Annotated in this window: 55 protein-coding genes and 1 tRNA gene (2 of these 56 cut by a window edge); 30 read left to right on the forward strand and 26 right to left on the reverse strand. The window is 68.0% G+C overall.

Annotated elements, in window-relative coordinates:
• The 3 genes from PotMrB4_RS24890 to PotMrB4_RS24900 form a co-directional block, all read left to right on the forward strand.
• Positions 1–1,721, forward strand: partial view of an efflux RND transporter permease subunit gene (locus tag PotMrB4_RS24890; RefSeq protein ID WP_074973982.1) — the 3' portion only. 1,414 nt of this gene lie to the left of the window's left edge; only the last 1,721 of its 3,135 coding nucleotides appear in the window; its start codon lies off the left edge, out of view; its stop codon occupies positions 1,719–1,721.
• A complete protein-coding gene (locus PotMrB4_RS24895; protein ID WP_172434744.1) occupies positions 1,718–3,169 on the forward strand; it encodes an AdeC/AdeK/OprM family multidrug efflux complex outer membrane factor in 1,452 nt (483 codons plus the stop codon). The genes PotMrB4_RS24890 and PotMrB4_RS24895 overlap by 4 nt, the downstream gene beginning before the upstream one ends.
• 974 nt (positions 3,170–4,143) lie before the next feature.
• Complete coding sequence (locus tag PotMrB4_RS24900; protein WP_044412929.1) at positions 4,144–4,959, forward strand: outer membrane protein OmpK; 816 nt, start codon at positions 4,144–4,146, stop codon at positions 4,957–4,959.
• Positions 4,960–5,207: 248 nt separating this feature from the next.
• On the opposite strand, the gene PotMrB4_RS24905 is transcribed toward PotMrB4_RS24900, so the two are convergent.
• On the reverse strand, positions 5,208–6,665 hold the full coding sequence (locus PotMrB4_RS24905; RefSeq protein ID WP_044412932.1) for a sodium:solute symporter family protein: 1,458 nt from the start codon (positions 6,663–6,665) through the stop codon (positions 5,208–5,210).
• A gap of 391 nt (positions 6,666–7,056) precedes the next feature.
• On the opposite strand from PotMrB4_RS24905, the gene PotMrB4_RS24910 reads away from it, so the two are divergent.
• Positions 7,057–7,902, forward strand: coding sequence for an arylamine N-acetyltransferase family protein (locus tag PotMrB4_RS24910; RefSeq protein WP_172434745.1), 846 nt, complete (start codon positions 7,057–7,059; stop codon positions 7,900–7,902).
• Here PotMrB4_RS24910 and PotMrB4_RS24915 read toward each other — a convergent pair.
• Positions 7,889–8,188, reverse strand: coding sequence for an antibiotic biosynthesis monooxygenase family protein (locus PotMrB4_RS24915; protein ID WP_044412937.1), 300 nt, complete (start codon positions 8,186–8,188; stop codon positions 7,889–7,891). The two genes, PotMrB4_RS24910 and PotMrB4_RS24915, sit on opposite strands and share 14 nt — an antisense overlap.
• A gap of 34 nt (positions 8,189–8,222) precedes the next feature.
• Positions 8,223–8,939 carry a helix-turn-helix transcriptional regulator gene (locus tag PotMrB4_RS24920; RefSeq protein WP_069563186.1) on the reverse strand — a complete coding sequence of 239 codons (717 nt, stop codon included), beginning with the start codon at positions 8,937–8,939 and terminating at the stop codon, positions 8,223–8,225.
• Between the two features lie 162 nt (positions 8,940–9,101).
• Here PotMrB4_RS24920 and PotMrB4_RS24925 point away from each other — a divergent pair, with 162 nt between their 5' ends.
• From PotMrB4_RS24925 to PotMrB4_RS24950, 6 genes are all read left to right on the forward strand, one after another.
• Positions 9,102–9,887 carry a hypothetical protein gene (locus PotMrB4_RS24925; RefSeq protein ID WP_172434746.1) on the forward strand — a complete coding sequence of 262 codons (786 nt, stop codon included), beginning with the start codon at positions 9,102–9,104 and terminating at the stop codon, positions 9,885–9,887.
• Positions 9,888–10,074: 187 nt separating this feature from the next.
• A complete protein-coding gene (locus PotMrB4_RS24930; protein ID WP_142014078.1) occupies positions 10,075–10,530 on the forward strand; it encodes an RDD family protein in 456 nt (151 codons plus the stop codon).
• Between the two features lie 9 nt (positions 10,531–10,539).
• Positions 10,540–10,797: a helix-hairpin-helix domain-containing protein gene (locus tag PotMrB4_RS24935; RefSeq protein WP_172434747.1), complete on the forward strand. Its 258-nt coding sequence runs from the start codon at positions 10,540–10,542 to the stop codon at positions 10,795–10,797.
• A 493-nt stretch (positions 10,798–11,290) separates the two neighbouring features.
• On the forward strand, positions 11,291–11,740 hold the full coding sequence (locus PotMrB4_RS24940; RefSeq protein WP_107329798.1) for a BRO-N domain-containing protein: 450 nt from the start codon (positions 11,291–11,293) through the stop codon (positions 11,738–11,740).
• A 421-nt stretch (positions 11,741–12,161) separates the two neighbouring features.
• Complete coding sequence (locus PotMrB4_RS24945; protein WP_172434748.1) at positions 12,162–12,695, forward strand: REP-associated tyrosine transposase; 534 nt, start codon at positions 12,162–12,164, stop codon at positions 12,693–12,695.
• Between the two features lie 118 nt (positions 12,696–12,813).
• Positions 12,814–13,218 (forward strand): RidA family protein, encoded by a 405-nt coding sequence (locus PotMrB4_RS24950; RefSeq protein ID WP_172434749.1) that lies wholly within the window; start codon positions 12,814–12,816, stop codon positions 13,216–13,218.
• 64 nt (positions 13,219–13,282) lie between these two features.
• Here the strand turns inward: PotMrB4_RS24950 and gabP are convergent, their stop codons facing one another.
• The 4 genes from gabP to PotMrB4_RS24970 form a co-directional block, all read right to left on the reverse strand.
• Complete coding sequence (gene gabP, locus PotMrB4_RS24955) at positions 13,283–14,704, reverse strand: GABA permease (RefSeq protein ID WP_044412957.1); 1,422 nt, start codon at positions 14,702–14,704, stop codon at positions 13,283–13,285.
• A gap of 180 nt (positions 14,705–14,884) precedes the next feature.
• Positions 14,885–16,381: a CoA-acylating methylmalonate-semialdehyde dehydrogenase gene (locus PotMrB4_RS24960; RefSeq protein ID WP_172434750.1), complete on the reverse strand. Its 1,497-nt coding sequence runs from the start codon at positions 16,379–16,381 to the stop codon at positions 14,885–14,887.
• 61 nt (positions 16,382–16,442) lie between these two features.
• The gene (locus PotMrB4_RS24965; RefSeq protein ID WP_044412962.1) at positions 16,443–16,730 is read right to left on the reverse strand and encodes a cupin domain-containing protein; all 288 of its coding nucleotides are present in this window, start codon (positions 16,728–16,730) and stop codon (positions 16,443–16,445) included.
• Positions 16,730–18,076: an aspartate aminotransferase family protein gene (locus PotMrB4_RS24970; RefSeq protein ID WP_044412965.1), complete on the reverse strand. Its 1,347-nt coding sequence runs from the start codon at positions 18,074–18,076 to the stop codon at positions 16,730–16,732. The genes PotMrB4_RS24965 and PotMrB4_RS24970 overlap by 1 nt, the downstream gene beginning before the upstream one ends.
• Before the next feature lie 123 nt (positions 18,077–18,199).
• Between PotMrB4_RS24970 and PotMrB4_RS24975 the strand changes: the two genes are divergently transcribed.
• From PotMrB4_RS24975 to PotMrB4_RS24995, 5 genes are all read left to right on the forward strand, one after another.
• Complete coding sequence (locus tag PotMrB4_RS24975) at positions 18,200–19,120, forward strand: LysR family transcriptional regulator (protein ID WP_044412968.1); 921 nt, start codon at positions 18,200–18,202, stop codon at positions 19,118–19,120.
• Positions 19,121–19,180: 60 nt separating this feature from the next.
• Positions 19,181–19,864: an SDR family oxidoreductase gene (locus PotMrB4_RS24980; protein WP_172434751.1), complete on the forward strand. Its 684-nt coding sequence runs from the start codon at positions 19,181–19,183 to the stop codon at positions 19,862–19,864.
• Between the two features lie 187 nt (positions 19,865–20,051).
• Positions 20,052–21,131, forward strand: coding sequence for a BMP family ABC transporter substrate-binding protein (locus PotMrB4_RS24985; RefSeq protein ID WP_172434752.1), 1,080 nt, complete (start codon positions 20,052–20,054; stop codon positions 21,129–21,131).
• A gap of 62 nt (positions 21,132–21,193) precedes the next feature.
• A complete protein-coding gene (locus PotMrB4_RS24990; protein WP_172434753.1) occupies positions 21,194–22,156 on the forward strand; it encodes a 2-oxoglutarate and iron-dependent oxygenase domain-containing protein in 963 nt (320 codons plus the stop codon).
• A 143-nt stretch (positions 22,157–22,299) separates the two neighbouring features.
• Positions 22,300–23,250, forward strand: coding sequence for an adenosine deaminase (locus tag PotMrB4_RS24995; protein WP_044412980.1), 951 nt, complete (start codon positions 22,300–22,302; stop codon positions 23,248–23,250).
• A gap of 114 nt (positions 23,251–23,364) precedes the next feature.
• Here the strand turns inward: PotMrB4_RS24995 and PotMrB4_RS25000 are convergent, their stop codons facing one another.
• The 6 genes from PotMrB4_RS25000 to PotMrB4_RS25025 form a co-directional block, all read right to left on the reverse strand.
• Complete coding sequence (locus PotMrB4_RS25000; protein WP_044412983.1) at positions 23,365–24,018, reverse strand: 7-cyano-7-deazaguanine/7-aminomethyl-7-deazaguanine transporter; 654 nt, start codon at positions 24,016–24,018, stop codon at positions 23,365–23,367.
• A 111-nt stretch (positions 24,019–24,129) separates the two neighbouring features.
• On the reverse strand, positions 24,130–25,506 hold the full coding sequence (locus PotMrB4_RS25005; RefSeq protein WP_172434754.1) for an MFS transporter: 1,377 nt from the start codon (positions 25,504–25,506) through the stop codon (positions 24,130–24,132).
• Between the two features lie 111 nt (positions 25,507–25,617).
• Entirely contained in the window at positions 25,618–26,151 is a 534-nt protein-coding gene (locus PotMrB4_RS25010) for a cytochrome b/b6 domain-containing protein (protein WP_074970431.1), read from the reverse strand.
• A 1-nt stretch (position 26,152) separates the two neighbouring features.
• The gene (locus PotMrB4_RS25015) at positions 26,153–26,416 is read right to left on the reverse strand and encodes a PepSY domain-containing protein (RefSeq protein ID WP_172434755.1); all 264 of its coding nucleotides are present in this window, start codon (positions 26,414–26,416) and stop codon (positions 26,153–26,155) included.
• A 96-nt stretch (positions 26,417–26,512) separates the two neighbouring features.
• A complete protein-coding gene (locus PotMrB4_RS25020; RefSeq protein WP_172434756.1) occupies positions 26,513–29,107 on the reverse strand; it encodes a PAS domain S-box protein in 2,595 nt (864 codons plus the stop codon).
• Positions 29,108–29,354: 247 nt separating this feature from the next.
• Complete coding sequence (locus PotMrB4_RS25025; RefSeq protein WP_044412993.1) at positions 29,355–30,272, reverse strand: LysR family transcriptional regulator; 918 nt, start codon at positions 30,270–30,272, stop codon at positions 29,355–29,357.
• A 95-nt stretch (positions 30,273–30,367) separates the two neighbouring features.
• On the opposite strand from PotMrB4_RS25025, the gene PotMrB4_RS25030 reads away from it, so the two are divergent.
• From PotMrB4_RS25030 to PotMrB4_RS25040, 3 genes are all read left to right on the forward strand, one after another.
• Positions 30,368–30,661: a putative quinol monooxygenase gene (locus PotMrB4_RS25030; protein WP_172434757.1), complete on the forward strand. Its 294-nt coding sequence runs from the start codon at positions 30,368–30,370 to the stop codon at positions 30,659–30,661.
• A 15-nt stretch (positions 30,662–30,676) separates the two neighbouring features.
• On the forward strand, positions 30,677–31,690 hold the full coding sequence (locus tag PotMrB4_RS25035) for a zinc-binding alcohol dehydrogenase family protein (protein ID WP_044413000.1): 1,014 nt from the start codon (positions 30,677–30,679) through the stop codon (positions 31,688–31,690).
• Positions 31,691–31,845: 155 nt separating this feature from the next.
• Positions 31,846–32,025 carry a hypothetical protein gene (locus PotMrB4_RS25040; protein WP_044413002.1) on the forward strand — a complete coding sequence of 60 codons (180 nt, stop codon included), beginning with the start codon at positions 31,846–31,848 and terminating at the stop codon, positions 32,023–32,025.
• 12 nt (positions 32,026–32,037) lie between these two features.
• On the opposite strand, the gene PotMrB4_RS25045 is transcribed toward PotMrB4_RS25040, so the two are convergent.
• The 3 genes from PotMrB4_RS25045 to PotMrB4_RS25055 all read right to left on the reverse strand — a co-directional run bounded on the left by PotMrB4_RS25045 (position 32,038) and on the right by PotMrB4_RS25055 (position 37,643).
• A complete protein-coding gene (locus PotMrB4_RS25045) occupies positions 32,038–33,228 on the reverse strand; it encodes a multidrug effflux MFS transporter (RefSeq protein WP_172434758.1) in 1,191 nt (396 codons plus the stop codon).
• Between the two features lie 101 nt (positions 33,229–33,329).
• On the reverse strand, positions 33,330–36,458 hold the full coding sequence (locus PotMrB4_RS25050) for an efflux RND transporter permease subunit (protein WP_269473695.1): 3,129 nt from the start codon (positions 36,456–36,458) through the stop codon (positions 33,330–33,332).
• A 12-nt stretch (positions 36,459–36,470) separates the two neighbouring features.
• Positions 36,471–37,643, reverse strand: coding sequence for an efflux RND transporter periplasmic adaptor subunit (locus tag PotMrB4_RS25055; protein ID WP_172434759.1), 1,173 nt, complete (start codon positions 37,641–37,643; stop codon positions 36,471–36,473).
• A gap of 152 nt (positions 37,644–37,795) precedes the next feature.
• Between PotMrB4_RS25055 and PotMrB4_RS25060 the strand changes: the two genes are divergently transcribed.
• Positions 37,796–38,437: a TetR family transcriptional regulator gene (locus PotMrB4_RS25060; protein WP_044413014.1), complete on the forward strand. Its 642-nt coding sequence runs from the start codon at positions 37,796–37,798 to the stop codon at positions 38,435–38,437.
• A 5-nt stretch (positions 38,438–38,442) separates the two neighbouring features.
• Here the strand turns inward: PotMrB4_RS25060 and PotMrB4_RS25065 are convergent, their stop codons facing one another.
• The 3 genes from PotMrB4_RS25065 to PotMrB4_RS25075 all read right to left on the reverse strand — a co-directional run bounded on the left by PotMrB4_RS25065 (position 38,443) and on the right by PotMrB4_RS25075 (position 39,457).
• Positions 38,443–38,691: a DNA-binding protein gene (locus tag PotMrB4_RS25065; protein ID WP_232060767.1), complete on the reverse strand. Its 249-nt coding sequence runs from the start codon at positions 38,689–38,691 to the stop codon at positions 38,443–38,445.
• Positions 38,692–39,150: 459 nt separating this feature from the next.
• Positions 39,151–39,243, reverse strand: a tRNA-OTHER gene (locus PotMrB4_RS25070).
• A gap of 16 nt (positions 39,244–39,259) precedes the next feature.
• Positions 39,260–39,457: a heavy-metal-associated domain-containing protein gene (locus PotMrB4_RS25075; RefSeq protein ID WP_069563211.1), complete on the reverse strand. Its 198-nt coding sequence runs from the start codon at positions 39,455–39,457 to the stop codon at positions 39,260–39,262.
• A 113-nt stretch (positions 39,458–39,570) separates the two neighbouring features.
• On the opposite strand from PotMrB4_RS25075, the gene PotMrB4_RS25080 reads away from it, so the two are divergent.
• From PotMrB4_RS25080 to cueR, 3 genes are all read left to right on the forward strand, one after another.
• Positions 39,571–39,942 carry a hypothetical protein gene (locus PotMrB4_RS25080; protein ID WP_074970449.1) on the forward strand — a complete coding sequence of 124 codons (372 nt, stop codon included), beginning with the start codon at positions 39,571–39,573 and terminating at the stop codon, positions 39,940–39,942.
• Between the two features lie 433 nt (positions 39,943–40,375).
• Positions 40,376–42,778, forward strand: a complete 2,403-nt coding sequence (locus PotMrB4_RS25085) for a heavy metal translocating P-type ATPase (RefSeq protein ID WP_172434760.1) — start codon at positions 40,376–40,378, stop codon at positions 42,776–42,778.
• 566 nt (positions 42,779–43,344) lie between these two features.
• Positions 43,345–43,782: a Cu(I)-responsive transcriptional regulator gene (gene cueR / locus PotMrB4_RS25090; RefSeq protein WP_172434761.1), complete on the forward strand. Its 438-nt coding sequence runs from the start codon at positions 43,345–43,347 to the stop codon at positions 43,780–43,782.
• Here the strand turns inward: cueR and PotMrB4_RS25095 are convergent.
• The 4 genes from PotMrB4_RS25095 to PotMrB4_RS25110 form a co-directional block, all read right to left on the reverse strand.
• Positions 43,712–44,614, reverse strand: a complete 903-nt coding sequence (locus PotMrB4_RS25095) for an EamA family transporter (protein WP_172434762.1) — start codon at positions 44,612–44,614, stop codon at positions 43,712–43,714. The genes cueR and PotMrB4_RS25095 overlap by 71 nt on opposite strands.
• Before the next feature lie 199 nt (positions 44,615–44,813).
• Positions 44,814–45,278 (reverse strand): bacterioferritin, encoded by a 465-nt coding sequence (gene bfr / locus PotMrB4_RS25100; RefSeq protein WP_044401369.1) that lies wholly within the window; start codon positions 45,276–45,278, stop codon positions 44,814–44,816.
• A gap of 87 nt (positions 45,279–45,365) precedes the next feature.
• Positions 45,366–46,247, reverse strand: coding sequence for a PA4780 family RIO1-like protein kinase (locus PotMrB4_RS25105; RefSeq protein ID WP_172434763.1), 882 nt, complete (start codon positions 46,245–46,247; stop codon positions 45,366–45,368).
• 79 nt (positions 46,248–46,326) lie between these two features.
• Positions 46,327–47,217, reverse strand: coding sequence for a LysR family transcriptional regulator (locus tag PotMrB4_RS25110; RefSeq protein ID WP_074970456.1), 891 nt, complete (start codon positions 47,215–47,217; stop codon positions 46,327–46,329).
• A 105-nt stretch (positions 47,218–47,322) separates the two neighbouring features.
• Between PotMrB4_RS25110 and PotMrB4_RS25115 the strand changes: the two genes are divergently transcribed.
• From PotMrB4_RS25115 to PotMrB4_RS25135, 5 genes are all read left to right on the forward strand, one after another.
• Positions 47,323–47,964: an NAD(P)-dependent oxidoreductase gene (locus PotMrB4_RS25115; protein WP_172434764.1), complete on the forward strand. Its 642-nt coding sequence runs from the start codon at positions 47,323–47,325 to the stop codon at positions 47,962–47,964.
• An 86-nt stretch (positions 47,965–48,050) separates the two neighbouring features.
• Positions 48,051–48,332: a DUF2218 domain-containing protein gene (locus PotMrB4_RS25120; protein WP_172434765.1), complete on the forward strand. Its 282-nt coding sequence runs from the start codon at positions 48,051–48,053 to the stop codon at positions 48,330–48,332.
• Positions 48,333–48,555: 223 nt separating this feature from the next.
• Complete coding sequence (locus tag PotMrB4_RS25125) at positions 48,556–48,900, forward strand: DUF805 domain-containing protein (protein ID WP_172434766.1); 345 nt, start codon at positions 48,556–48,558, stop codon at positions 48,898–48,900.
• A 132-nt stretch (positions 48,901–49,032) separates the two neighbouring features.
• Positions 49,033–49,434, forward strand: coding sequence for a DUF3592 domain-containing protein (locus PotMrB4_RS25130; protein WP_044401351.1), 402 nt, complete (start codon positions 49,033–49,035; stop codon positions 49,432–49,434).
• 17 nt (positions 49,435–49,451) lie between these two features.
• Positions 49,452–50,042, forward strand: a complete 591-nt coding sequence (locus PotMrB4_RS25135; protein ID WP_044401348.1) for a hypothetical protein — start codon at positions 49,452–49,454, stop codon at positions 50,040–50,042.
• Between the two features lie 7 nt (positions 50,043–50,049).
• Here the strand turns inward: PotMrB4_RS25135 and PotMrB4_RS25140 are convergent, their stop codons facing one another.
• Positions 50,050–50,316: a DksA/TraR family C4-type zinc finger protein gene (locus PotMrB4_RS25140; RefSeq protein ID WP_044401346.1), complete on the reverse strand. Its 267-nt coding sequence runs from the start codon at positions 50,314–50,316 to the stop codon at positions 50,050–50,052.
• A gap of 105 nt (positions 50,317–50,421) precedes the next feature.
• A complete protein-coding gene (locus PotMrB4_RS25145) occupies positions 50,422–51,291 on the reverse strand; it encodes an isocitrate lyase/PEP mutase family protein (protein ID WP_069560558.1) in 870 nt (289 codons plus the stop codon).
• A 250-nt stretch (positions 51,292–51,541) separates the two neighbouring features.
• Here PotMrB4_RS25145 and PotMrB4_RS25150 point away from each other — a divergent pair, with 250 nt between their 5' ends.
• Entirely contained in the window at positions 51,542–51,859 is a 318-nt protein-coding gene (locus PotMrB4_RS25150; RefSeq protein WP_172435152.1) for a hypothetical protein, read from the forward strand.
• A 40-nt stretch (positions 51,860–51,899) separates the two neighbouring features.
• A complete protein-coding gene (locus PotMrB4_RS25155) occupies positions 51,900–52,337 on the forward strand; it encodes a YqaA family protein (protein WP_172434767.1) in 438 nt (145 codons plus the stop codon).
• A 25-nt stretch (positions 52,338–52,362) separates the two neighbouring features.
• On the opposite strand, the gene PotMrB4_RS25160 is transcribed toward PotMrB4_RS25155, so the two are convergent.
• Positions 52,363–52,632 carry a PsiF family protein gene (locus tag PotMrB4_RS25160; RefSeq protein WP_044401336.1) on the reverse strand — a complete coding sequence of 90 codons (270 nt, stop codon included), beginning with the start codon at positions 52,630–52,632 and terminating at the stop codon, positions 52,363–52,365.
• A gap of 131 nt (positions 52,633–52,763) precedes the next feature.
• Here PotMrB4_RS25160 and PotMrB4_RS25165 point away from each other — a divergent pair, with 131 nt between their 5' ends.
• Positions 52,764–53,759, forward strand: the 5' portion of a protein-coding gene (locus PotMrB4_RS25165) for an Hsp70 family protein (RefSeq protein ID WP_044401333.1). Its footprint extends 270 nt past the window's final position; only the first 996 of its 1,266 coding nucleotides appear in the window; its start codon is at positions 52,764–52,766; the stop codon falls past the right edge of the window.

Consider the following 53,759-nt stretch of genomic DNA (forward strand, 5'->3'; position numbering starts at 1 on the left):
TCACCATCGTCTCGGCCATGGCCCTGTCGGTGCTGGTGGCCCTGGTGTTCACCCCGGCGCTGTGCGCCACCCTGCTCAAGCCGGTGCACGGCGGCCACCACGAGAAGCGCGGCTTCTTCGGCTGGTTCAACCGCACCTTCGACCGCAGCGTGCGCGGCTACGAGCGCGGCGTGCGCAGCATCCTCACCCGCAAGCTGCCGTACCTGCTGATGTACGTGGTGATCCTCGGCGTCATGGCCTGGCTGTTCACCCGCATCCCCACCGCCTTCCTCCCCGAGGAAGACCAGGGCGTGCTCTTCGCCCAGGTGCAGACCCCGTCCGGCGCCAGTGCCGAGCGCACCCAGGTGGTGGTCGACCAGATGCGCGAGTACCTGCTGACCCAGGAGAAGGACACGGTCAAATCGGTGTTCACCGTCACCGGCTTCAACTTCGCCGGTCGCGGCCAGAGCTCGGGCATGGCCTTCATCATGCTCAAGCCGTGGAACGAGCGCCCGGGTGCCGAGCACAGCGTGTTCTCCCTGGCCAACCGCGCGCAGATGCACTTCTTCAGCTTCCGCGACGCCATGGTGTTCGCCTTCGCCCCGCCGGCGGTGATGGAGCTGGGCAACGCCACCGGCTTCAACTTCTTCCTCCAGGACCGTGCCGGCGTCGGCCATGAAACCCTCAACGCCGCCCGCGACCAGTTCCTCGCCCTCGCCTCGAAGGACCCGGTGCTCACCCGCGTGCGGGCCAACGGCCTGCGCGACGAGCCGCAGTACCAGTTGCTGATCGACGACGAGAAGGCCCGTGCCCACGGCGTCTCCCTCTCCGACATCAACAACACCGTGTCCATCGCCTGGGGCGCCAGCTACGTCAACGACTTCATCGACCGTGGCCGGGTGAAGAAGGTCTACCTGCAGGGCGAAGCCGACGCGCGGATGAACCCCGAGGACCTGAACAAGTGGTACGTGCGCAACGACCAGGGCCAGATGGTGCCGTTCAGCGCCTTCGCCAGCGGCGAGTGGACCTACGGTGCGCCCAAGCTGGCCCGCTACAACGGCGTGTCGGCGGTGGAGATCCTCGGCGAGGCGTCCCCGGGCCACAGCTCCGGTGAAGCCATGGCCGCGGTCGAGCGCATCGCCAAGCAGCTGCCGGCCGGCGTCGGCTACTCCTGGACCGGCCTCTCCTACGAGGAGCGCCTCTCCGGCTCCCAGGCCCCGGCGCTGTACGCCCTCTCGCTGCTGGTGGTGTTCCTCTGCCTGGCGGCGCTCTACGAGAGCTGGTCGATCCCGTTCTCGGTGATGCTGGTGGTCCCGCTCGGGGTGATCGGTGCGCTGCTGTTCACCAGCCTGCGCGGCCTGTCCAACGACGTGTTCTTCCAGGTCGGCCTGCTCACCACCATCGGCCTCTCGGCGAAGAACGCCATCCTCATCGTGGAGTTCGCCAAGGAGCTGCACGAACAGGGCAAGAGCCTGTTCGACGCCGCCGTGGAAGCCTGCCGCATGCGCCTGCGCCCGATCATCATGACCTCGCTGGCGTTCATCCTCGGCGTGGTGCCCATGGCCATCTCCAGCGGCGCCGGTTCGGGCAGCCAGCACGCCATCGGTACCGGCGTGATCGGCGGCATGCTCACCGCGACCATCCTGGCGATCTTCTGGGTGCCGCTCTTCTATGTACTGGTCTGCTCGCTGTTCAAGGACAAGCGCAGCAAAGACGAACTGACCAAGGAGGCCGCCGAATGAGGCCGTCCCTGCTGTCCCTCGCGGTCGCCGGCATCCTGCTCGGCGGCTGCTCCCTGATCCCCGACTACCAGCGCCCCGAAGCCCCGGTGGACGCCGCCTGGCCCCAGGGCGAGGCGTACACCGCCAGCGACAGCGGCGCCCAGGCCCGGGTGGCCGCCGCCGATCTCGGCTGGCGCGAGTTCTTCCAGGACCCGGCCCTGCAACGCCTGCTGGAAAGCGCCCTGGCCAACAACCGCGACCTGCGCGTGGCAGCCCTCAACGTCGAGGCCTACCGCGCCCAGTACAGCATCCAGCGTGCCGACCTGTTCCCCAGCGTCAGCGCCGATGGCAGCGGCACCCGCCAGCGCATGCCGGCGGACCTCTCCAGCAGCGGCCGCGCCACCACCAGTGGCTCCTACGCCGCCACCCTGGGCGTCAGCGCCTGGGAGCTGGACTTCTTCGGCCGCGTGCGCAGCCTGACCGAGCAGACGCTCGAACAGTACCTGGCCACCGAGGAAGCCCAGCGCAGCGCGCAGATCAGCCTGCTGGCCAGCGTCGCCAACGCCTACCTCACCCTGCAGGCCGACCAGGCCCAGTTGCGGCTGACCCGCGACACCCTGAAGACCTACCAGGAAAGCTACGCCCTCACCCAGCGCAGCTTCGACGTGGGCGTGGCCGACGCGCTGTCCCTCAGCCAGGCCCGTACCGCCGTGGAAAGCGCCCAGGTGACCCTGGCGCAGTACACCCGCCAGGTGGCCCAGGACCGCAACGCCCTCACCCTGCTGGTGGGCGGCCCGCTGCCCAACGACCTGCCCCAGGGCGAAGTGCTGAGCGACGACCAGTTGGCCGAAGTGCCCGCCGGCCTGCCCTCGGAGATTCTCCAGCGGCGCCCCGACCTGCTCCAGGCCGAGCACCAGCTGAAGGCCGCCAATGCCAGCATCGGCGCGGCACGGGCGGCGTTCTTCCCGCGCATCACCCTCACCGCCAACGCCGGCAGCCGCAGCGCCGAGCTGTCCGGGCTGTTCGACGCCGGCTCCGGCAGCTGGCTGTTCCAGCCGCAGATCAGCCTGCCGATCTTCAACGCCGGCCGGCTGAAGGCCAGCCTCGACTACGCCGAGGTGCAGAAGAACATCCAGGTGGCGCAGTACGAGAAGGCCATCCAGACCGCGTTCCAGGAAGTCGCCGACGGCCTCGCCGCCCGCACCACCTACGAACAGGAACTGGACGCCCAGCGCAACCTGGTGCGCACCTCCGAGGAGTACTACGGCCTGGCCGAACGCCGCTACCGCACCGGCGTGGACAGCTACCTGACCCTGCTCGACGCCCAGCGCCAGCTGTTCAGCGCGCGCCAGCAGCTGATCAGCGCCCGCCTCAAACAGCTCACCAGCGAGGTCAACCTGTACAAGGCCCTCGGCGGCGGCTGGAACGAGCGCACCGCCAGCACCACCCCGGCGGCACCGAAATCCTGATTCGCGTGTATCGGCCGACGGAAGCGGCCACCCTTGCTGCGCGATGCCCCCGCCCCATGGCGGGGGCTTTTTTATGCGCGCACGGAAGCCACGTTTCCCGTTCACCGGAAGCGCCACGGCGGGTCACGTCGGTGGCGTGGTGGAAACGGCCCTGATGGCGGTTCTCACATCCACCAGCGGTGCCATGCCGGACTCCATTGGTGGATCGGTGGAGTCCGTAGGATGCGGTGAGCTCGGCGAACCGCATCAATCCAGGCCCGGCCCACCATGATGGGCTTCGCACAGCTCAGCCCATCCTACGAGTGCCTCGGCGCCATCCGGTGAGCATCGAGCCAGGGGGTTATCCCCAAGGCCTGGGTGCCGGGAGTTGGTGGATGAAAAGAGCGTCATCCCCCCTGCGTCGCCGCTGCCCCGTAGGGTGGGTCGCGCTCCACCGATCCACCGTCTCGACGCCGGAACGGTGTGAGTCCGTAGGATGCGGTGAGCTCGGCGAACCGCATCAATCCAGGCCCGGCCCACCATGATGGGCTTCGCACAGCTCAGCCCATCCTACGGGTGCCTCGGCGCCATCCGGTGAGCATCGAGCCAGGGGGTTATCCCCAAGGCCTGGGTGCCAGGGCTTGGTGGATCGGTGGAGCACGATCCACCGCGATGCCTCTGCCCGCGTGGGCTGAAGCCCACCCTGCGGGGTGACGGAGGTCGTCGGAGGGTCGCCCCAAACTGATGCAGGCCTGTTCGATCGGTCAGCTCCGGCCGCCCATAACCGTGCAGCCCCTGCCCCTCCGCAAGTCGGAATTTGACCTCGAAACACCGATAACCCCTTGAAACATCGGGGCCTATCCCGATAATCCCGCGCCCGGGGAAGGCGTCGCGAAAAACTGGCTCCTTTCTTGCTCTGGCAGGCAAGCCTGACCAATCAGACAGCTTCCACACAGAGGGAAGCCAATAAAACCAGCACCAGGAGCCCATCCCGAATGAACCGTACCCTCTCCGCTCTCGCGCTCGCCGGCGGCCTGCTGACCGCTGGCCAAGCCCTGGCCGACGGTCCCCTGCTGTGGCAGAACAACAGCATCACCTACCTCTACGGGCAGGACTTCAAGGTCAACCCCGAGATCCAGCAGACCTTCACCTTCGAGCACGCCAGCGGCTGGACCTGGGGCGACCTGTTCCTCTTCGTCGACCAGATCAACTACAACGGCAAGGCCGACGCCAACGCCGGCAACAACACCTACTACGGCGAGATTTCCCCGCGCCTGTCCTTCGGCAAGCTGTTCGACCAGAAGATCGCCTTCGGCCCCGTGACCGACGTGCTGCTGGCCGCCACCTACGAGCGTGGCGAGAACCGCAACCAGAACTACCTGCTCGGCCCGGGCTTCGACCTGGCCCTGCCCGGCTTCGACTACTTCCAGCTGAACTTCTACTACCGCAAGCCCGACGGCATCACCAAGAACCCGTCCGGCCAGTGGCAGGTCACCCCGGTGTGGTCCTACACCGTGCCGGTGGGCAAGTCCGACATCCTCATCGACGGCTTCATGGACTGGGTCTGGAACAACAAGGACGCCACCACCAACCGCCCCAACGACCTGCACGCCAACCTGCACTTCAACCCGCAGATCAAGTACGACCTGGGCAAGGCCCTGGACCTGGGCGCCAAGCAGCTCTACGTGGGTGTCGAGTACGACTACTGGAGCAACAAGTACGGCATCGACGACAACAGCTTCCTGGGTGACAAGATCCTCGGCGGCACCGACCAGAACACCGCCAGCCTGCTGGTCAAGGTGCACTTCTGATCCATCCGCGCGCCGGCGTCCTGCCGGCGCGCCTCGGGTCCCGGCACCCGCCCTCCCTGCTCTTCACCTCCCCCACCACACTCCCCACGCACACCCGCCGGCCCGTCCAGGGCACGGATTCGGCACGGCTGCACATCGGGCAGCACAGGGCCGCCGCCTGGCGCGCGGAGTCAGTCAGTACGAAGAGGAAGGGGTAACGCGGGCGGGCAGGCAAAGCGCCCTCCCCTGTCCGGGGAGGGCGCCCGGGGTCAGGCGCGGGCCGATGCAGAGGCGGTGATGCCCTGCACGCTCTGGCCACGGTCACGGCTGAACTGCGGGATCAGCGAGCCGATCACCATGCCCAGCAGGCTCATCAGCAGGCCGGCCAGTTGCGGCGGCCAGAAGTCGGTTTCCTGGTAGGTCAGCTCCAGGGACACCCAGCTCAGCAGGCCGAAGGCAATGGCGAACAGCGCGCCCTGGGTGGTCGCCCGCTTCCAGAACAGGCCAGCGAACAGCGGCACCACGGCGGCCACCAGGGTGACCTTGTAGGCGTTGCCAACCATCTCGTAGATGCTGGCGTTGGAGTTCAGCGCGAACACCGAGGTGGCGATGGTCATCAGCACCACACTCACGCGCATGGCCAGCAGGAACTGACGGTCGCTCATGGCCGGCACGAAGTTCTTCAGGATGTTCTCGGTGAAGGTCACCGACGGCGCCAGCAGGGTGCCGGAGGCGGTGGACATGATCGCCGACAGCAGCGCGCCGAAGAACATCACCTGGGCGAACAGCGGGGTCCGCTCCATGATCAGGTGCGGCAGGATCATCTGCGAATCCTCGGCCAGCCACTTCTGCACCATCGCCGGATCGATCAGCGAGGCCGCGTAGGTGAGGAAGATCGGCAGCATGCAGAACGACAGGTAGAACACCGCACCGGCCATGGAGGCGCGGGCGGCGATGTTCTCGGTCTTGGCCGACATGACGCGGGCGTAGACGTCCTGCTGCGGGATGGAGCCCAGCATCAGGGTCACCGCCGCCGCGATGAAGGCCACGATGTCCCGTGGCTCGAAACCGTGGATGAAGGTGAACTTGCCCTCGGCTGCGGCGTGGCTGATGACCACATCAGCACCGCCGGCCATGCCGCCGATCAGCCAGGTCAGGTACACCAGGCCGACCACGATGATGATCATCTGCATGAAGTCGGTCAGCGCCACCGACCACATGCCGCCGAACAGGGTGTAGAGCAGCACGATGCCGGTGCCGATCAGCATGCCCTGGGTGGTGCTGATGGAGCCGTCGGAGAGCACGTTGAACACCACGCCCAGCGCGGTCAGCTGCGCTGCCACCCAGCCCAGGTAGGAGCCGATGATCACCAGGCTGGTGAAGATCTCGACGTGCGGGCCGTAGCGCTTGCGGAAGAAGTCGCCGATGGTCAGCAGGTTCATGCGGTACAGCGGACGCGCGAAGATCAGGCCCACCAGCATCAGGCAGCCGAAGGAACCGAACGGGTCCTCGATGATGCCGGCGAAGCCTTCCTCGATGAAGGTGGCGGGGATGCCCAGCAGGGCCTCGGAACCGAACCAGGTGGCGAACACCATCGCCGCGACCAGGGGGAAGGACATGCTCCTGCCGCCGGCGGCGAAATCCTTGGAGTTCTTGACGCGAGTGGATGCGTAGAAGCCGACACCGACGGTGATCAGCAGGTAGACCGCAACAAACCAGATCAGCATGGGATGAATACCAGTGGCTCGCCCGTCATCCGGCGTGGGCTGGGCCCGCTAGGCCGCCGGGACTGACAGAATTTTTGTTTTCGTGGCGCGTCACGACCGGCGAGTGCTCCCCCTGAAGGCGCAGGCCTTGCCGGGGTCGTGGCCACCTGCCGCAACGGGCGAGCAGTCTGCCAAACCCGTCAAATATGTCAAACAGATACACGCCTGGTGATCGCAAAAAGCGACAAACGATAGCCGTAGGCGCGACACAAGCAATTGATAAATCAGGAATTTGTCAGACAATTTGGCGGGCGACGTTGCGTATATTTCACAGCCCCGTTTCATAACCAGAACAAGCGGCAGGTTCACGGCGCTCTGCTAGCATCCTCGGGTCACGCCCATGGAGCCCGGCATGCACCCGCTCACCCCCGACCAGACCCACGCCTACCTCGCCCACCTCGGCCTTCCCGCACCGCAACGCCTGGATCGGGAGGCCCTGGATGCCCTGATCGGCGCGCACCTGGCGCGGGTGGCCTTCGAGAACCTCGACGTGCTGCTGGCGCGGCCCATCCACATCGACGCCGAGCGGGTCTTCGCCAAGGTGGTGGAACGCGGCCGGGGCGGCTACTGCTTCGAACTCAACGGCCTGTTCGGCCGGCTGCTGATGAGCCTGGGTTTCCGCGTCACGCCGCTGGTGGCACGGGTGCGCTGGGGGCTGCCCGCCGAGGCGCCGCTGACCCTCACCTCGCACCTGATGCTGCGCATCGACCTGGCCGGCGGCGCCTACCTCGCCGATGTCGGCTTCGGCTCCGCCAACCCGACCCGCGCCCTGCCCCTGGAAGGCCGCGAGGGCCTGGGCGACCTGCCCTTCCGGCTGCTGCCGCCGAGCGAAACGCAGGACGACTTCCACCTGGAGACCCGCATCGGCGAGGCCTGGCTGCCGGTCTACCACTTCAACCTGCAGCCCCAGCCCTGGATCGATTACACCCCGCGCAACTGGTACACCTCCACCCACCCGGACAGCCTGTTCTGCCAGATGCTGGTGGCCGCCCGCACCGAGCCCGGGCAGCGCCTGACCCTGCGCAACGGCCTGTTCACCCGCCGCACGCCCGATGGCCAGGCACACCAACGCACCCTCACCGACCCGGACGCGGTGCTGGAGGTGCTGCAGCACGAATTCCGCCTGGCCCTGCGTGACGATGACCTGGCCGCCCTGCGCCAGCGCCTGGTCGGCCTGCTGGCGGCTACGCCGGGCTGAAGTGCCCCATGAAGATCACTTCCTGGATCTCCCGCAGGTAGGGCTGGAAGCGCAGGTCCCGCTCGCTGAAGGCCCGCGCGGCAGCCAGGGCCTGCTCGTGGGAGGTCCACTCCACCAGGTCGGCGTAGACCGGCGCGCCCTCGACAGCGGCCAGGCCGCGCAGGCCGATGAAGCCCTCGAAATCCCGCAGTGCCTCGCGCACCTGTTCGCGCAGCTCCGCCACCCGCGCCTCGCGACCGGGCTTGGTGGTGAACAGCACCAGTTCCAGAACCGATGACTCTTGCATGTTGATCGCCTTCCGCTGGGTGGGACGACGCAGCCTAGAGGCCCCCTGCTGACAGCGTGCTGTCAGTGGCCGGCTCCGGCGCGCAGCGCTGGCGCATGTAGGCCTCCAGGCTCGGCGCCTCGCCAGCGGGCGCGGCAGCGGGCAGGCGCGCCAGTGCCTGGATGCGGTCCACGCGGAAGTCGCGGTATTCCCCACGCAGGTCGCACCAGGCCGCCACCGTCCACTTGCCCACCCAGTAGAACAACCCCACCGGCTGGATCACCCGCTGGGAGGCGCGCTCGTCCAGGCTCAGGTACTCGATGCGCAGCGCCGCACGGTCGCGGATCGCCCGGCGCAGTGCATCCCAGTGGCGCATCTGCTCCTGGGTGAAGGGGCTGACGAAGGCCCGCACCGGCGCCGCTTGCGGGTCCAGCCCATGGGCCGGCACCGCCGCCTGGATCTTGCTCAGCAACGAGCGCGCTGCCCCGGCCATCTCCGCGCCCACCGTGCGCGACAGCAGCTCGACGCCCAGCAGCAACGCATCCAGCTCATCGGCATTGAGCGCCAGCGGCGGCAACTCGAAGTGCTCGTCCAGCGCATAGCCCACACCGGCCTCGCCGTAGATCGGGATGCCACTCAGGGACAAATCGTCCACGTAGCGGTAGATGGTCCGCACCGACACGCCCAGGCGCTCCGCCAGGCGTCGGGCGCTGATGGGCTGGTGGGCACGGATCAGGTTCACCACCTGGAACAGGCGATCGGCCTTGCGCATGACAGGGGTCGTCGTGAAAGGGAAACCGGCGGGCATTTGCGCACAGCGTCCGGGGAAAAACCAGCGCCGCCGGGCCACCACCTGCCGGGAACGCCACCGCCCCCGCAGAAATGTCCCGCCCGGCCCTCTATGCTGCGAGGCGCCGCCAACCGGGGAATGCCCATGTCCAGCAAGACGGAAATCATCCAGCAGTTCATCGCCTCCGGCGAAGCCGACTTCGCCGCCGCCAACAGCTCCAACGCCTACTACTGCAGCCACCACCCGAGCATCACCCCGCTGGTGAAGAAGCCGCCGAAGGAGCTCGATGACGCCACCTTGCAGGCCTTCTACTACTACCTGCTGTTGAACGGCGGCACACCGCCCGTTGAGAGTCAGCGCCACCTCGACCTGCTCACCGCCGCAGCGACGGACGCGGCCCGTGTGCTGGCCGAACACGGCTACCCGCGCTGCCGTCTCAAACGCTGGGAGATGGTCCTGCTGTTCGGCGGCGAGATGACCCTGGAGGCCCACGCCCGCCGCCTGGCCCTGCTCGCCCAGGTTGGCCGCTTCGCCCACCAGCCCGGCATGCTGGCCAAGGCCGCCAAGCTCAAGGCCGAATTCGGCGAGGACGCCTGGCTGCACAGCGAAATCACCCGCGTGCTGCAGGCGGTGCCGTTCGCCCGGCTGGCCTTCGACCGCGACAACCTGGATTTCAGCCTCGCCTTCATCGGCGTGCTGTTCATCTTCCTGCTCGGGGCCGACGACGCCGACCAGCGCCTGCTGTTCGCCTGGTTCAAGCAGGCCACCGACGCCCTGCAGGACATCCCCCACTACAAGACCCGCGACGAACAGGTGCGCAGCCTGGTCTGGGTGCTGTTCCGCTTCGCCGACGCCGCAAAGGCCAACGGCCTGGTCCAGGCCCTGCTCGCGGAATACGGCGAAACCTGGTGCCGCGAATACAGCGCCTGACGGAAAAACCACCAGCCGCCTGAACCCCACGGGCGGCCGGGGCCGCAGCGATCCGCCCCAATGTTATCCACAGCTTGCCCCACAGAAATTGTGGGCAGCACAACGCCGTCTTTTCGGTCGGATCACAGTCGAAACGAGGGGGCTCGTTTAAACTGGCGCACCTTCAGTTCCAACCGTGGTACCCAACATGGACGTTTCCCGCATCCACATGCTCATCCTGCGTGCCATCGCTACTGGCCTCGACGGCGCAGCGATCTACGCCTTGTCCATCGTGCTAATCACGTGGACACAGAACCTGCTCATGTTCCTCGTACCGATGGTCCTGTACTTCCCGCTGTGCGAGTGGCTGCTGCGCGGTTTCACCCCCGGCAAGTGGATCTGCCGCATCCGCGTCATCGCCCCCAATGGCGAGCCGCCCAGCCTGAACCAGGTCCTGATTCGCAGCGTTTTCCGCCTGGTGGAGGTCAACCCCTTCGTCATCGGCGCCATCCCTGCCGCCATCGCCGTCCTGTGCTCCAGCCATGCACAGCGCCTGGGCGATATGTGGGCCTTCACCTTCGTCGTCCCGGTCAGCGACATCCCTGCCGTACGCAAGCGCATCGCCGAGATGGAAGACGCGCCCACACAGCAACCAGAAAGCTGAGGCCCGACCATGAGCGAATCCCAAGGCTTCACCCCCGAGACCCGCGCCCAGCTGGTAGCCCTCAAGGGCGTCGGCCCCACCGTGGTCAACCGCCTGGAACAGATCGGCTTCCGCGACCTGGCGCAACTGGCCCGCTGCGAAGCCGCCGACCTGACCCTGCAGATCGCCCGCATGATGGGCTCCACCTGCTGGCACAACAGCCCCCAGGCCCGCGCCGCCATCCAGGCCATCATCGACTTCGCCCGCACCCAGTCCCCAGCGGATTGACGAAAACGCCGTCCCCGTAGGATGCGGTGAGCTACGCGAACCGCATCAAGCCCCACCTCCGCGCCACGCCAGCGATGGGCTTCGCACAGCTCAGCCCATCCTACGGGCCGCACCGCCTCCCCACTGTCATCGACGATTGGCTGGCGAAAAAGCGAACAATGCCCAGCAGGCCAAGCTTGGCGGGCATTGCCAGCGCTTCTCCCAACGTTATCCACAGCCCCACCCACAGATTCTGTGGGCACTCCAAGGCTGAACTGACCATGCCAAGCGCACGTGCCAACGTGAAACGCCTCGCGCCGACGAAGAAATGTCCGAAACCGCCCGCGCAACCTTGTTCGCCGCCGCCACGCTCCCTAACTTCGCCCGGTCGCGGTCAATCCCGCGACCGGGCTTGACGACCTGAACCATGCGCGCATGCGTTTGATACGCACGCGACGAACTGCCGTTAACAGACAACGGCACTGCATTCACTTGCTGGTTACGGGTAGAGACGATGCCTGACGTACATGTTCCCTTCACCTTCATCCGCCACAAGCGCCCCCTGCGCGGGGTGATGATCGACAACCAACCCTGGTTCTCCACTTACGATTTCGCTCGCCTGCTAGGGCTGCATCATCCTCAAGCGTTACATCGGCGCCTGCGCCCCTTCGAGACACGGACCACTCGCTTCGTCTATGCCACTGGCAACGAAGAGGACGTTCATCTCCTCAACGAAGCCGGCCTCTACAAGGCCCTCATTCGCTTCGGTCATCCGGAATGCCTTCACCTTGATGAATGGCTGACCCGCGAAGTCATCCCCACGTTGCGTGACCAAGTGGCAACCAGCACCTACACGCCTCGCCGCGTCGTGATCGGCTGGCAGAACCAGAGGCTGTCGTTGCTGGAGTGGCAGGGCGAATTGTGGATGCCTTGGGAAAAAGTGCCCCGCTATATAGGCACCTGACCCCCTGCACGATTCACGTATCGATGAGCCCATGCACAACACCCAGGCCGCCAGCCATGGGCTGCACCCGTAGGATGCGGTGAGCTACGCGAACCGCATCAAGCCCCACTCCACGCCATGCCAGCGATGGGCTTCGCACAGCTCAGCCCATACTACGGGCCGCACGATTTACGTATCGATGAGCCCATGCACAACACCCGGTCCGCCAGTCATGGGCTGCACCCGTAGGATGCGGTGAGCTCCGCGAACCGCATCAAGCCCCACCTCCGCGCCACGCCAGCGATGGGCTTCGCACAGCTCAGCCCATCCTACGGGTGTTGCGTCTTTTGCGGTGGAAAGGTCCGACTTCACTGGCCTGGCCTTGTCGACAGGGGGGACGGTCCCTAGGGTCTGCGTTCCCTCCTGGCACGGATGCCTGCCCATGACCGCCTACCGACGCGACCTCACGCCGGGCTCGACCTGGTTCTTCACCGTCAACCTCGCCGACCGCCGCAGCCGCCTGCTGGTGGAGCAGATCGACCTGCTGCGCGAAAGCTTCCGCGCGGTGATGCGCCGCCACCCCTGGCGGATCGACGCCATCGTCGTGCTGCCCGATCACCTGCATGCGCTCTGTACCCTGCCGCCGGGTGATGCCGGCTACGGGCTGCGCTGGGGCATGATCAAGGCGCACTTCTCCCGCGCCCTGATGCCGGAAGAGCCCCTCTCGGCCAGCCGTCAAAAACGCCGGGAGCGCGGCATCTGGCAACGCCGTTTCTGGGAGCACCGCATCCGCGACGATGCCGACTTCGCCCGACACGTGGACTACATCCACCACAACCCGCGCAAGCATGGCCACGTAGCGCGGGTGGTGGACTGGCCGTGGTCGTCCTTCCATCGCTATGTGGAGAGCGGCACGCTGCCACGGGACTGGGCGGGCGGCGAGGACACGCTGGAGCCTTCAACCGGAGAGCGTTGAGCCAGCGCGCGCCAGGTGACACCGGCGCCCCCGGCCAAACAATCTGCAACACCCCGCCGGCCACAAGGCCTTTCGCCCTCTCTAGACTGCGCGCTCCAGCCAACGAGGGAGTCGATGCATGGAAAGGCAATCCATCAATCCGGACAGCGTGTTCAATACGCTGCAATACGGTTTCAGCCAGGCCGTGGTCAGCGAAGGGGGGCGACTGGTCAACCTCTCCGGCCAGGTCGGCGTGGACGCCCAGGAGCGCCTGGCCGGCCACAATCTCGCCAGCCAGACGCGGGCCGCCCTGGAGAATGTCCGCCTGGTGCTGGAGGCGGCAGGCGGCGAGCTGGGCCACGTGGTGATGCTTCGCCTCTATCTGGTCGAGAGGGCCAGGCAGGATCAGGGGGTGATCGTCGACGCACTCAAGGCCTTCTTCCCCCATCAGCCACCGGCCTCGTCCTGGGTCGTGGTGAGCGGCCTGTCCGAGCCGGAATGGCTGATCGAGATCGAGGCCCAGGCCGTGATTCCCGCCGTGTAATCCGATACCGCTCCATGCAAAAGCCCCGGCCATGCCGGGGCTTTTGGGTTGCACGCGGGGCCCGTCAGGCGCTGGCGGGGATGCCGGCCTCGATGCGCCGCTTGCGCCGGGCATTGAGCAGCCCGAGGCAGACGATGAGGACGCTGAGCAGGGCCGTGGCCAGCACTTCCTGCCGGTGGGCGGGCATGGCCAGCATGGTGATGAGGGCGGCGCTGATGAACAGGATCACCGCCCAGGTCAGCCAGGGGTACAGCCACATGCGGAACTCCGGCGAGTCCCCGGCCTGCTGCAACTGGCGGCGCATGCGCAGCTGGGACACGGCGATGACCAGGTAGACCAGCAGCGCCACCGCCCCCGAGGAGGCGAGGAGGAAGGCGAACACCTTCTCCGGCGCGAAGTAGTTCAGCACCGTGGTGAGGAAGCCCACGGCGGTGCTGGCCAGGACGGCGGCACGGGGCACCTGGCTGGCGTTGGTGCGCTGCAGGCGCTCGGGCGCGTCACCCCGGCGCGCCAGGGAGAAGACCATGCGCGAGGCGGTGTAGATCGCCGAGTTGAGGCAGCTGGCGACGGCCACCAGCACGACGAGGTCGACGATCAGCTTGGCGTGGGGGATGGCCAACAGCTCCAGGGCGCGCTGGTAGGAGCCCACTTCGGCGAGCTGCGGGTCGTTCCACGGCACGATGGAAACGACGAGGAAGATCGACACCAGGTAGAACAGGCCGATGCGCCAGATCACCGAGCGGGTGGCGCGGGTGATCTGCCGAGCCGGGTTCTGCGACTCGGCGGCGGCGATGGTGACGATCTCGGTGCCCATGAAGCTGAACATGGTGGTGAGCAGGGCCCCGACCACGGCGCCATAGCCGTTGGGCAGGAAACCGCCGTGGGTCGCCATCAGCTGTCCCAGGCCGCTCACCTCGCGTTCCGGCAGCCCACCGGCGAGGGCCACGGCGCCCAGCACGATGAAGGCGATGATCGCCAGCACCTTGAGCAGGGCGAACCAGAACTCGAACTCGCCGTAGCGCGCCACGCTGAACAGGTTGGTGACGGTCAGCGCCAGGGTCACCAGCAAGGCGAACATCCAGGTGTCGATGGCGGGGAACCAGGCGTTGAGGATGGCCGCCGCGGCGATGGCCTCCAGCGGGATGACCAGCACCCAGAACCACCAGTAGAGCCAGCCGATAGTGAAGCCGGCCCAGCGCCCGATGGCGCGGTCGGCGTAGGTGGAGAAGGAGCCGGTGTCGGGCGAGGCGACGGCCATCTCCCCGAGCATGCGCATCACCAGCACCACCAGGGTGCCGGCGAACAGGTAGGCCAGGAGCACGGCGGGGCCGGCGGCGGCGATGGCGTGGCCGGAGCCGACGAACAGGCCGGCGCCGATCACCCCGGCGATGGAGAGCATGGTCACGTGGCGTTGCTTGAGACCGGGCGCGAGGGCCGCGGAGGTGTCGCGGGGCAGTTGCGAGGCGAGGAGCGGTGAAGAGGGCATGGGCGATTCCTTCTCGATTGTTCTTGGTGGCGCTGCCATCTGGAAGGGCGATGACAGTCGGTTCGAGTCGAGCGCACGTGGTGCGGTTCAACAGCGGGGACGAGCGGAGCGGGACCTCTGGACGTGGGTAAAAGAAAAAGGGGCATGACCGTCACCGGTCATGCCCCTTGCCTGTGCGGATCAGCCGTTGCTGGGGAACGCGAACTGCGCGGCCTCGTGGCTGGCGCGCTGCGGCCAGCGCTGGGTGATGGCCTTGCGGCGGGTGTAGAAGCGCACGCCGTCCGGGCCGTAGGCGTGCAGGTCGCCGAACAGCGAACGCTTCCAGCCACCGAAGCTGTGGTAGCTGACCGGGACCGGCAGCGGCACGTTGACGCCGACCATGCCCACTTCGATCTCGTCGCAGAACAGGCGGGCGGCTTCACCGTCGCGGGTGAAGATGCAGGTGCCGTTGCCGTACTCGTGGTCGTTGATCAGCTGCATGGCTTCTTCCAGGCTGCCGACGCGAACGATGCAGAGCACCGGGCCGAAGATCTCTTCCTGGTAGATGCGCATGTCGGCGGTGACGTTGTCGAACAGGGTGCCACCGACGAAGTAGCCGTCTTCATGACCGACGACGCGGTAGCCACGGCCGTCCACCACCAGCTTGGCGCCGGCAGCGACGCCGTCGTCGATGTAGCCGACCACCTTGTCGCGGGCGGCGGCGGTGACCAGCGGGCCCATGTCCAGGCCGCAGGTGGTGCCGGCGCCGATCTTCAGGCCCTTGATCTGCGGAACGATCTTCTCCACCAGCGCATCGGCGATCTGGTCGCCCACGCACACGGCCACGGAGATGGCCATGCAGCGCTCGCCGCAGGAGCCGTAGGCGGCGCCCATCAGTGCGCTGACGGCGTTGTCGAGGTCGGCATCGGGCATCAGCACGGCGTGGTTCTTGGCGCCGCCCAGGGCCTGGACGCGCTTACCGCGCTTGGTGCCTTCGCTGTAGATGTATTCGGCAATGGGGGTGGAGCCGACGAAGCTGATGGCCTTCACTTCCGGCGCTTCGATCAGGCCGTCCACGGCCTCCTTGTCGCCGTTCACCACGTTCAGCACGCCCTTGGGCAGGCCGGCCTGCTCGAACAGTTCGGCGATGAACAGGGTGGAGCTGGGGTCACGCTCGGAGGGCTTGAGGATGAAGGTGTTGCCGCAGGCGATGGCCAGCGGGTACATCCACAGCGGCACCATGGCCGGGAAGTTGAACGGGGTGATGCCGGCGACCACGCCCACCGGCTGGAAGTCGCTCCAGGCGTCGATGTTCGGGCCAACGTTGCGGCTGTACTCGCCCTTGAGGATCTCGGGGGCGGCGCAGGCGTATTCGACGTTCTCGATGCCGCGCTTGAGTTCACCGGCGGCGTCTTCGAGGGTCTTGCCGTGCTCCTGGCTGATCAGGCGGGAAATCTCGGCCTCGTTCTGCTCCAGCAGTTGCTTGAAGCGGAACAGCACCTGGGCGCGCTTGGCCGGCGGGGTGTTGCGCCAGGCGGGGAAGGCGGCCTTGGCGGCGTCGATGGCCTTCTGCAGGGTTTCGCGGCTGGCCAGGCCGACCTTGTGGATGGCTTCGCCGGTGGACGGGTTGAACACGTCGGCGGTGCGGCCTTGGTCGGCGACGCGTTCGCCGTTGATCAGGTGCGGGATGAGGCTCATGGGTAGGGTCTCTTGCAGGTTCTTGTCCGGTGGGTCCGCAGCGGGCGCTGCGGACCGTGCATTACTTGAGTTCGGTTTCCACGAAGACCACGTCGTGGTCGCTGGCGTTGATCACGTTGTGCTCGACGCCGGCCTTGCGGAAGTAGGCCTGCCCGGCCACCAGGGGGGCGAGCTTCTCGCCCTCCGGGGTTTCCAGCAGCAGGGTGCCGTCGGTCATGGGCACGACCACGTAATCGTAGCCATGCCGATGGCGACCGGTCTCGGCGCCCGGGGCGAAGCGCCACTCGGTGACGATCACCTCGGCGTTGTCCACCTGCACGGTGGGCACGGCCTGCGGGCGCCCGCTCATCAGGCGACGCCTTGCAGGGCCTGGCCGACGGCGTCGAACACGCGGTCGAGGTCTTCCGGCTTGGCGTTGAAGGTGGGTCCGAACTGCAGGGTGTCGCCGCCGAAGCGGACGTAGAAGCCGGCCTTCCACAGGGCCATGCCGGCCTCGAACGGACGGACGATGGCGTCGCCGTCACGCGGGGCGATCTGCAGGGCACCGGCCAGGCCGCAGTTGCGGATGTCGACCACGTGCTTGGCGCCCTTCAGGCCGTGCAGGGCCTTCTCGAAGTGCGGAGCCAGCTCGGCGGACTGCTGGATGAGGTTCTCCTTCTCCAGCACCTCCAGGGCGGCCAGGCCGGCGGCGCAGGCGACCGGGTGACCGGAGTAGGTGTAGCCGTGGGTGAACTCCACCGCGTATTCCGGGGTGGCCTGGTTCATGAAGGTCTCGTAGATCTCGCGGCTGGCGATCACCGCGCCCAGCGGGATGGCACCGTTGGTGATCTGCTTGGCGACGTTCATCAGGTCCGGGGTCACACCGAAGTACTCGGCGCCGGTCCACTTGCCCATGCGGCCGAAGCCGGTGATCACTTCGTCGAAGATCAGCAGGATGTTGTGCTGGTCGCAGATCTCGCGCAGGCGCGGCAGGTAGCCCACCGGCGGGACGATGGCCCCGGCGGAACCGGACATCGGCTCGACGATCACGGCGGCGATGTTGGAGGCGTCGTGCAGTTCGATCAGCTTGAGCAGTTCGTTGGCCAGCTCCACGCCACCGGTGGCGGCCATGCCCTTGGTGAAGGCCATGCCCGGCTGCAGGGTGTGGGGCAGGTGGTCGACGTCCATCAGCTGGCCGAACATCTTGCGGTTGCCGCCGATGCCGCCCAGGGCGGTGCCGGCGACGTTCACGCCGTGGTAGCCACGGGCACGGCCGATCAGCTTGGTCTTCTGCGGCTGGCCTTTCAGGCGCCAGTAGGCGCGGGCCATCTTGATGGCGGTGTCGGCGCACTCGGAGCCGGAGCCGGTGAAGAACACGTGGTTCAGCTCGCCGGGGGTCAGGCTGGCGATCTTCTCGGCCAGCTTGAAGGACAGCGGGTGGCCGAACTGGAAGCCGGGGGAGTAGTCGAGGGTGCCGAGCTGCTTGGCCACGGCTTCCTGGATTTCCTTGCGGGAGTGACCGGCGCCGCAGGTCCACAGGCCCGACAGGCTGTCGTACACGCGACGGCCCTGGTCATCGATCAGCCAGCTGCCTTCGGCGGCCACGATCAGGCGGGGATCGCGCTGGAAGTTGCGGTTGGCGGAGAAGGGCATCCAGTGGGCATCCAGCTTCAGCTGGCTGGCCAGGGACGGGGTGGTGGTCTGCGGCATGTTCATTCCTGTCTGCCTCGCAATTCAGGTCATGGGTGGAACCGAGGGGTTCTTGCAGTCGACATTGCCACGGGCATAAAGTCAGGAAAATCCAACTTTTGAAAACTTCACTTCAGGGTTCACTAAACAATGAGCACCCGCCGCCCAGAGCCTCTCGGCCAGGTCAGTGACTTCGATATCCGCCTGCTGCGGATCTTCCGCAGCGTGGTCGAGTGCGGCGGTTTCTCCGCTGCGGAAACGGTGCTGGGCATCGGCCGCTCGGCCATCAGCCAGCAGATGAGCGACCTGGAGCAGCGCCTCGGCCTGCGCCTGTGCCAGCGCGGCCGGGCCGGCTTCGCGCTGACCGAGGAGGGCCGCGAGGTCTACCAGTCCACCCAGCAGCTGCTGGCCTCGCTGGAGACCTTCCGCACCGAGGTCAACGGCCTGCACCAGCACCTGCGCGGCGAGCTGAACATCGGCCTCACCGACAACCTCGTCACCCTGCCGCACATGCGCATCACCCACGCCCTGGCGCGGCTCAAGGAGCGCGGGCCGGACGTGGTGATCAACATCCGCATGACGCCCCCCAGCGAGGTGGAGCAAGGGGTGCTGGACGGCCGCGTGCACGTCGGCGTGGTGCCGCAGACAGCGGCGCTGTCCGGCCTGGAATACCAGCCGCTGTATGAGGAGCGCTCGCTGCTCTACTGCGCGGTCGGGCACCCGCTGTTCTACGTCGACGACACCCAGCTGGACGATGCCCGCCTGAACGACCAGGAAGCCATCGCCCCCACCTTCCGCCTGCCGGCCGAGATCCAGGCCCTGTACCAGGCGCTGAACTGCACCGCCAGCGCGTCGGACCGCGAAGGCATGGCCTTCCTCATCCTCACCGGGCGCTACATCGGCTACCTGCCGGACCACTACGCCACCTTCTGGGTGCAGCAGGGCCGCCTGCGCGCCCTCAAGCCGGCGAGCCGCTTCTACGACCTCAGCCTGGCCACCGTGACCCGCAAGGGCCGGCGCCCGCACCTGGTGCTGGAGAGCTTCCTCGACGCCCTGGCCGGCACCAGCTGAGACGCGCGGGCGACGGCGGAAGCGAGTAGGCTGGCCCCCTCATCCCAAGGAGGACCGCCCATGAGCACCCCACACTCCGCCCTGGTCATCGGGGCATCCCGCGGCATCGGCCTGGGCCTGGTGCGCCAGCTGCTCGGCGCCGGCTGGCAGGTCACCGCCACCGTGCGCGACCCGGCCCGCGCCAGTGAACTGGCCGCCCTGCCCGGCGTCGAACTGGCCACCCTAGAGCTGACCCAGGCCGACAGCCAGGACGCCCTGGCCCGCCAGCTGGAAGGCCGCCGCTTCGACCTCATCCTGGTCAACGCCGGCATCTACGGCCCCGCCCACCAGTCGGCCAGCCAGGCCAGCGAAGCCGAGGTGGCCCAGCTGTTCATGACCAACGCCGTCGCCCCGGTGCGCCTGGCCGAACGCCTCAAGGGCCAGCTGCGCGACGGCGGCACCCTGGCCTTCATGAGTTCCACCCTCGGCAGCGTGGCCGGCAACGACAGCGGCGGCCTGGCGCTCTACCGCGCCAGCAAGGCCGCGCTCAACTCCCTCACCCGCAGCCTGCTGGCGGAATGGCAGGGCCCGCGCCCCACCCTGCTCAACCTGCACCCGGGCTGGGTGAAGACCGACATGGGCGGCGACGCTGCCGACATCGACGTGGAAACCAGCACCGCCGGCCTCCTGCGCCAGATCGAAGCCCACGCCGGGCGCGGCGGCCAGCATTACCTCGACTACAAGGGCCAGGCCCTGCCCTGGTGACGCACCAGCAGGCGGCGCGGCGGCACCGCCGTGCACCATCCGCGCTCGCGGACGGCGCCGCCCGCCTGCACCAACCGGCCTGGCACGGGGCTTTGCGCGCCGCCTGTCCAGTTGGTCAATTTTTTGCAATCGCCTGGTCAGCCCACAGGGCACAGCACAGAACAACAGACCAGGAGCCCCATCCCCCATGTTCCATTCCAAGAAGAACCTGCTGCGCACCCTCGTCGCCGCCATCGGCTTCAGCGCCACCCTCGGCGCCTCCGCCGCCGACCCGCTGAAGGTCGGCTTCGTCTACGTCGGCCCCATCGGCGACCACGGCTGGACCTACCAGCACGAGGAAGGCCGCAAGGCCCTGGTGGCCAAGCTGGGCGACAAGGTGGAGACCACCTACGTGGAAAACGTCGCCGAGGGCGCCGACGCCGAGCGGGTCATCCGCAACATGGCCAAGGGCGGCTACGACCTGATCTTCACCACCTCCTTCGGCTACATGAACCCCACCGCCAAGGTGGCCAAGCAGTTCCCCAAGGTCACCTTCGAGCACGCCACCGGCTACAAGCAGGACAAGAACCTCGGCACCTACCTGTCGCGCTCCTATGAGGGCCGCTACGTCGGCGGCTTCCTCGCCGCGAAGATGACCAAGAGCCACAAGATCGGCTACATCGCCTCCTTCCCCATCCCCGAGGTGATCCGCGACATCAACGCCATCCAGCTGGCGCTGAACAAGTACGACCCGCAGGCCGAGATCAAGGTGGTCTGGGTCAACTCCTGGTTCGACCCGGGCAAGGAAGCCGACGCCGCCAACGCGCTGATCGACCAGGGCGTCGACGTGGTCTTCCAGCACACCGACAGCCCGGCGCCGATCCAGGCCGCCGAGCGCCGTGGCGTGTACTCCGTGGGCTACGCCTCGGACATGGCGCACTTCGGGCCCAAGGCCGTGCTCACCTCCATCGTCAACAACTGGGGGCCGCACTACATCCAGGCCGCCGAAGGCGTGATGGCCGGCACCTGGAAATCCCAGGACTACTGGGGCGGCCTGGCCGAGGACACCATCCAGCTGCCCATCAGCGACCTGGTGCCGGCCGACGTGAAGGCCGAGGCGGAGAAAATCATCGCCCGCATCAAGAGCGGCGAGTTCCACCCCTTCACCGGCCCGATCAAGGACCAGAGCGGCACCCTCAAGCTGGCCGACGGCGTGGTCGCCACCAACGCCGACCTGGCGGGCATGAACTACTACGTCGAAGGCATCAAGGCGGAACTGCCGAAGTAAGCCCCGCCCTCTCCCCGTGCGCGAGGAGAGGGTGCTGACCCGCATACCCGAAGGACACCCCGATGAACACGCTTCCCCTCATCGACATCGCCCCGCTCTATGGCACAGACAATGCAGCCTGGCGCGATGTCGCCACCCAGATCGACGCCGCCTGCCGCGACTGGGGCTTCTTCTACATCACCGGACACGGCATCCCGCCCGAGCGCATCGACGCGCTGCTGGCAGCGGCCAAGACCTTCTTCGCCCAGCCCGAGGCCGAGAAGCTGAAGATCGACATCACCCGCACCGCCCACCACCGCGGCTACGGCGCCATCGCCACCGAACAGCTCGACCCGACCCAGCCCAGCGACCTGAAGGAAACCTTCGACATGGGCTTTCACATGGCCGCCGACCACCCCGAGGTGCTGGCCGGCAAGCCCCTGCGCGGGCCCAACCGCCACCCCGACCTGCCCGGCTGGGCGGCCCTCATGGAGCAGCACTACGCCGACATGCAGGCCCTGGCGCAGACCCTGCTGCGAGCCATCGCCCTGGCCCTGGGCATCGAGCGCGACTTCTTCGATGCGCGCTTCGCCGAGCCCATCAGCGTGTTCCGCATGATCCACTACCCGCCGCGCCACACCGCCAGCTCCGCCGAACAACAGGGCGCCGGTGCGCACACCGACTACGGCTGCGTCACCCTGCTGTACCAGGACGACGCCGGCGGCCTGCAGGTGCGCAACGTCCACGGGGAATGGATCGACGCGCCACCGATCCCCGGCAGCTTCGTGGTCAACATCGGCGACATGATGGCGCGCTGGAGCAACGACCGTTACACCTCCACCCCGCACCGGGTCATCAGCCCGCTGGGGGTGCACCGCTACTCCATGCCCTTCTTCGCCGAACCGCACCCGGACACCGAGATCAGCTGCCTGCCCAACTGCTCCAGCACCGACAACCCGCCGAAGTACCCACCGGTGACCAGCGCCGAGTACCTGCTCTCGCGCTTCGCCGACACCTACGCCTACCGACGGGAGGAAACGGCCTGACCAGTGGCCGGCCCTCGGCGGAACAGGGCCATTCGTCAGGGGCCGTGCCGCACGGCCCAGGCGTTCGGGCGCGGGTACGGCGAAAACCTGTCCGGGAAGTTAAACTTGCCCGCCACACCCCCGCCTGATCACGAGAAAACACCATGTACGACTGGCTCAACGCCCTGCCCAAGGCCGAACTGCACCTGCACCTGGAGGGTTCCCTGGAGCCCGAGCTGCTGTTCGCCCTGGCCGAACGCAACAAGGTCGCCCTGCCCTGGGGCGACGTGGAGAGCCTGCGCAGCGCCTACGCCTTCAACAACCTGCAGGAGTTCCTCGACCTGTACTACCAGGGCGCCGACGTGCTGCGCACCGAGCAGGACTTCTACGACCTGACCTGGGCCTACCTGCAGCGCTGCAAGGCGCAGAACGTGATCCACACCGAGCCCTTCTTCGACCCGCAGACCCACACCGATCGCGGCATCCCCTTCGAGGTGGTGCTGAACGGCATCCGCCACGCCCTGGACGACGGCCGCAAGCAGCTCGGCATCAGCTCCGGGCTGATCCTCAGCTTCCTGCGCCACCTCTCCGAGGACGAAGCGCAGAAGACCCTCGACCAGGCCCTGCCCTTCCGTGACGCCTTCGTTGCTGTGGGCCTGGACAGCTCCGAGCAAGGCCACCCGCCGAGCAAGTTCCAGCGCGTGTTCGACCGCGCCCGCGCCGAAGGCTTCCTCACCGTCGCCCATGCCGGCGAGGAAGGCCCGCCGGAATACATCTGGGAAGCCCTGGACCTGCTGAAGATCCAGCGCATCGACCACGGCGTGCGCGCCATCGAGGACGAACGCCTGATGCAGCGCATCATCGACGAGCAGATCCCGCTGACCGTCTGCCCGCTGTCCAACACCAAGCTGTGCGTGTTCGACCACATGAGCCAGCACAACATCCTCGACATGCTCGAACGCGGCGTGAAGGTCACGGTGAACTCCGACGACCCGGCCTACTTCGGCGGCTACGTCACCGAGAACTTCTTCGCCCTGCACGAACACCTGGGCATGACCCAGGACCAGGCCCAGCGCCTAGCGCAGAACAGCCTGGATGCACGGCTGGTGAAGTGAACGAAAAGGGCCGCGAAGCGGCCCTTCTTGCGAGTGGACATGGCAGAGCGGTGGGCTGAAGCGGACCGCCGGCAAAACTCTGGTGAGTCTCCACCGATGCACCGGCAGGGGATATCAGGCGGTGCGTTCGCTGCGGGGGGTGATGGCGCGGAGGATGCCGGCCAGCAGCACGCCGTACAGCGGTACGAACAGCAGCAGGCTGACGCTGAGCTTCACGCCGTAGTCGACGGTGGCGATCTCCACCCAGTGCTCGGCCATGAAGGGGTTGTCGCTCTGCCAGAAGGCGACGGAGAAGAAGGTAAAGGTGTCCAGCAGGTTGCCGGCGATGGTGGAGACCACCGGGGCGATCCACCACTGGCGCATCTTGCGCAGGCGGTCGAACACCTGGATGTCCAGCACCTGCCCGAGGACGTAGGCGAGGAAGCTCGCCAGGGAGATGCGGGCGACGAACAGGTTGAATTCGCCCAGGGCGCCGAAGCCCTGGAACGCTGCATCCTGGAACAGCACCGAGACGACGTAGGAGGCCGCCAGCGCCGGCACCATGACCCGGGCGATGACCCGCCGCGCCGCCTGCTTGCCCATCAGCCGCACCGTGAGGTCGGTGGCGAGGAAGATGAACGGGAAGCTGAAGGCGCCCCAGGTGGTCTGCCAGCCGAACAGCGTCATGGGCAGCTGCACCAGGTAGTTGCTGGCGATGATGATGAGGATGTGGAAAACGATCAGGCCGGCCAGCGCAGGGCGCCAGGCCGCGGGAAACGCGACGGACATGGAGGTCATCCTTTTTGGCTGATGGGGTGAGGGAACCCATGCCATGGCCCTATGCCACAGCGGCGCGCATTCTAACTTGACCCGCGCGTCAACAAAAGGCGCTTCGTCTGCTCAGCCGCCCTCCCCGGACAGCGCCTCCAGGGTCTGCCCACGGGTCTCCACACCGAACAGCGCCACCACCAGCGCGGCCAGGCCGAAGCACAGTGCCCCGAGGGCGAACACCCCGACCTGCCCCGCCAGCGGGATCAGCAGCCCACCCAGGGTCGGCCCCAGCAGCGAGCCGATGCGCCCCACGGCCGAGGCGAAGCCCGAGCCGGTGGCCCGTGCCGAGGTGGGGTACAGCTCCGGGGTCCAGGTGTAGAGCACCGCCCACATGCCGAAGAGGAAGAACTGCATGGCCAGGCCGGTGCCGATCAGCAGCGCCTGGTTGCCGCCGAACACCGCGCTCTGCCCGTAGCAGAAGGCCATGACGCCGCCGCCCAGCAGCGTCATCACGCAGGTGGGCTTACGCCCCCAGCGCTCCACCAGCCAGGCGGCGACGAAGAAGCCGGGGATGCCGCCGAGGGAGATCAGCACCGTGTAGTAGACCGACTGGGTCACCGCGAACCCCGACTGCTGCAGCAAGGCGCTGAGCCAGGAGGTGAGGCCGTAGAAGCCCAGCAGGGCGAGGAACCACAGGCTCCAGATCATCAGCGTGCGGTGGCGGAAGCGCGGCGACCACAACTCGCCGAAGGCCGCGAACAGGCTCGGCGCACGCACCGCCTGGCGCGGCAGCCGCGCGGGCTCGGGCAACTGCGCCAGGCCCAGGGAAGCGGCCACCCACCGCTCGATGTCGCGCAACACGCGGTCGGCGTCCTTGAGCCGGCCCACCTGCTCCAGCCAGCGGGGCGATTCGGGGATGAAGAAGCGGATCACCAGCACGAACACCGCCGGCAGGGCCAGTACCAGGAAGATGTCGCGCCAGCCGATACGCTCCAGCAGCAGGTAGGAGAGCACCCCGGCGCTGACGAACCCCAGCGGCCAGAAGCCGTCCATGAGGGCGATGTAGCGACCGCGCCGCGAGGCCGGAATCATCTCCGAAAGCAGCGACTGGGCGATGGGGAACTCCATGCCCATGCCGATCCCCAGGAGGATGCGGAACAGCGTCAGGCTCTCCACGTCCTGGGCGGTGGAACACAGGTAGCTGGCCAGCCCCCAGAGCACGATGCTGCCCTGGAACACCGGCTTGCGGCCGAAGCGGTCGGCGAGCATCCCCGACAGCGAGGCCCCCACCACCATGCCGACGAAGCTGGCGCTGGCGAGCATCCCGGCCTGGGCGCTGCTGAGGCCGAACTCGGTGCGGATCGAGCCGAGCAGGAAGGTCATCATCGCCAGGTCCATGGAGTCGAAGAAGAACGCCAGGGCGATGATCAGGAAGATGAGGCGGTGGTAACCGCTGATGGGCAAGCGCTCCAGGCGCTCGGCGGCGGTGTATCCGGGTGCGTGCATGCGGTGTCCCTCGCGGCTCGGTGCGGTGTCCGCCACGAGTATGGGAGGGAGGGTCGGCGCGGCGATTGGCTGGATACGACCTGCGGGGGCCCGTCGCCGACCTGGCGGGCGTCAGTCGTGGGGCGCGCGGCGGCGGCCGGTGATCATCGACAGCGGCAGGTTCTCCCGCAGCCGCACGCTTTCCACCACGGCCGCCAGCAGGTGCACGCAGACCAGGCCGGCCAGGGTGTTGGCCATGAGTTCGTGGATCTCCTTGGGCAGGTCCTCGCCCCAGAAGTAGTCCACCTCCTCCATCAGGAAGCCGCTCACGCCCAGGCCGAACATCAGCAGCAGCATGAGCACCATCACCAGCGCGCCGATGGGCGAGTGCCCCAGGCGGTGGTAGGGACGCCCGCTAACCAGCGCCCGAGCGTGCTCGGCCAGCCGCGAGGGCCAGGGCCAGAAGTCCGACCAGCGTGCCGGCGTGGGGCCGACGAAGCCCCACACCAGGCGCACCAGCACCGCCACCAGGGCGCTGTAGCCGAGCCAGCGGTGCCAGTCCTCGCCCGCCTCGGTGAAGAAGTAGTTGGCCACGAAGGCGGTCACCAGGGTCCAGTGGCCGATGCGTACCAGCGGGTCCCAGAGGCGGATGCGGGCGTCGGTCATGTCAGCCTTCGACGTTTTCCTTCACGGCCTTGCCGGAGACCGGGTCGTAATAGATCTCGACCTTGCGCTTGTCCTTGTCCCAGCCATAGATCTCGTAGCAGTTGCCGCTGGTGACCTTGAACTTCTTGATCTCGTAGCCCTGGGCCTTGAGGGCCTCCTGGAACTTGGTCTGGTCCTGCCACTGGGCCTTGTCGGCAGTGGTGCACTGGGGCCCGGCGATGGCCAGGGGGCTGGCGAAGGCCAGGCAGAACAGCAACGTGCGCATGGGAATGTCCTCGTGGTTCGGTTTGGGTCCAGCAGGTATAGGCCACGGCCGCCGTGGCTGCCAGGCGCGAAACCCTTGTAGCGTTTCGCGACGGCCTCAGGCCCCCGCCGAGGACCCCGCGTGGATCGCCAGGCAGCCGCGCCCCGAGCGCTTGGCCTGGTAGCAGGCCGCATCGGCCTGGCGCAGCAGCTGCTCGGGGTCGCTGTTGCCTGACCGGATACGCGACAGGCCCAGGCTGGCACCGACGCTGAAGGGCTGGTCCTCCCACTCGAAAGGCATCTGGGTGATGCCCTCGATCAGCCGGTTGCCCAGCAACTGGGCACGATCCAGCGGGCAGTTGCGCAGGATCAGCGCGAACTCGTCGCCGCCCAGCCGCGCCAGCACATCGCCGCTGCGCACCAGGGACTGCATCAGCCGGGCGATGCGCCGCAGCATCTCGTCGCCGGCGGCATGCCCGGCGGTGTCGTTGACGTGTTTGAAGCGGTCCAGGTCGATGAAGCAGAGCACGCTGTGGCGGTCGTTCTGCTCGGCGTCGTGGCAGCTCTCGGCCAGGGCGCTCTCGAAGGCGGAGCGGTTGAGCAGGGCGGTGAGGGCGTCGTGGGTGGCGGCGTAGCGCAGGTGCTTCTGCATCGCCCGCGCCTCGCTGACGTCGGTGAACACCAGCACGCTGCCCAGCAGCTCGCCCTGGCCACTGCGGATCGGCGCGGCCTGGCCGCGCACCGCCACCAGGCCGCCGGCCGGGTGACGCAGGGAGGAAAGGCCGGGAATGCTGGCGTGGGTGCCCTGCTCCAGGCACTGCCGCACCGGGTTCTCCAGCACCTCGCCATGCTCGCCCTCCAGGGGCAGCACCGTCTCGATGGGCTGGCCCAGGGCACGCTCGTTGCTCCAGCCGCTGAGGCGCACCGCCACCGGGTTGAGGAAGTTGACCCGGCCCTGCAGGTCGGTGGTCACCACCCCGTCGCCGATGGAGTTCAGGGTCACCTGCAGGCGCTCGCGCTCGTCCCGCAGGCGCTCGGCCAGCTGGCGCAGCTCGGTCACGTCCCAGGCGGTGCCGACCATCCGCTCCGGCTCGCCCGACGCATCGCGCACCAGGCTGCCGAGGGCGCGCAGCACGCGCACCTGGCCGTCCGGGTGGATGACGCGGAATTCGATGTCCGCCTGTTCCTGGCCCTGGCGCACCTGCTGCAGCTGGCAGTGGACGCCGGGGGCATCCGCCGGGTGCAGGTAGCGCGCCCAGTCGCCGTAGCTGACCGCGCCGGGCCGGGGCGCCAGGCCGTAGAGGCGGAACAGGCTGTCGTCCCACATGATGCGGTCGCTGGCCAGGTACCACTCCCACACGCCCACGCCACTGCTTTCGGTGGCCAGGGAATAGCGCCGCAGCAGGTCGGCCTCGCGGGCTTCGGCGCGCTTGCGGCGGTCGATGTCCTCGATCTGGGCGATGAAGTATTGCGGCCGCCCTTCGTCGTCGCGCACCAGCGACACCGCCAGCAGCGCCCAGACTTCGCGGCCGTCGCGGCGCAGGTAGCGCTTCTCCAGGCGGTAGCTGGTGCGCTGCCCGGCCAGCAGCTCGTCCAGCAGCGCCAGGTCCCGGGGCAGGTCATCGGGGTGGGAAATCTCGCGGAACGACAGCCGCAGCAGGTCGTCCCGGTTGTAGTCGAGCATCTCGCACAAGGCACGGTTGATCCCCTGCCAGCGGCCGTCCAGGTCCACCAGGGCCATGCCGATGGCGGACTCGTCCATGGCCGAGCGGAAGCGCGCCTCGCTGGCCGCCAGGTCACGGCGACGCCGCCGGCCCTGCTCCACCGCCGCCGCCAGCAGCAGCGGCGGCAACAGCGACAGCAGCAACGGCAGGTAGATCGCCAGCTCGCGGACCATGCCGTCGATCCGCGGCGTATCCAGCTCGCCGGCGGCGATCACCAGCCCGCCCAGCAGCGACATGCAGCCCACCAGCAGCGCGGTGCCACCGAAGCTCAGGCGCGCCGCCGCCAGCAGCAGCGGCAGGGACAGGTAGACGAAGGGGAACGGCACGTAGAGCAGCGTCACCGGTGTCATCACCAGCACCGCCAGGGAGTGGAGGCCGAACTCGCGGGGGCGGCGGCGGATATCCAGGGAGCGCAGGCCGTGGAGCTGCACCTGCACCATCAACGGCAGGATCGACACGGTGCCAAGCACCGCCCCCTCGAACCACGACAGCGCCGTGCGCCAGAAGCTGCCGTAATCGGCCCATTGCAGCAGGCCGGCCGCCAGCGGTGCGCTGAACAGCGGCGGCACCAGCACGCCGAGCAGGATGAAGCGCAGGAAGGCCAGGGGGCTGCGGTCCATGTACACCGCCACCCCGGTGCGCCGCAGCAGCCAGGCGGCCAGGCTCATCTCCAGCAGGTTGGCGGGGACGAAGCAAGCGGACATCTGCGGCGTATCGCCGATCAGGCTGCCGGCCAGCACGTTGGCGCCCGCCATCACCCCCAGCAGGACGGGCCAGCGGCGCGGCGACTGGTTCCACAGGAAGGCGATGCCGAAGGCGTTGGCGTACCACAGGGTGGAGATGGTGCCCGGCTGGCGGGACAGCCACGCCGCCCCGAGGGCGAGCAGCAGGTAGCCGACGAAGAGCACCAGCAGGTGGAGGCCGAGCCGGGGTGGCGTCAGGTCGAGCGGGAAACCTCGCGAGGGCGGGCGGGGATCGGGGGGCAGCAAGGAGGTCTCCCTGGGTGCAGTCGCGGCGCTGCAGGGCGCCTTTGAAAAAGTAGGCGAGCCGGTCAGCGCAAGATCAAACAAGCGAAAAAAATGCAGTTTACGCGGTGTCGATGAGCATGTTGATCGGACTCGCGCACGAGGCCGTGTTTCACCCGGCAAGCCAGCACAGGTCGCGTCTGGAAGTGCCCTACAGGCGCCCACGATAGCCGAAGCCGGGCCATGAGCAACCCTGCGGGCGCGCTTTCCGTCAGCGCGTCCAGGGCGCGCGGCGCAGCAACTCGTCGCAGCGCTCGCGGAGGAACTCCCGCAGCAGCTTCACCGGCTTGCCCAACTGGTCGCGGTGCGCGCACACCAGGTTCAGCGGCGTGGGCTCGCCCCGGTAGCGCTCCAAGGCCAGTTGCAGGCGCCCGGCGGCCACGTCGCCGGCCACGTCCAGCCAGGACTTGTAGGTCAGCCCGCGCCCGGCCACCGCCCAGCGCCGCACCACGTCGGCGTCGTCGCAGAGGCGGTCGCCCGCCACGCTGACCAGGTGGGTGCGGCGCCCGTCCTCGAAGCTCCAGCGGTCATGGGCACGGCCGCCCAGCAGGTAGAGCAGGCAGGTGTGCCCGGCCAGGTCCTCGGGCTGGGCCGGGCGGCCGTGGCGGGCGAAGTATTCGGGGGCGGCACAGAGCACCCGGCGGTTGTCCGGGGCGATGGGCAGCGCGACGAGGCTGGAGTCCTCCGGCTCGCCGTAGCGCAGGGCGATGTCCACCGGCTGGCGGAACAGGTCGGCGGTGCGGTCGCTCAGGTACAGCCTCAGGGCCAGGCGCGGGTGCTCGGCCTGGAAGGCGTCGAGCCAGGGCAGCAGCACGTTGCGGCCGAAGTCCGAGGGTGCCGACAGCTGCAGGGTGCCGCTGATGCCCTCGCGGCCGCCGGCCAGCTGCCGCCGCCCCTCCTCCAGGCTGCGCAGCGCCTCGCGGGCGTGGACCAGGAACTGCTCGCCCTCCGGGGTCAGGCGCAGGCTGCGGGTGGAGCGGATCAGCAGGCGCGTCTCCAGCTTGGCCTCCAGGCGCTTCAGGGCGGCGCTGGCCACGGCCGGGGAGATGTCCAGCTCGCGGGCCGCAGCGGAGAGGCTGCCCCGGTCGGCAGTGCAGACGAACAGGCTGAGGTCGTCGAGGCGCAGCATTTTCAAAATTCCTTTGAAAGACTGTCGCCTTCTAGCGGATTTCTCCACGCCGCGAAATAGCCCAACCTATGCGCCATCGTTCCCGGAGAGCCACCATGACCTCGCCCCTGCACCTGATCGCCCACATCGACGCCCAACCCGGCCAGGCCGAGGCCGTGGAAGCCGCGCTGCGGGAGCTGGTCGCCGCCAGCCGCAGCGAACCCGGCTGCCTGCAGTACGACCTGCACCGGGACCGTGCCGACGCCCTGCGCTTCGTCATGCTGGAGACCTGGCGCGACGACGCCGCACTCGCTGCGCACCAGGCCACCACCCACTACCGCCACTTCGGCGATGCCCATGGCAGCCGCCTCAAGGGCGTCACCCTCACCCTTCTCGAACACCTCGCCTGAACCCAGGAGCCCCCGATGAAAGCCGTTGCCTATTTCCAGAACCTGCCCATCGACCACCCCGACGCCCTGCAGGACATCGACCTGCCCGAGCCGACGCCGGGCCCGCGCGACCTGCTGGTGGAGGTCCGCGCCATTTCGGTGAACCCGGTGGACACCAAGATCCGCCGCAACGCCGCCCCCGAGAACGGCCAGCCCCGCGTGCTGGGCTGGGACGTCTCCGGCGTGGTCAAGGCGGTGGGCGGTGACGTCAGCCTGTTCCAGCCCGGTGACGAGGTGTTCTACGCCGGCGCCCTGACCCGCCCCGGCGGCAACGCCGAGCTGCACCTGGTGGACGAGCGCATCGTCGGCAAACGCCCGCAGAGCCTGGACTTCGCCAAGTCCGCCGCCCTGCCGCTGACCGCCATCACCGCCTGGGAGCTGCTGTTCGACCGCCTCGGCATCGCCGAGGGCCAGGCTGACCAGGGCCAGAGCCTGCTGGTAGTCGGCGCGGCCGGTGGCGTCGGTTCCATCCTCGTGCAGCTGGCCCGCCGGCTCACCGGGCTGACGGTGATCGGCACCGCCTCGCGCCCGGAAACCCAGGCCTGGGTCCGCGAGCTGGGCGCCCACCACGTCATCGACCACAGCCAGCCACTGGCGGCCGAACTCAAGCGCATCGGCCTCGACAGCGTCACCCACGTCGCCAGCCTGACCCAGACCGACCAGCACCTGGAGCAACTGGTGGAAGCCCTGGCGCCCCAGGGCAAGCTGGCGCTGATCGACGACCCGGCCGGCCTCGACGTGCTCAAGCTCAAGCGCAAGAGCATCTCGCTGCACTGGGAGTTCATGTACACCCGCTCGATGTTCGAGACCGCCGACATGATCGAGCAGCACAAGCTGCTGAACCGCGTCAGCGAGCTGATCGACCAGGGCGTGCTGAAGACCACCTTCGGCGAGCACTACGGGCGCATCGAGGCGGCCAACCTCAAGCGCGCCCACGCCCTGCTGGAGAGCGGCAAGGCCAAGGGCAAGATCGTGCTCGAAGGCTTCTGAGGCCGCGCCGGGCACCCTGTCACCGAGGTGCCCGTCGGTCGCCTCGATGGGCGATGGCCCGACCGCCAGTCGGGCCATTGACCGATGTCATTTCCGGGCCATCTCCGCGCTCTACACTGGGTGCTCGAATTTTTCGAACCAGGGAGGTGACCACCATGAAAGTGCTCGTCCGTCCTACCCGTACCGCCCAGGGCCCCAGCTGGCAGGTGTGCATCGATCAGCACGCCGTCAGCTTCCGCACCGAGGCCGAGGCGCAACGCTTCGTCGCCGTGCTGGAGGCCCGCCTCAAGGCGCCCCACGTCCTGCCCGAACAGCCCCGACGAGCCGTCGGCTGACCCCTGAGACTGCTAGCCCAGCACTGAAGGCTGCCCGCGCGTCCGCCACCAGGTGAAGGTGGACGCGCTCACCGCCCCCGCTGCACAGAGCGCGATGACGGTCGCCATGGGTACCGCCGTGCCGTCGTGCAGCACGCCCACCAGGGCTGCGGCACCGGCGGCAACGCTGAACTGCAGGCTGCCCATCAGCGCCGAGGCGCTGCCGGCGTGGCGACCCTGGCCGGCCATGGCCGAGGCCGACGCGTTGGGGATGATGCAGCCCAGGCAGGCGGTGGCGCAGAACAGCGGCACCAGCAGCGGCCACAGCGCCTCGGTGTGGGCATGGGCCACCACCAGCATCGCCACGGCGAAGCCCAGCAGCACCCAGACCATGCGCCGCAGCCAGTAGGCCGGGCCGTGGAAGCGCATCAGCCAGGCGTTCACCTGGGCCGCGAGGATGAAGCCCAGCGCGTTGCTGCCGAACAGCCAGCCGTAGTGCTCGGCCGGCACGCCATAGAGCTGGATGAAGACAAAGGGCGAACCGGCGATGTAGGCGAACATGCCGGCCATGGCCAGCCCGCCGGACAGCGCATAGCCGATGAACACCCCGTCCCCCAGCAGGCGCCGGTACTGCCCCAGGGCACCGCGCAACGGCGGGCGCTCGTCACCGTGGGTGAGGGTTTCCGGCAGCCAGGCACAGACCCCGACCAGCACCAGCGCGCTGAACAGGGTCAGCCCGTAGAAGATCGACGGCCAGCCGAAACTCTCCAGCAGCAACCCGCCACCCAGGGGCGCGAGGATCGGCGCCAGCCCCATCACCAGCATCAGCTGGGAGAACACCTTGGCCGAGGACACAGGGTCGCACAGGTCACGCACCACCGCCCGCGACACCACCATCCCCGCACAGCCACCCAGGGCCTGGATGAAGCGCGCGGCGATCAGCCACTCCAGGCTCGGTGCCAGGGCGCAGGCCACCGAGGCCAGGGTGAACAGCGTCACCCCCGCCAGCAGCGGCGGGCGCCGGCCGAAGCGGTCGGCGATGGGGCCGTAGAGCAACTGGCCGATGGCCAGGCCGACGAAGTAGGCCGCCAGGCTCAGCTGGACGTGCTCGACGTCGGTCGCGAACGCCTTGGCCAGGGCCGGGAAGCTGGGCAGGTAGAAATCGATCGCCATGGGGCCGAAGGCACTCAGCGCCCCCAGGATCAGCAGGATGCGGAAATTCATGGATCACCTGAAAACAGGGCGCCGCCCCGAGGGCGGCGCCGTTGACTGCAAAAGAGACCGTGGAGCGGGCGTGCGGTTCGATGTCCGGTGGGCGCCGGACGTCACTCGGCGGCCGGTGCCTTCTTCTTGCGCCCCAACCTGTCGGCAGCGGATTCCACCAGCAGGTAGAACATCGGGATGAGGAAGGTTGCCAGCACCGTGGCCGCTAGCATACCGCCAATCACCCCGGTGCCGATGGAATGTCGGCTCGCCGAGCCCGCACCGCTGCTGATCGCCAGGGGCACGCAGCCGAGGATGAAGGCCAGGGAGGTCATCACGATGGGCCGGAAGCGCAGGCGCGCCGCCTCCAGGGACGACTCGAAGATGCCCATGCCCTGCTGCCGGCAGAGCACGGCGAACTCGATGATGAGGATCGCGTTCTTCGCCGCCAGGCCGATCAGCGTCACCAGCCCCACCTGGAAGTACACGTCGTTGGACAGCCCGCGCAGCCACACCGCGAGGATGGCGCCGAACACCGCGAAGGGCACGGCGGTGACCACCGCGATGGGCAGCGTCCAGCGCTCGTACTGGGCGGCGAGGATGAGGAACACGATGATCAGCCCGAACAGGAAGGCGGTGCCCCCCGAGCCCTGGGTGGCCAGCTCCTGGTAGGCCGAGCCGACCCAGCCCAGGCTGTAGTCCTCGCCCAGCACCTCGTCCGCCACCGCCTGCATGGCCGCCAGGGCCTGCCCCGAGCTGTAGCCCGGCGCCGGGCCGCCGAGGATCTTGGCTGCCGGGTAGACGTTGAAGCGCGCGTAGGAGTCCGGCCCGAGGATGCGCTGCACCCGCACCAGGGACGACAGCGGCACCAGGTCGCCGGAGGCGGAGCGCACGTACACCTGGCTGAGGTCCTCGGGCTTGCGGCGGAAGTCCGCCTCGGCCTGCAGGCTCACCTGCCAGGTGCGCCCGTAGAGAGTGAAGTCGTTGACGTAGTAGCTGCCGAAGGTGGACTGCATGGCCGTGAACACATCGTTCACCGCCACCCCCAGGGCGCGGGCCTTGGTGCGGTCCAGGTCGAGGAAGTACTGCGGCACGTTGGCGTTGAAGGTGGTGCTCACGCCGGCCAGCTCGGGTCGCTTGGCGGCGGCGGCGACGAACTTGCCGACGATCGCCTGCAGCTGTGCGATGGAGCCGCCGGAGCGGTCCTGCAGGTAGGCCTCGAAGCCGCCGGTGGTGCTCATGCCGGTGATCGGCGGCGGGTTGAAGGTCATCACCACGCCGTCCTTCTGCCCGGCACCCATGGCCATGAAGGCGCGCGGCAGGTTGCGCGCATCCAGCTCCTCGGTGGTGCGCTCCTTCCAGTCCTTCAGCGGGATGAACGACACCCCGGCGTTGCTGCGGGTGCCGAAGGTGAGCACGTCGAAGCCGGCGAAGGTGACCACGTCCTGCACCGCCGGGTGCTTCATCAACTGCTCGGTGACGGCGCTGGTGACTTCTTCGGTACGGGTGAGGGAGGCGGCCGGCGGCAGGAAGTAGGCGTTGATCACGTAGCCCTGGTCCTCGTCGGGCACCAGGGAGCCGGGCACCCGGCCGAACAGCATGACCATCAGCGCGATCATCCCGCCGAACAGCAGCAAGCCGATGGCACTGCGCTTGAGGAAGAAGCGCACCCCGGCGGTGTAGCCGTCGGTGGCGCGGTCGAAGGCCCGGTTGAACCAGCGGAACGGCGCTGCCGGCTCCTCATGGGTGGGTTTGAGCAGCAGGGCGCAGAGCGCCGGCGAGAGGGTCAGCGCGACGATGCCGGAGATCACCACCGACACCGCGATGGTGATCGCGAACTGCTTGTACATCTGCCCCGCCAGGCCACCGAGAAAGCCCACCGGGACGAACACCGCGCAGAGCACCAGCACGATGGCGATGATCGGCCCGGTCACCTCCTCCATGGCCTTGATCGCCGCCTCGCGCGGGCCGAGCTTCTCGGTGCGCATCACCCGCTCGACGTTCTCCAGCACCACGATGGCGTCGTCCACCACGATGCCGATGGCCAGCACCATGCCGAACAGGGTCAGCAGGTTGATGGAAAAGCCCAGCAGGTACATGCCGGCGAAGGTGCCGATCAGCGACACCGGGATGGCCAGCACCGGGATCAGCGTGGCGCGCCAGTTCTGCAGGAACAGGTAGACCACCAGCATCACCAGCACCAGGGCCTCGACGAAGGTGTGGATCACCTCCTCGATGGAGACCTTGACGAACTTGGTGGTGTCGTAGGGGATCTTGTAGTCGATGCCCTGGGGGAAGCGCTTGGCCAGGCGGTCCATGGTCTGGCGCACCGCCTCGGCGGTGTCCAGGGCGTTGGCACCGGGCTGCAGGTAGATGCCGAAGGCGGCGTTCTGCTGGCCGTTCAGCGAGGTCATCAGCGAGTAGTCCTGGGCCCCCAGCTCGACCCGCGCCACGTCCTTGAGCAGCAGGCTGGCGCCGGTGGCGTCGGTGCGCAGGATGACGCTCTCGAACTCCTTCGGGTCGGTGAAGCGGCCCTGGGTGGTGACGGTGTAGGTGAAGTCCTGGGGCTGGTTGAGCGGCTGCTTGCCGAAGCTGCCGGCGGCGAACTGGGAGTTCTGCTCCTGGATCGCCTTGACCACGTCGGTGGGCGTCAGGTTGTACTGGGCCAGCTTGTCCGGCCGCAGCCAGATGCGCATGGAGTAGTTCTTCGAGCCGAACTGGCTGGCATCACCGACGCCGGGGATGCGCTTGAGCTCGTCGATCACGTTGATCAGCGCGTAGTTGCTGATGTAGATCGGGTCGCGGGAATTGTCCGGGGAGAACAGCGTCACCACCTGGAGGATGTCGGAGGACTTCTTCTCCACCTTCACGCCCTGCCGGCGCACCTCTTCGGGCAGCTTCGCCAGCGCCGCCTGGACCTTGTTGTTGACGTCGATGGTGGCCTGGTCCGGGTCGGTGCCCACCTGGAAGTACACGGTCAGGCTCATGGCGCCGTTGCTGTCGGAGTTGGACAGCTGGTAGATCATCCCCTGCACGCCGTTGATGCCCTGCTCCAGCGGCGCCGCCACCGTCTCGGCGATCACCTGGGAGCTGGCGCCGGGGTAGCTGGCGGTCACCGAGACCTGCGGCGGGAGGATCTCCGGGTACTGGGCGATGGGCAGCGCGCGCATGGCGGCCAGGCCGCCGAGCATGATGACGATGGAGATGACCGCGGCGAACACCGGCCGGTCGATGAAGAATCGCGAGATCACGGCGCGCCCTCCTCAGGACTGCTTCGGCGGGGTGCCGTCGGCGGGGGCTTCCACCGCCTTCACCGGCGCGTCCGGGCGCACCCGGGGCAGGCCCTCGACGATCACCCGGTCCCCGGCGGAGACGCCGGAGAGGATCACCCAGCGGCCCTCGGTGGTGTCGCCGGTCTTCACCTCGCGCATGCGCGCCACGCCGTCCTTGTCCACCACGAACACGAAGGTGCCGCGCGGCCCCTGGGACAGCGCGCGCTCCGGCACGGTGATGGTGCCGGGGCGGGTGATGCCCTTGATCAGCACCCGCACGAACTGGCCCGGCAGAAGCTTCTGCTCGGGGTTGGGCACCACCGCGCGGGCGCTGACGGTGCCGGTGCCGGTGTTGACGAAGCTGTCGGTGAAGTCCACCCGGCCCTCCAGCGGGTAGGTGGAGCTGTCGCCGAACTTCAGCACGGCGGTCAGCTTGCCGTCGGCCGGCAGGGTCAGGCGGCCGCTCTGCACGCCCTCGCGCAGGCGCTCGGCCTCGGTGTCGGGGTAGCCGAAGTTGACGTACAGCGGGTCCAGCTGGGTGAGCTGGGTCAGCAGGCTGGAGTTGGGGTCGCCGGCCACCACCAGGCTGCCCTCGGAGCGGGTCTCCTTGCTGGTGATGCCGCTGATGGGCGCCTTCACCGTGGTGTAGTCGAGGTCGATCTGCTTGGCCTGGACGTTGGCCTCGGCAGCCTGCACGTTGGCCTTGCTCTGCTCGAAGTTGGAGATGGCGTTGTCCAGCTCGCTCTCGCTGGCGAAGCCCTTCTTCTGCAGCTCGCGCACGCGCCGGAGGTCGCGCTCGGTCTGCCGGTAGCGCGCCTGCTCCTGGGCCAGCGCGCCCTTGGCGCTGCCCAGGGCGGCCTGGTAGGTGCGCGGGTCGATGCGGAACAGCACCTGGCCCTTCTGCACCCGCGCGCCCTCCTGGTAGGTGCGCTCCTGGAGGATGCCGCTGACCTGCGCGCGCACCTCTACCTCGCGGTAGCCGGCGGTACGCCCGGCGTACTCCAGCACCAGCGGCAGGGGCCCCTCGCGCACCGTCTCCACCAGCACCTCGGGCGCCGGGGCGGCTCCTCCGGCAGGAGCATCCGCTGCGGCCAGGGGGCCGGACAGCAGGCAGGCGACGACCGGCAGGACGTGGCGCAAGGGCAGGCGGCGAGCGAGCGGCATGGCGATTCTCCACGGCCATTCCTGCCAGGACGGGTGGAATGGCATTTCGATTGAGAGGACGAAAAGAGGGGAAGCCGAAGCGCCGGGGCGGCAGCAATGTCGCTAGAATCCGACTCCCGAGAAGAAGCCTAGACACTATTCACCTGACTGCTATGCGCAGAACCAAAGAAGAAGCGGAGAAAACCCGCGCCGACATCCTGGCCGCCGCCGAGCTGCTGTTCCTCGAGAACGGCGTGGCCCATACCTCCCTGGAACAGATCGCCCGGGCTGCGGGCGTGACCCGGGGCGCCGTCTACTGGCACTTCCAGAACAAGGCCCACCTGTTCCACGAGATGCTCAACCAGGTGCGCCTGCCCCCGGAGCAGATGACCGAACGCCTCTGCGGCTACAGCGGCCGCGACGCACTGCTGTCGTTGCGCAACCTGTCCATCGAGGCGATCACCTCACTGGCGGTGGACGCCCAGCGCAAGCGCATCTTCACCATCCTCCTGCACCGCTGCGAGTTCACCGAGGAACTGCGCGAGGCGGAGGACCGCCACAACGCCTTCGTCAACCAGTTCATCGACCTGTGCGAGGCACTGTTCGCCCTGCCCGGCTGCGTCGAACGCCTGCACCCGGGCCTCACCCCGCGCCTGGCCTCGCGCGGGCTGCATGCGCAGATCCTCGGCCTGTTCACCGACTGGACCCGCGACATCTCCCTGTTCGACCCGCAGCAGGACACCGCGCCGCTGCTGGACGCGGTGTTCCGTGGGCTGATCCGTGACTGGGATGAGGTGCTGCGCAGCGCCTCCTAGCGCCGTCACGGCTGGGGGGAGGATGCCTCCAGCGGGCTCGTCTGCCCGGCTTCAGGCACCGTTTCGCCGCTGATCAGCCAGAACGCGTAGTGCGGATACAGGCGCACCAGCACGGCCAGTTCCTCCGTGCCCATGCGGATGGCGCCCTTGCTGATGTTCTTCCAGCGCTCGTGGTTGGTCTCGCCCAACTGGCTGAGCTTCTTCGGCCCGGCCAAATGGATCAGGTACAGCGCTCTACCTTTGATCTCGTCCATATATCCAAACGCAACTGGGGCACTATTTACTCCCAAGCTAAATCGGAGTAATCTTTGCCCCTGGAGTTAATATTGCCCCGACAGGCTCTAGCTAAAACTCCGAATACTGAAGCAACCCTCTTGGAACTGGAAGGGCCATGCCTGCCTGGCCGAAGGCCTGCCCTGTGCTGTGGATAACTGCTTGATAGGAGATTGAGCATGGCCGACTTCACCTTCGACGCCGCCTGCGCATTGATTGGTCGCACGGCCTGGATAGAGCTGAACTGGCCCGACGTCCCGGAGCCCACGTTCACCTGCGTGCATATCGTCGGCGTGGTGATGGCGCTGGAGGGCGTCTACGACGCCCCGCACTTCCTCACTTTCCAGTACAACGGCTCGGAAATGTTCCCGGAAGAGCTCTTCTGGTCCGACATCCGCGCATTGCATCCGGTCAGGACGGTAAAGCGAGAAGGAATGGGGCGGAAGGCAGTGGAAGTTGAACCCAGTAAGGAACGGCTGTCGTCCTCCACCGGGTTCGAAGCCCGGCCGCGACGCCGGGCGTGATGGTCTTCCAGGGGTGTGCTGGGCGCTAGGCCAGCTCGGCCGGGTAGCCTTCCTCGCGGATGGCCTCCAATACCTGCTCGGCCGCCAGGCGGCTGGCCACCCGCACTTCACCGGCGCCCAGGTCCACCTGGACCTCCGCCGCCGCGTCGCGGGCCTGCACCGCCTCGGTGACGGCGCGTACGCAATGACCACAGGACATGCCCTGGACCTTGAACACTTGCATGATCGACTCCTCGTGATGGCTGGATGAACGGCCCGCAGTGTCCGCCTTGCCACCGTGGCAAGGTCAAGCCCCGCGCACCTACACTTGCTCCACTGCCCCTCCGGAGCCCTGTCATGAAAGCCCTCACCCTGCTGCTCGCGGCCCTGCTCGCCCTGCCCGGCCTGGCCCGCGCGGAAGCGCCGCTCAACTACGGCATGCTCGTGGTCTCCCGCGAGCGGATGCAGCTGGCCACCGGCTGCGACGTGGCCCTCTACGTTCAGGACCGTCTCATTGCGCGCCTGGTGCAGGGCCAATCGGTGGAGCTGAACCTGCCTCCGGGCCGGGTCTCGGTGCGCCTCGGCCTGCTCGACGCCGCCCCCTGCCGTGCCGGCATGGGCGTGCAGGAGCCGCAGACCATCACCCTGCAGGCCGGAATGGTCAGCCGCTATGAACTGGGCATGAACGACCATGGGTTGTATCTGATTCCGTCGGTGCCGTTGCCCTGACAGGGCGGTGGGGTGTCAGGTTGGTTATCGAGTTCTGCGGATGTTTTTTGTTTCGCCCTCCCGGGCGAGTCCCTTTTCCAATCGTTGAAAAGGAACCAAAAAACTTGCCCCTGCATACGGCCCGACTACGTCGGGTTCCCTCCCTCCATCGCTGTTCCAGGGGCCCGCGCTGACGGGCCATCCATGGCCCGGCAGCGCTCTCGCGACATCCATGTCGCTCAACCCCTTCCACAGCGACTCCGCTCGGCCTCCTGAAGGGGCAGTGTCCCCGCATCACCTCCGTTGCCAAGCACAAGTCCAATGTGCGCTTCAGGCATAGCCATCTCTGAGGAAGGTCATCAACGAACGTGCTGCACTCCCGCAGCAGCCCTCTCTCCTCTTGACCTTGCCACGGGGTCAAGGTTGATCCTGTGCCCCACGAGGAGGATCAGCCATGACCGTATCGTTCGACCTGCCCATCACTGGAATGACCTGCGCCAGCTGCGCCGGCCGCGTGGAGCGCGCGTTGGCCAAGGTGCCTGGCGTGGAGTCCGCCAGCGTCAACCTGGCCCGCGAGCAGGCCCGGGTCCAGGCCCCCGCCGATGCCCTGCCCGCCCTGCGCGAGGCGGTGCAGCGGGCCGGCTACGAGGTGCCCCAGGGGCGCCTGGAGCTGGAGATCGGCGGCATGACCTGCGCCAGCTGTGCCGGTCGTGTGGAGCGTGCCCTGGCCAAGGTGCCGGGGGTGCTGGAGGTGAGCGTCAACCTGGCCAGCGAGCGGGCCAGCGTGCAGCGGCTGGACGGGGTGGACGACCAGGCGCTGATCCAGGCCGTGACCCGCGCCGGCTACCAGGCGCGGCTGCACCAGGCCGAGCACGCCGACGACAGCGAGGCCCGCGCCCGCCAGGCGCTACAACGGGAGCGCCTGGCCCTGGCGCTGGCCCTGCTGCTGGCGGCCCCGCTGGTGCTGCCGATGCTGGTGGAACCCTTCGGCCTGCACTGGATGCTCCCGGCCTGGGTGCAGTTCGCCCTGGCCACGCCGGTGCAGTTCATCCTCGGCGCGCGCTTCTACCGCGCCGCCTGGAAGGCCGTGCGCGCCGGCGCCGGCAACATGGACCTGCTGGTGGCCATCGGCACCAGCGCCGGCTACGGCCTGAGCCTCTACCAGTGGGCCACCGCCCACCCCGGCCATGTGCCTCACCTGTATTTCGAAGCCTCGGCGGTGGTCATCGCCCTGGTGCTGCTGGGCAAGTACCTGGAGAGCCGCGCCAAGCGCCAGACCAGCGCCGCCATCCGTGCCCTGGAAGCCCTGCGCCCCGAGCGCGCCATCCGCCTGCGCGACGGCCGCGAGGAAGACGTGGCCATCGCCGAACTCCAGCTGGGCGACGAGGTGCTGGTGAAACCCGGCGAGCGCTTCCCGGTGGACGGCGAGGTGCTGGAGGGCCAGAGCCACGCCGACGAGGCGCTGATCAGCGGTGAGAGCCTGCCGGTGCCCAAGGCCCCGGGCGACCGCGTCACCGGTGGCGCCATCAACGGCGAGGGGCGCCTGCGGGTACGCACCACCGCCCTCGGCGGCGAGACGGTGCTGGCGCGGATCATCCGCCTGGTGGAAGACGCCCAGGCGGCCAAGGCGCCGATCCAGAAGCTGGTGGACCGGGTCAGCCAGGTGTTCGTCCCGGCGGTGCTGCTGATCGCCCTGGCCACCCTCGGCGGCTGGCTGCTGGCCGGTGCGGCGCTGGAGACGGCGCTGATCAACGCCGTCGCCGTGCTGGTGATCGCCTGCCCCTGCGCCCTTGGCCTGGCCACGCCCACGGCGATCATGGCCGGCACCGGCGTCGCGGCCCGCCACGGCATCCTGATCAAGGACGCCGAAGCCCTGGAGGTGGCCCACGCCGTCACCGCCGTGGCCTTCGACAAGACCGGCACCCTCACCTCCGGCACCCCGCGCATCACCCACCTCGCCGCTGCCGATGGCGACGAAGCACACCTGCTGGCCTGGGCCGGCGCCCTGCAGCGCGGCAGCGAGCACCCGCTGGCCAAGGCCGTGCTGGACGCCTGTGACGAACGCAACCTGGCGGTGCCCGAGGTGGGCGACAGCCAGTCCCTCACCGGGCGTGGCATCCAGGGCGTGGTCGAGGGCCGCCTGCTGGCCCTGGGCAACCGCCGCCTGCTGGACGAGCACGGCCTAGACGGCGGCGCCCTGCTGGCCTCGGCGCAGGCCTGGGAAGCCGAGGGCCGCACCCTGTCCTGGCTGCTGGCGCTGCAGCCCCAGGCACAGGTACTCGGGCTCTTCGCCTTCGGCGACAGCCTCAAGGAGGGCGCCCGCGACGCCGTGCAGGCCCTGCGCGGACGCCACATCGCCAGCCACCTGATCACCGGCGACAACCGCGGCAGTGCCCGGGTGGTGGCCGAGGCGCTGGGCATCGACGACGTGCACGCCGAAGTGCTGCCCGCCGACAAGGCCGCCGAGGTGGCCCGGCTCAAGGCCGGCGGCGCGGTGGTGGCGATGGTCGGCGACGGCATCAACGACGCCCCCGCCCTGGCCGCAGCCGACGTGGGCATCGCCATGGGCGGCGGCACCGACGTGGCCATGCACGCCGCCGGCATCACCCTGATGCGCGGCGACCCGCGCCTGGTCCCCGCCGCCCTCGACATCGCCCGGCGCACCTACGGCAAGATCCGCCAGAACCTGTTCTGGGCCTTCATCTACAACCTGGTGGGCATCCCGCTCGCCGCCGCCGGCATGCTCAACCCGGTGGTCGCCGGCGCCGCGATGGCCCTCTCCAGCGTCAGCGTGGTGAGCAACGCCCTGCTGCTGAAGACCTGGAAACCGGCCGGGGAGAAACACACGGAAGACTGATGCCAGGACGCCGTTCTGGCAGGGGCGAACTCATGGGTTCTGTATGCGCTAGCTGTTGTGAACGTGATGCGAAGACTCAAGCACGGTGACGCCCTGTAATACCTGCCGCGTGGGTTTCGCTTCGCTCTACGCCGCCCTACGGAAGCTTTTTCGCCTCGAGCGTGATGCGCACATCGATGAAGATTCTGGCGAGGAAGTTGGGGCAGCCGCTAAACGCCCCTTTCAGGAGGCCGAGCGCAATCGTCGTTTCAGGGGTTGAGCGACATGGATGTCGCGAGAGCCGCGATGGGCCAGGGATGGCCCTTCGCGGCGTGCCCCTGAAACGATGATGAAGCAAGGGGACCCGACGTAGTCGGGCCGCATGCAGGGGCAAGCGCTTTTGGTTACTTTTCTGGCGATTGAGAAAAGTGACTCGCCCGGCAAGGCGAAACAGAAACCAACAGCAAAATCCGGCATTCAGCCTGGCCAAAAATGTCCTGGCAACACTTGAAAGCAGACAGAGCCAGTTCACTCACCAAGCGCCCCACAAGGGGCGTCCGGACACCTCAACCCAAGAGGACAGTTGCATGAACATCGGCCAGGCCGCGAAGAAGAGCGGGCTCACCGCGAAGATGATCCGCTACTACGAGTCCATCGGCCTGCTCCCCGAGGCCGGCCGCAGCGACAGCGGCTACCGGCAGTACAGCGAGCAGGACCTGCACAGCCTCGCCTTCATCCGCCGCTCACGGGACCTGGGCTTCTCGCTGGAGGAAGTGGGCCGCCTGCTCACCCTGTGGCGCGACCGGGGCCGCGCGAGCGCCGACGTGAAGGCCCTGGCCAATGCCCACATCGACGAACTGAACCAGCGCATCGCCGAGCTGGTGGGCCTGCGCGACACCCTGCAGGAGCTGGTGGACCACTGCCAGGGCGATCACCGCCCCGACTGCCCGATCCTCAAGGACCTGGCATCGGGCGGTTGCTGCGGGGCAGCAGGCGCCCCAGCAGGTCCTTCGGCAACACGGTGACCGCCAGGCCGACGAACACCAGGGCACAGGCCGCCAGCGCCGACGGGCTGAGGGCCTCGCCCAGCAGCAGCCAGCCGGACAGCAGCCCGGAAATCGGCACCGCCAGGGCGAAGGGCGTCACCAGGCTCGCCGGGTGGCGACTGAGCAGGAAGCTCCACAGGGCGAACCCCAGGGTGGTGGCACCGAAGGCCACGAACGCCAGGGACAGGTAGCCGGTGAGGCTGGCGTGGGCAAAGGCCGCCGCCATCGCCTGCGGCCCCTCGAACACCCAGGACAGCGCCAGCAGCGGCAAGGGCGGCACCAGGCTCACCCAGCAGATCAGCCGCAGCATGTCGCTGGCACCGGCGCGCTTGGTGGCGATGTTGGCGAAGGCCCAAGCCAGGGCCGCCACCAGCACCAGCACGAAGGCCAGCAGGCTGTCGCCCAGGGGCCGTTCCAGGCCGATCAGCACCAGCCCCGAAGCCGCCAACGCCAGGCCCGCCAACGCCCGCAGCGTGGGCCGCTCGCCCAGCACCAGCGCCGCGATCAGCACGGTGAAGAACACCTGGCTCTGCAGCACCAGCGAGGTCAGCCCGGCCGGCATGCCCAGCTTCATGCCGATGAACAGCACCCCGAACTTGAACACCCCCAGCAGCAGCCCGATCTGCACGATCCGCCACAACGGCGCCGGCAGCGGCCCGCGCAGGAACAGCAAGGGCGTCGCCGCCAGGGCAAAACGCAGGGCGCAGAACAGCAGCGGCGGAAACTCGCCGAGCCCGAGCTTGATGACGACGAAGTTCACGCCCCAGACCAGGGTGACCAGCAGAGCAAGGAGGATGTGCGGCAACGGCATGGCAGGGATTCCGGGAACGGGTGGGCCACGCTAGCAGGTCACCGGGAGGCTGTATGGATACAGATTCCGGGGATTCGGGGGATACAGGGGCGGCTACAGGACCGTACAGGGCCGCAACAGGCGACCGGCATGCCGCCACGAAAAAGCCCCCGGAGAGGCATCTCTCCGGGGGCTTTTACATGAACGGTTGCGAGGTCGATCAGCTCTGGGATTGCAGGTAGTTCTGCAGGCCGACCCGGTCGATCAGCCCCAGTTGCTGTTCCAGCCAGTAGGCGTGGTCTTCCTCGGTGTCCTGCAGCTGCAGGGCGAGGATGTCGCGGCTGACGTAGTCGCCATGCTGCTCGCACAGGGTGATGCCCTTGCTCAGCGCGGCGCGCACTTCGTATTCGAGGTTGAGGTCCGAGCGCAGCATCTCCGGCACGGTGGCGCCGGGGTGGATGGCCTTGGGCGTCATGTCCGGGGTGCTTTCCAGGAAGAGGATGCGCTGCAACAGGGCATCGGCGTGTTCGGTCTCTTCCTCCATCTCGTGGTTGATGCGCTCGTAGAGCTTGGTGAAGCCCCAGTCGGCATACATGCGCGAGTGCAGGAAGTACTGGTCGCGTGCGGCCAGCTCACCTCGCAGCAGGTCCTTGAGGTATTCGACGACTTCCGCTTGCCCTTTCATCTGTGTTCTCCCCTGCAAACGCGGTGATCCGAGGGCGCAATGGTCGTCCTCGGGAACCGCCCGGTCAAGCAGCCCGATGCCACACCCTCACTCCTTCATCCAGGGCGGGGTCGGCGGTTCGTCGCTGGTGTCCTTCAGCAACGCCTGGCGGCGCTCCTCCTCGGCGAGGGCGGCCTTGATCTCGCGCATCACCGCATCCACGTCGGCCGCTTCCTCGGGCTCGGTGAACTGGCCGGTGAGCTGGGTATCCGGGGTCAGCTTGCCGTCCTCGTAGAACGCCCACATCTCCTTGGCATAGCGGGTGTAGCGCAGCTCGGGGGCGAACTGGCCGAAGTACGCGGCCATGTTGCCGACGTCGCGCTCGAGCATGCGGAAGGCGTGGTTGTTGCCGGCAGCGTCCACCGCCTGGGGCAGGTCGATGATCACCGGGCCATAGGGGTCGAGCAGCACGTTGAACTCGGACAGGTCGCCATGGACCAGGCCGGCGCAGAGCATCTTGACGATCTCGCCGATCATGAAGGCGTGGAATTCGCGGGCGTCCTCGGGGGTCAGGTCGACGTCGTTGAGGCGCGGGGCGGCGTCGCCGTAGCCGTCGGTGACCAGCTCCATCAGCAGCACGCCATCGAGGAAGTCGTAGGGCTTGGGCACCCGCACGCCGGCGTTGGCCAGGCGGAACAGGGCGGCCACTTCGGCGTTCTGCCAGTTCTCTTCCTGCTCCTTGCGCCCGTACTTGGAGCCCTTGGCCATGGCCCGGGCGTCGCGGCTGTTACGCACCTTGCGCCCTTCCTGGTACTCGGCCGCCTGGCGGAAGCCTCGCTTGTTGGCCTCCTTGTAGACCTTCGCGCAGCGCAACTCGCTGCCACAACGCACCACGTAGACGGATGCTTCCTTACCGCTCATCAGCGGCCTGACCACTTCGTCGATCAGGCCATCCTCCACCAGGGGTTCGATGCGCTTGGGTGTCTTCATGCCTTGCCGGCGTTCCTCGGGAAAATGGGTTGGGACTGGAATGGTCCGACTTTATACGGCATGCGCGCCGACAGGACCATCAGCGCCGCGACAGGCTGTGACGCAAGGCCTCGATGGCATAGCGCACCTTGGCCGGCTGCGCGTCGCGCCGTGGGGTGACGATGTACAGGCCGATCTCCGGCGGGCGCCAGTCGGGCAGCACCCGCAGCAGCCGGCCGCTGGCCAGCTCCTCGCGGATCTCCGGTTCCGGCTGCAGGGACAGGCCGGCGCCGGCCAGGGTGAAGCTGCGCGCGGAGAGGATGTTGTTGCAGCTGACGCGGCTCTCGATGCGCAGCCGCTGCACCTCGCCACCGGGCCCGACCAGGGTGATCGGCCCCAGGGCGCGCTCGGCATGCAGGGTCACCCAGTCCAGCTCCAGCAGTTGCTCGGGACGGACGATGGCCGGCAGCCGGGCCAGGTAGCCGGGCGCGGCGCAGAGCAGCGACGGCCAGTCCCCCAGGTGCCGCGCCACCAGGCTGGAGTCGTCCTGGCGGCCAACGCGGATGGCCAGGTCGATGCGCCGCTCCACCAGGTCGATCTGCTCGTCGTCGAAGAACAGCCGCAGCGTCAGCCCGGGGTGGGCGGCCAGCAGGGGCGCCAGCGCCTCGGTAACCATGCGATCGGAGAAGCCCACCGGGGCGGCGATGCGCAGCTCCCCCACCGGCGCATCGCGCAGCTCCGCCAGGCGCTGTTCGGCCTGCTGCGCCAGCTCCAGCACCTGGGCGCAGTTACGGTAGAACAGCGCGCCGGCCTCGGTGAGGGTGAGCTTGCGGGTGGTGCGGTGGAGCAGGCTGACCTGGGTGGCGTCCTCCAGCTTGCGGATCTGCTGGCTGACTGCGGACGCGCTCATGCCCAAGGCTTCGCCGGCGGCGACCATCGAGCCCTTCTCCACCACCGTGGCGAACACTGCCATGCGCTTGAGCTGCTCCATTCGTAAGCCCTGCTTAATTGTGAAAGCGGTTTTTGCCACTTTTTCCGCTGATTATCCAGCTGCAAGATGGCGACCGTCGCAAACGATTCTCAACAGGAGACAGCCATGAAGATCGCCATCCTCGGTGCCACCGGTTTCGTCGGCAGCGCCGTCGTCCAGGAAGCCCTGCAAAGCGGCCACCAGGTCACCGCCCTGGTCCGCCACCCGGAAAAACTGCCGGCCCATGAACGCCTGACCGCCGTGAAGGGCGATATCCACGACGTGGCCGCCACCGCCGCCGTCCTCGCCGGGCACGACGCCGTGGTGCACGCCTTCAACCCCGGCTGGGGCAACCCCGACATCCGCGAGCAGTTCATCCAGGGCACCCGCGCCATCTTCGACGCCGTGCGCCGGGCCGGCGTCCGTCGCCTGCTGGTGGTGGGCGGGGCGGGCAGCCTGTACGTCGCGCCGGGCCTGCAACTGATCGACACCCCGCAGTTCCCCGCCGAGTACAAGGAAGGCGCCGAGGGCGCACGCCAGGCGCTGAACCTGATCCAGGCCGAGACCGACCTGGACTGGACCTTCCTCTCCCCGCCGGCGCTGCTGGAGCCGGGCGCACGCACGGGCCGCTTCCGCATTGGCGGCAACGAGTTGCTGATGGACGGCGACCACCCGGCGCGCATCAGCGTGGCCGACCTGGCGGTGGCCATCGTCGACGAGCTGGAGAACCCCCAGCACCTGCACAAGCGCTTCACCGTCGGCTACTGAAGCCGGGTGCCCGCCCTGCGTTACCCAATCAGGTCGCCGGTTTTTCCGGCGGCCTGCCCCCGTTTCCACCGTTCAGGAGTCCCTCAATGACCCTCTTCGCCTCCACCCACGTCGTCACCGAAACCCCGGCCCGCTACATCAGCCGGCTGTGCAAGCACTTCGCCCACCGCATCCCCGTCAGCCATGACGAACAGCAGGGGCGCATCCAGTTCGACATCGGCCTCGGCCTGCTGCAGGCCGAGGCCGGTGGCCTGACGCTTCGGGTGGAAGCCGAAGACGCTGTAAGCCTGGAACGACTCAAGGAGGTGATGGCCAGCCACTTCGAACGCTTCGCCTGGCAGGAAGCGCTGCAGCTGAACTGGCACTGAGGCGCTCTGGGACGGGCATCGCACGTGCCTTACCGTGATCACGCCACCCGAAATTGACTGGGTGGCAATTTGCTGGCCCGTGAACCGGCACACGCAACGGCTTGTTACGAAACGCTATAGTCGCGTCCCTGCATGACCCATGCAGCACCTGCCAGCCATGTCCAAACGCCTGGCATCAATCGATATGAACAGCCGCCAGGCGGCGAAGAAAGGGAGTTCCGCAATGGAATGGTATTTGAAGTGCCTCAAGCAATATTTTGATTTCAACGGCCGTGCGCGTCGCAAGGAGTACTGGATGTTCACCCTGGTGAACCTCGTGATCTCCATCGCGCTGACCGTGATCTTCGGCATGATCAGCGAGAAGCTGCTGCCGCTGGCCAACCTGTACAGCCTGGCCGTCCTGCTGCCGGCCCTGGGCGTCACCGCCCGCCGTCTGCACGACATCGGCAAGAGCGGCTGGTTCATGCTGATCGCCCTGATCCCGCTGGTCGGTCTGTACGTGATCTACCTGCTGGCCAAGGACAGCGACCCGGGCCAGAACGCCTACGGTCCCAACCCGAAGGCCTGATCCAGGCCGGGGCTCCCGCCTGAACGGGAACCCTCGGGCGAAGCGACTGTCCCACGGCAGTCGCTGCAACGGGCGGGCAACCGCCCGTTTTGCTTTCTTGTTTTCAGAAACGGACGTTCAGGAACCCACAGGATGTCGGAACCCCAGGTATCCCTCTTCAAGGGCGGTCTCTTCGCCCTCCTCGGCCTGGCCCTGCTGGCCGCCATGGCCATCAACGCCTCTTCCCGCATGGGTTTCCTGCAGTCGGCCCTGGTCGCCGACGGTGCCGTGGTCGCCCTGAACGCCGGCGGCTCGCACCCGGAGATCGCCTTCACCGACAGCACCGGCGCCCGGGTTTCCTACCCCCAGGGCGGACTGATCTTCGGCTACCAGGTCGGCCAGCCGGTGAAGGTCCACTACCAGGCCAACGACCCCACCGGCAGCGCCGTGGTGGATGACTTCGGCGCGCTGTGGGGCACCGCCGCCCTGCTCGGCGTACTCGGTGCGGTGTTCACCGCCACCGGCCTGATGACCCTTTTCGGCCGCCGCCCCTGACCCACAAGGACGTACCCATGTCGCAGATGCCCATTCCCTTCCCCGCCAACCCCAGCCGCTGGCAGTACGTCACCGCCAGCGGCGGTGGCCTGACCATCGCCTTCGTCGCCGGGGGCGGTGGCTCCATCACCCTGCGCTCGCCCCAGGGCCAGGACCTGCCGTTCCGCTACGGCGGCATCGGCGCCGGCCTCGGTATCGGCGCCAAGCTGCCGCGCTTTGGCAAGGTGGACGTGAAGATCAAGGGCAAGAGCATCGGCGGTGCCGGGGCGGCGGAAGCCTTCCCCAGCGACGGCGCGGTGTTCGTCGCCGACGACATCAAGGACCGCGACCTGACCCGCGATGAGATCACCGGGCCCTGCCTGTACATGGAAGTGGGCGCCGGCGTGCTCGCCGGGGTCTCCGGCACGGCCATGCTGTTCGGCCTGGACGCCAAGCTGCTGGCGGCGGTGATGCTGATGAACGCCAGCCCGCTGACCAGCCTCTCGGTGTCGCCGATGCTGACCCAGCAACTGCTCAAGTCGGCCCGTGGCGCCCTGGTGATGGGCGGTGCCAACGTCGGCCTGCAGGCGGGCGCCGGCGGCGCGGCCTACCTCGGCGCGCTGTTCTGACGCGCCCTCAGCGCAACTGACTGTCCTTGCTGCCACGCCGGTTGTAGCCGGCGTAGGCGGCGTTCTCGCGGTCGTGCTCGGCCTGGCAGTTCACGCACAGGCGCACGCCCGGCACCGCCTCGCGGCGTGCCTGGGGAATCACGGCGTCGCATTCTTCGCAATGGGTAAGGCTCTCGCCCTTGGGCAACTGGCTGCGTGCCCGCTGCACGGCGTCTTCGATGGTGCTGTCGATCTGCTCCTGCACCGCGCCGTCTCCCGCCCAGCCACTGGCCATCCCGACCTCCCGTTCTCGCTGTCGATGACCCTGGAGTTATGCGGGCGGCCGGCGGCCTTTTGCAAGGCCGTGGGCCGGTGGGCGACAAGTGGAGGTCGCTCCGGGCTATTCCTTCACGTTCATGTACTCCCGCGCCCAGACGATGTAGTCCTCGGGCAGCGTGTACTTGTGGGTCAGCTCGGTGGCGCTGAGCTCCGGTGCGCTGGTGTCGATGTGGCGCTGCTCGCGCAGGCAGTCGTAGGTGGCCTTGATGGCGGCGAAGTAGGCGGCGTGGCCGTTGACCACGATGCGCACGCCCAGGTCGGCCAGGCGCTGGTTGTCGCGCAGCTTGGGGTTGCCGTAGGTGACCAGCATCAGCGGCACGTGGAGCCCGGCGGCGATGGCCTCCAGGTGCTCGAAGTCCTCCACCCCGACCATGCAGATGCCGTCGGCACCGGCGGCCTGGTAGGCCTGGGTGCGGGCGATCACCTCGTCGGTGCCGAGCACCCCGGCGTGGGTGCGGGCGATGATCGCCAGGTCCGGGTCGACCCGCGCCTCGAGGGCCGCGCGGATCTTGCCGACGCCTTCCTCGACGCTGATCAGGTCGGTGGACTTGCGGCCGAACTGGGCCGGCAGCAGCGTGTCCTCGATGGTCAGCGCGGCGATGCCGGCGCGCTCCAGCTCCACCACCGTGCGCATCACGTTGAGGGCGTTGCCGTAGCCGTGGTCGGCGTCGGCGATCACCGGCAAGCGGGACACGCGGCCGATGCGCACGGCCTGCTCGACGAACTCGCTGAGGGTGATGAGGGCGAAGTCCGGCGCTGCCAGCACCTGCAGCGAGGCGACGGAACCGCCGAGGATGCCCACCTCGAAACCGAGGTCGGCGGCGATGCGCGCGGACATGGGGTCGAACACCGAAGCGGTGTGGTAGCAGGCGGAGGAGTTCAGCAACGCACGGAACGCCGTGCGCAATTCATGGTGGGAGGCTCTTCTCATTGTGATGTCCAGACAGCAGGCAAGGTTGATCGACGAGAAGGATGCAAGTATCGCACCCCCAGGTCACACCGACCGGCGGATAGGCCGTGGGCGCATTCTACGCGCCTCCGTCTTTCAGCTTCCTTAACGGAAGCGATGCCCCCGCAGAAAGCAGTTCACCTGGGCCCCGCCGCTCCGCTAGATTGCGCATCCCAGCGAACGAATCGCCGGAGCCCAACCCAAGGAGATACCCGTGAAACACCGCATCAAGATGGCCGCAGGCCTGCTGTCCGCCCTGGTACTCGCCGGCTGCACCGGCACCCCGATGAAGACCCAGAACCTCGACAGCAGCCAGTACACCGTGATCGGCCATAGCCAGGCCAGCGCCACCGGCCTGCTGATCGCCGGCTTCATCCCCGTGCAGCAGAACAACCGTTTCGTCCGCGCCCAGCAGGCCGCCATCAAGGCCAAGGGCGGCGACGCAATGATCAACACCCAGGTCCAGGAAGACTGGTTCTGGGCCTGGGTCCTGACCGGCTACACCACCACCGTTTCCGGTGACGTGGTGAAGCTGAACGGCACCCGCTGATCCCCCCGCGAGGGCCCGCCGGCCCTCGCTCCCCGCCCGCATGACCGACCTGCTCGCCTACACCAGTCTGTTCCTCGCCGCCTTCGGCGCCGCCACCCTGCTGCCCCTGCAGTCGGAGGCCGTGCTGCTCGGCCTGCTGCTCAACGGCGCGCAGCCGACCTGGGCGCTGCTGCTGGTGGCCACCGTCGGCAACGTGCTGGGTTCGCTGGTGAACTGGTTGCTGGGGCGCTACCTGGCGGATTTCCGCCAGAAGCGCTGGTTCCCCGTATCGGAATCCGCCATCGAGCGGGCCCGTCGGCACTACCTGCGCTACGGCCGCTGGACCCTGCTGATGTCCTGGCTGCCGATCGTCGGCGACCCGCTCACCCTGGTGGCCGGGCTGATGCGCGAATCGCTCGGCGTGTTCCTGCTGCTGGTGCTGCTGGCCAAGGCCGGCCGCTACGCCGTGGTGGCGGCCCTGGCGCTGGGCTGGGGATAAGTCGTCACGACGGACCGTGAGCGGCCTACGGCTTCTTCAGGCATTCGCTCATGAAGGCCTTGCGTTCGTCCCCCTTGAGCGCCTTGTCCGAGGCCGTCTTGTTGCAATTGATCATGCGTTCCTGCTGGGTGATCTTCAGGCACTGCGACATGAACGCCTTGCGCTCGTCGCCCTTGAGCCCCTTGGCGGTGGCGTCGGCATTGCAGGACTTCATCTTCTCCTGCGGGGTGGCGGCCAGGGTCGGCAGGCTGGCCAGCAGGGCGAGGACGAGCAGGGGCAGGCGGAGCGTCTTCATGGCGTGACTCCCAGGGCGGTGGTGCCGGCAAGTCTAGACTGTGCGACGGACTGCGCCGGGCCGGGCGCGCAACCCGCCCTCGCCTCGCGTATAGTGCGCGGCCGTTTTTCCACCCCCGGACCGTTCGTACCATGAGCACCACCCTCCCCGCCCGCGCCCTGGGCATCGACTTCGGCACCTCCAACTCCACCGTCGGCTGGTGGCGCCCGGACTGCGAGCCGCTGATCGTCCTGGAGGACGCCAAGGTCACCCTGCCGTCGGTGATCTTCTTCAACACCGAAGAGCGTCGCCCCGCCTTCGGCCGCCAGGCCCTGAACGAATACCTGGAAGGCTACGAAGGCCGCCTGATGCGCTCGCTCAAGAGCCTGCTGGGTTCGCCGCTGCTCAAGAGCGAGACCACCGTGCTGGGCAGCGCCCTGCCCTTCAAGGACCTGCTGGGCATCTTCATCGGCGAGCTGAAGAAGCGTGCCGAAGCCGCCGCCGACCGTCCCTTCGAGCAGGTGGTGCTGGGCCGCCCGGTGTTCTTCGTCGACGACGACCCCGAGGCCGACCGCGAGGCCCAGGACACCCTGGTGGCCGTCGCCCACAAGCTCGGCTTCAAGGACGTCTCCTTCCAGTACGAACCCATCGCCGCCGCCTTCGACTACGAGCGCGAGATCCAGCGCGAGGAGCTGGTGCTGATCGTCGACATCGGCGGCGGTACCTCCGACTTCTCCCTGGTGCGCCTGTCGCCTGCGCGCCGCGACGTGGCCGACCGCCAGGGCGACATCCTCGCCACCGGCGGCGTGCACATCGGCGGCACCGACTTCGACAAGCAGCTCTCCCTCGCCGGGGTGATGCCGCTGTTCGGCTACGGCAGCCGCATGAAGAGCGACGCGCTGATGCCCACCAGCGTGCACCTCAACCTGGCCACCTGGCACACCATCAACGCCGTCTACGCGCAGAAGTCCCAGCTGGCGCTGAAGAACATGCGCTACGACATCGTCGACACCACCGGCATCGACCGCCTGTTCCGCCTCATCGAGCAGCGCGCCGGCCACTGGCTGGCCATGCAGGTAGAAGACAGCAAGATCGAGCTGACCGAAGCCCTGGAACGCCCCATCGACCTCGGCCGCGTCGAGCCCGGC

The sequence above is a fragment of the Metapseudomonas otitidis genome (assembly GCF_011397855.1).
Taxonomy (GTDB): Bacteria; Pseudomonadota; Gammaproteobacteria; order Pseudomonadales; family Pseudomonadaceae; genus Metapseudomonas; species Metapseudomonas otitidis.

What these genes read in the sequence shown, in the direction of transcription:
- PotMrB4_RS24895 (WP_172434744.1), top strand. Translation starts at nt 1,718, where the DNA reads ATGAGGCCGTCCCTGCTGTCCCTCGCGGTCGCCGGCATCCTGCTCGGC.
- PotMrB4_RS24900 (WP_044412929.1), top strand. Translation starts at nt 4,144, where the DNA reads ATGAACCGTACCCTCTCCGCTCTCGCGCTCGCCGGCGGCCTGCTGACC.
- PotMrB4_RS24905 (WP_044412932.1), bottom strand. Translation starts at nt 6,665, where the DNA reads ATGCTGATCTGGTTTGTTGCGGTCTACCTGCTGATCACCGTCGGTGTC.
- PotMrB4_RS24910 (WP_172434745.1), top strand. Translation starts at nt 7,057, where the DNA reads ATGCACCCGCTCACCCCCGACCAGACCCACGCCTACCTCGCCCACCTC.
- PotMrB4_RS24915 (WP_044412937.1), bottom strand. Translation starts at nt 8,188, where the DNA reads ATGCAAGAGTCATCGGTTCTGGAACTGGTGCTGTTCACCACCAAGCCC.
- PotMrB4_RS24920 (WP_069563186.1), bottom strand. Translation starts at nt 8,939, where the DNA reads ATGCGCAAGGCCGATCGCCTGTTCCAGGTGGTGAACCTGATCCGTGCC.
- PotMrB4_RS24925 (WP_172434746.1), top strand. Translation starts at nt 9,102, where the DNA reads ATGTCCAGCAAGACGGAAATCATCCAGCAGTTCATCGCCTCCGGCGAA.
- PotMrB4_RS24930 (WP_142014078.1), top strand. Translation starts at nt 10,075, where the DNA reads ATGGACGTTTCCCGCATCCACATGCTCATCCTGCGTGCCATCGCTACT.
- PotMrB4_RS24935 (WP_172434747.1), top strand. Translation starts at nt 10,540, where the DNA reads ATGAGCGAATCCCAAGGCTTCACCCCCGAGACCCGCGCCCAGCTGGTA.
- PotMrB4_RS24940 (WP_107329798.1), top strand. Translation starts at nt 11,291, where the DNA reads ATGCCTGACGTACATGTTCCCTTCACCTTCATCCGCCACAAGCGCCCC.
- PotMrB4_RS24945 (WP_172434748.1), top strand. Translation starts at nt 12,162, where the DNA reads ATGACCGCCTACCGACGCGACCTCACGCCGGGCTCGACCTGGTTCTTC.
- PotMrB4_RS24950 (WP_172434749.1), top strand. Translation starts at nt 12,814, where the DNA reads ATGGAAAGGCAATCCATCAATCCGGACAGCGTGTTCAATACGCTGCAA.
- gabP (WP_044412957.1), bottom strand. Translation starts at nt 14,704, where the DNA reads ATGCCCTCTTCACCGCTCCTCGCCTCGCAACTGCCCCGCGACACCTCC.
- PotMrB4_RS24960 (WP_172434750.1), bottom strand. Translation starts at nt 16,381, where the DNA reads ATGAGCCTCATCCCGCACCTGATCAACGGCGAACGCGTCGCCGACCAA.
- PotMrB4_RS24965 (WP_044412962.1), bottom strand. Translation starts at nt 16,730, where the DNA reads ATGAGCGGGCGCCCGCAGGCCGTGCCCACCGTGCAGGTGGACAACGCC.
- PotMrB4_RS24970 (WP_044412965.1), bottom strand. Translation starts at nt 18,076, where the DNA reads ATGAACATGCCGCAGACCACCACCCCGTCCCTGGCCAGCCAGCTGAAG.
- PotMrB4_RS24975 (WP_044412968.1), top strand. Translation starts at nt 18,200, where the DNA reads ATGAGCACCCGCCGCCCAGAGCCTCTCGGCCAGGTCAGTGACTTCGAT.
- PotMrB4_RS24980 (WP_172434751.1), top strand. Translation starts at nt 19,181, where the DNA reads ATGAGCACCCCACACTCCGCCCTGGTCATCGGGGCATCCCGCGGCATC.
- PotMrB4_RS24985 (WP_172434752.1), top strand. Translation starts at nt 20,052, where the DNA reads ATGTTCCATTCCAAGAAGAACCTGCTGCGCACCCTCGTCGCCGCCATC.
- PotMrB4_RS24990 (WP_172434753.1), top strand. Translation starts at nt 21,194, where the DNA reads ATGAACACGCTTCCCCTCATCGACATCGCCCCGCTCTATGGCACAGAC.
- PotMrB4_RS24995 (WP_044412980.1), top strand. Translation starts at nt 22,300, where the DNA reads ATGTACGACTGGCTCAACGCCCTGCCCAAGGCCGAACTGCACCTGCAC.
- PotMrB4_RS25000 (WP_044412983.1), bottom strand. Translation starts at nt 24,018, where the DNA reads ATGTCCGTCGCGTTTCCCGCGGCCTGGCGCCCTGCGCTGGCCGGCCTG.
- PotMrB4_RS25005 (WP_172434754.1), bottom strand. Translation starts at nt 25,506, where the DNA reads ATGCACGCACCCGGATACACCGCCGCCGAGCGCCTGGAGCGCTTGCCC.
- PotMrB4_RS25010 (WP_074970431.1), bottom strand. Translation starts at nt 26,151, where the DNA reads ATGACCGACGCCCGCATCCGCCTCTGGGACCCGCTGGTACGCATCGGC.
- PotMrB4_RS25015 (WP_172434755.1), bottom strand. Translation starts at nt 26,416, where the DNA reads ATGCGCACGTTGCTGTTCTGCCTGGCCTTCGCCAGCCCCCTGGCCATC.
- PotMrB4_RS25025 (WP_044412993.1), bottom strand. Translation starts at nt 30,272, where the DNA reads ATGCTGCGCCTCGACGACCTCAGCCTGTTCGTCTGCACTGCCGACCGG.
- PotMrB4_RS25030 (WP_172434757.1), top strand. Translation starts at nt 30,368, where the DNA reads ATGACCTCGCCCCTGCACCTGATCGCCCACATCGACGCCCAACCCGGC.
- PotMrB4_RS25035 (WP_044413000.1), top strand. Translation starts at nt 30,677, where the DNA reads ATGAAAGCCGTTGCCTATTTCCAGAACCTGCCCATCGACCACCCCGAC.
- PotMrB4_RS25040 (WP_044413002.1), top strand. Translation starts at nt 31,846, where the DNA reads ATGAAAGTGCTCGTCCGTCCTACCCGTACCGCCCAGGGCCCCAGCTGG.
- PotMrB4_RS25045 (WP_172434758.1), bottom strand. Translation starts at nt 33,228, where the DNA reads ATGAATTTCCGCATCCTGCTGATCCTGGGGGCGCTGAGTGCCTTCGGC.
- PotMrB4_RS25055 (WP_172434759.1), bottom strand. Translation starts at nt 37,643, where the DNA reads ATGCCGCTCGCTCGCCGCCTGCCCTTGCGCCACGTCCTGCCGGTCGTC.
- PotMrB4_RS25060 (WP_044413014.1), top strand. Translation starts at nt 37,796, where the DNA reads ATGCGCAGAACCAAAGAAGAAGCGGAGAAAACCCGCGCCGACATCCTG.
- PotMrB4_RS25065 (WP_232060767.1), bottom strand. Translation starts at nt 38,691, where the DNA reads ATGGACGAGATCAAAGGTAGAGCGCTGTACCTGATCCATTTGGCCGGG.
- PotMrB4_RS25075 (WP_069563211.1), bottom strand. Translation starts at nt 39,457, where the DNA reads ATGCAAGTGTTCAAGGTCCAGGGCATGTCCTGTGGTCATTGCGTACGC.
- PotMrB4_RS25080 (WP_074970449.1), top strand. Translation starts at nt 39,571, where the DNA reads ATGAAAGCCCTCACCCTGCTGCTCGCGGCCCTGCTCGCCCTGCCCGGC.
- PotMrB4_RS25085 (WP_172434760.1), top strand. Translation starts at nt 40,376, where the DNA reads ATGACCGTATCGTTCGACCTGCCCATCACTGGAATGACCTGCGCCAGC.
- cueR (WP_172434761.1), top strand. Translation starts at nt 43,345, where the DNA reads ATGAACATCGGCCAGGCCGCGAAGAAGAGCGGGCTCACCGCGAAGATG.
- PotMrB4_RS25095 (WP_172434762.1), bottom strand. Translation starts at nt 44,614, where the DNA reads ATGCCGTTGCCGCACATCCTCCTTGCTCTGCTGGTCACCCTGGTCTGG.
- bfr (WP_044401369.1), bottom strand. Translation starts at nt 45,278, where the DNA reads ATGAAAGGGCAAGCGGAAGTCGTCGAATACCTCAAGGACCTGCTGCGA.
- PotMrB4_RS25105 (WP_172434763.1), bottom strand. Translation starts at nt 46,247, where the DNA reads ATGAAGACACCCAAGCGCATCGAACCCCTGGTGGAGGATGGCCTGATC.
- PotMrB4_RS25110 (WP_074970456.1), bottom strand. Translation starts at nt 47,217, where the DNA reads ATGGAGCAGCTCAAGCGCATGGCAGTGTTCGCCACGGTGGTGGAGAAG.
- PotMrB4_RS25115 (WP_172434764.1), top strand. Translation starts at nt 47,323, where the DNA reads ATGAAGATCGCCATCCTCGGTGCCACCGGTTTCGTCGGCAGCGCCGTC.
- PotMrB4_RS25120 (WP_172434765.1), top strand. Translation starts at nt 48,051, where the DNA reads ATGACCCTCTTCGCCTCCACCCACGTCGTCACCGAAACCCCGGCCCGC.
- PotMrB4_RS25125 (WP_172434766.1), top strand. Translation starts at nt 48,556, where the DNA reads ATGGAATGGTATTTGAAGTGCCTCAAGCAATATTTTGATTTCAACGGC.
- PotMrB4_RS25130 (WP_044401351.1), top strand. Translation starts at nt 49,033, where the DNA reads ATGTCGGAACCCCAGGTATCCCTCTTCAAGGGCGGTCTCTTCGCCCTC.
- PotMrB4_RS25135 (WP_044401348.1), top strand. Translation starts at nt 49,452, where the DNA reads ATGTCGCAGATGCCCATTCCCTTCCCCGCCAACCCCAGCCGCTGGCAG.
- PotMrB4_RS25140 (WP_044401346.1), bottom strand. Translation starts at nt 50,316, where the DNA reads ATGGCCAGTGGCTGGGCGGGAGACGGCGCGGTGCAGGAGCAGATCGAC.
- PotMrB4_RS25145 (WP_069560558.1), bottom strand. Translation starts at nt 51,291, where the DNA reads ATGAGAAGAGCCTCCCACCATGAATTGCGCACGGCGTTCCGTGCGTTG.
- PotMrB4_RS25150 (WP_172435152.1), top strand. Translation starts at nt 51,542, where the DNA reads ATGGCCGCAGGCCTGCTGTCCGCCCTGGTACTCGCCGGCTGCACCGGC.
- PotMrB4_RS25155 (WP_172434767.1), top strand. Translation starts at nt 51,900, where the DNA reads ATGACCGACCTGCTCGCCTACACCAGTCTGTTCCTCGCCGCCTTCGGC.
- PotMrB4_RS25160 (WP_044401336.1), bottom strand. Translation starts at nt 52,632, where the DNA reads ATGAAGACGCTCCGCCTGCCCCTGCTCGTCCTCGCCCTGCTGGCCAGC.